The following is a 57,671-nucleotide window of genomic DNA, read 5'->3' on the forward strand; positions in this document are numbered from 1 at the left end:
CCTAGGAAGGCAAGCTTTAATTATTTGCTTGTCTACCCAAGAAGGAGTATAGCCGTCCTTAATTGGATTGGGGCTTTTTTGTTTGCAATTAATATAAAACGTTTACAACTACCGGTTAAAGTAGTAGTATTAAATCAAGCTTTTGGACAATTCTCTTTCTTTAGATATATTTCACATAGGTTAAGCTACCCATTTTGGGTAGCTTTCTTATTTGCAATAATAGTAAAGTAGGTTATAATATACCTAATCTGATAGTAATTCGTTGTTCAGTTTAGAGTTATCCACTTCTGGATAACTCTTTTTTACTCAAAAATGTATTTTGCGACAATGATCAATAACAGCTATATGGTCGTAGGTCAAGTAAGTGGTTTCAAAAATAGTTTTGATGAGCTTGAACGAGCTTATATTAGCTTATCCCATAAGTTGATATAAAATGCTATAATATGACTAATCGAGATTGTGAGACGGGAGCACCCGTCGTAACTGAATAGAGCACTATTCAAATTAAGCCTCTACCTTTAATCGGGTAGGGGCTTTTTGTTAAAATTTTGTAATTATTGATAAAAAATAAATTGTAACATTATAGTAACAATACTGTTCTCAATGCTATAATGATCTTATGGATGGATAATTTTGTATCGAAAGGACTGATATAATTGTATATTATTAAAGTTGGATGCAAATGGATTGGGAAACCCAATAAAAAAGGCAATTTTTGCTTAGTAACTATGGTCAATGAGGCGTATGGATTTGATGAATTTGATAAAGCACATAAATATGCAGAACTTATCAACGGTGTTGTTGTTCCGGAAGTCTAAAAAATAAAATATTATTATTACTTTGCAAGCACGTTAAACGTACAATGCTCGTTTGAAACAAATGTTAAACAATTCGACAGCTTAAGAACCATTAGGTCCCTACTCTAAAAAACTAGAAGTCTTCATCTTAATTGACGCAGGTTTTTTATTTGCAATTAATTTTAGTTGTACTATAATGTACCTACATCCAATAATGACTCGTTAACCGTCATAGGAGCTCTCCAGAAATGGGGAGTTTTTTATTGTTTTAAAAGGCTCTAAAAGGGACGTTAGTAATGGTGCGAAACCATTCTAAAACGGCGTTCCACCAGCACTTGATAGATAATGACGTTTACACTTTCCAATCAAAAGTGTACAAATTGTGTGAATGCTGGTATAAAGCCAATTTGATTTTCATAATAAAAAAGTCCCCAAATAGGGAACTTAGGAACTACATTAATTTCTCGATTTATCAAATTAAAGGAACTCTTCTTTTGTAAAATACCAATTATTCTACGAAGAGTAGAAGTCGAGACAAAAATTGTGTCAAAAAATCACCTCCTGTACCTTATGCATATACTAACACATATAAAATTGTACATTTAAAAATAAATTTAAAAGATTTTCAATTTTGGGTTCATTTTTTAAATCTCATTTATATATAGGCATGTGGATGAATCCAGTCAGCATGAACGTATATTCTTGATACAGTGTAGCTGATAACAATTTTTCTGACGTACACCACAGGTACACCGACAATAATTTGAAATTGATAGAAACCTTATGTATCAATGATGTGGAGAGGTTACTTCGATTCCCGTCACTCGCTTACCAGTACCAGTAAGAATAGACAATAAAAAATAGGAATCCCGTTAAATCAACGTTTAGCGAGGTTCCTATTTTTATTAAATGGGTCAAAAAGGGTTATAATTTCAGAACATTTTGCACATTTTTTGGACTGACCTTTGCCTATTTTATCAATTACTGTTTCAATCTAATTGTCACCTAAAACTTTGTATTCACCAATCAAATATGAGTGTGTCTCGTTTCAAAATCGAAGCACCCTTTTAGAGATATTTTCACCCATATCATTGTGCTATTTTTTTATCGAAATGTTGCAATTTCAGCCAGTTTCTGACGACTGGTACGACTGCCATTTTTGGCGCGTAAGGCTAGTAAGATTGTAATTAAATCAACGACTTCCTGGAAGAGAGCACCTATTAAGGCAGGGATCACACCGGTTGCGGCGATTGCCATTAGGATGATCAAGATCACAATTCCAGTGATCACGTCGATTTTGGTGATCCGCATGGTATCTTGACCAATAGCGACTGCGGCGGCTACTTTACTAAGATCGTCCTTTAAAATGACGACATCTGCTGATTGACTGGCCGCAGTGGCCCCATGTTCACCCATCGCAATACCAACGTCAGCAGCTGTCAGACTTGGCGCATCGTTTACACCATCCCCAACCATGATAATCGGATTGTAGTCTGTTTTCACCGATCGTAAAATTTGGATCTTATCAGCGGGTAATAGGTTGCCATGAATTTCATCGAGTGGCAATGTATTACCGATCTCGTGTGCAATCTGGCTTTGATCTCCTGTCAGCATTACTAATCGCTGCAATCCTAACTGCTTGAGCTCAGTCAGGGTGGCGGGTGTTTCCGGTCTTAGTTGATCCAAAAATGTAATCCAGCCGGCAAACTGATCATTAATACTCACATAGACGGCGGTCCGACTAAGCGACTTGATTGGCTGATCTGTGACATATTTGAGCTTGCCGACACGAATCATTTTGCCTACCACTTGACCTTCGACTCCCTGAGCTGTGACTTCCTTGAGGTTGGTAACGGGCTGTAAGACATCGGGACCAAGGTAACTCACCAGTGATCGGGCTAAAATATGTCCGGAGTGTTGTTCCGCACTCGCTGCCAGTAGGAGTAGTTGTTCCTGGTTCCAAGGGGTCTCTGCGTGAATTGTGTCAACTTCTAGTCGGCCACGAGTTAATGTTCCAGTTTTATCAAATGCAGCAGATTGAGCTTGTGCCAGTTTTTCGATCGTTGTGCCAGTTTTGACGATGATCCCATTTTTACTGGTGCGACTCATCCCCGCAACCAGTGCAATTGGGGCCGCGAGAATCAACGGACATGGCGAGGCAACCACCAATACCTCGGCAATTCGTACTGGGTCACCGGAGATGAGCCATGCTCCGATTGCAATGATGATCGCAATTGCAGTGAACGGTACGGCATAACGATCAGCCATACGGACGAAGTGTGCCGGTTGCGTTTCCGATGATTTAACCAATTCAATGATTGCCTGATACTCACTGTCGGCGGCCTTTTTTTCTGCGATGATCGTGACTGTTGCATCACCATTCACCGACCCTGACATAACCGGGGCGCCCACGTTCTTTGATATGGGGTGTGATTCTCCGGTGAGGGAAGATTCGTCAAATGTGGATTGACCGGCAATTAGTTTACCATCCACTGGTACAAGTTCACCAGGTTTGATGATCAGATGATCGTTCACTGCAACATCATCTACATGAATGTCCACCAGTTGATCACCGCTAATCCGGTGCGCAAACTGAGGCGAGTTGTCGAGGAGAGATTTTAGTTCTTGTCCGGCTTTCTTAGTGGCGTAGTCTTCCAGCGAGTCACCACCTGTGAGCATGATCAAAACGACCAGACTAGCCCAGTATTCACCGACAAGCAGGGTGGCACCGATCGCGAGGATTGCCAATAGATCGATGCCGTATTTTCCTGATTTGAGTGTTTTGATCATGTCGACAAACATCGACAGTGCCACCAACGAACTGGCAATCGTTACGAGCCACCGGCCGTAGGTTTCCAAGTGAAAGGCGAATGTTAACAGTAATGCGATCACTGCAATGAGTAAGGTTAACAGTAGTTTTATTCTGTTTTTCATGGTAGCACCTCCTGTGTCTTCTTTATAATCATTATAACATAGCAAGTAAGACGCACCTATTGATACAGGGATAACAATGCGACGATTCTCATTAGTCTGTTCCGGTGATAACGGCGTCTGTTGTCAATTAAATCATTATTTGATATACTATTGCCACTTCACAGGGGGGTGATCAAATGATACGTAATGTATCTTCCAATGATTCGGGTAATGTCTGTTAGCCGAATCATTAGTCAGGCATTTCCTTTCTAATGATTCACGTTTGAAAGTGAAAGGAATGCTTTATGAAATTAGAACTACAACCTTACCAATACATGCAAATTCGTGAAATTATCGCCGACTTGATCCATAGTTATCAGTCAGTGAGCGATGTTCGGACAATTCAGACCATCCGCGCGATTGCGGTCGAGAAAATCAAGCAGACCATTACCGGCGATTACCCGGAGATTGATGTGCTGATTGAGTATGCCTTGAATGATCACTTACGGCACGGGACAGCTGATAAGTTGTTTGCAAATCTCAAGTCCGATGTGATCCCGTTTGCTCAACCATCCAAAAAGCAGGTTGGAAAGGTTTTTCATAAAATAAAAAAATTAAAAGTTCCTGATTTTGAGACCATCGATCTACGTGAGTGTACGTTTGTCGGGTGGAACGACCTCGGTACCCGTCGTAAGTTCATGCTGTACTACGAGGATGATCAGCTACGTGGGATATCGGGTGATATTTCTAGCACCGTTGTCAAAGGGTTTTGTGCAATTTGCCACCATGAATCCAACGTGGCCCTGTTTACCGCAATCACGAAACGGGGCAGTGAGGGTCAGTACACTAAGAAGGGAAACTATATCTGTACTGATAGCATGCGCTGTAATCAGCAGTTATGTTCGCGGACAGAATTAGATGACTTTTTGGACACTATAAATTAGGCAAGAAAACATCCTTCCTGGGTACGATGAAGTAACCTTTAATGCAGTTCAGTATTAGTATTAGAAGTAGGCATCGTAACCAATTTATATAAAAATTAACAGATGATAATGAAAGTCATGAATCTGAGTGAATGATAATTTAATTATCAAGAAGAATAAACTGAGCATCTACCTTTAATCGGGTAGATGCTCTTTTATTTGCTATTAGTTTGGCTGCATAGAAAATGTGTACTGGTTTCCGTCTTCATCAGATCTTCTTTTTCTATTATATATAAGCATATGGGTCCCAAGCTAGACGTTGGTCATAATTACTGGTGTAATTTGATTAGGTCAGGTTAATCATGGTTCGCTAACAATTATGTCATCGGTTTTGGCTAACTTTTAATAGGCCGATTTTTTGAATGTACTCGGTATGGCACTTTTTTTAGAAGTAAATATCTAAAGCGTAATATTGACTTAATCCACTTTAACGTATTTGGTACACTCCAAGTACATCATTCTGCTAGCCAAATTCACGAACCCATTGACTCCCAATTCAACCTCCTGAATAATCAAAAGCATGGGAGGGCACGATTATGAAGAGGGTAACTCGTTTTATGAAGCGTCACTGGGGATGGTTGATTCTTGGAAGTATCGGAATTATGGTGATAATTGGGACAACGTTTTTCATTACGACGCGAGGCCCACTAGAGCACGTCCACTTGAAATACAGTGGTTATAGCGGTGTTGGTAAGGTAACCGTCAGTGATCGATCGGTGAGTGCAGTTCGAAAACAGCTTGTCAAAAAAGTTGCCACACAGCGACATGAACAGACAAAGGTCAGGCAGACTGTGGGTCTGTCCGCCAGCTGGCAGGAAATATATTTGTACAGCCGTCTTTCCAGCACTTTCGATCAAGAAGAGCTCAACGCAAAGAACATTTTAATGAAATATCCTATTGAAATTCGACCGGCCACCGGTTTAAAGAATGGCGATAAGATAAAATTACGGCTGGCACTCACAGCTGCCGATGCCCGGAAATATCATCTCAGTAACCCGACCATCACGCGGACTGTCCATGGCTTGAAAAAACCGAAACAGACAGTGACAGCTGCCAATCTAAAACAGCAGTTGAAAGTGAGCTTCACTGGGTTTGAAGGGCATGGAGTAGTCATGGTCAGCTCCAAAAGATACGGTAATAAAATGCGGTTCACACTACCGCAAAATGGACATTTAAAGAATGGGCAAACAATTAAGCTAAGATTAGAAGATGACTATCGCTTAAATCAAATGACCCATGGTATAGCTTTCAAAGGAACTAACACCTACCGGGTCCATGGACTCCAGGCGCAAGGTACGATTGCCAATCTGAAAGGCGTTCAATCCTTTTGCGATAGCTATGCCGAGTATGATCGTCAGTTTAATGAAGCCACATGGGTCAAGAAACAACGTTTAGCAATTTATCTCATGCCATTCACGTTAGATCAGGAAGATGATTTATTTATTGATGGCGGTACAAATGAGCGTGCGGAAACGATTTACGTGACTCAACCTAAAAAAGCCCTTTTGGCATCGTCGAGCGCTTTAACAGTTCTCGGTTTATACCGCGTTACGGAACCAAACGGTAAAACTAGTTTAAGAGCATTTGCTCGCAAGGAAATGGTACTGGAAAAGGGCGGCGTCATCCAAATGCGTTTGAGTAAGGGAAAATTTAGCGAAGAAGTCTATGATTTTTCGGATTATTCGCAGGATCAAGTTCAGAACGCCTTAGCTAAATATGGTCAGCAAATCAACTAAGCCACTTATTAAAAGGACACCGACATGGATAGAATTAAATTCGAAATTATCAGAACAGTAGAAAAATTATCGATTAATTTAAATCATCAGCACGATTATCGGGAGTACGAGGTGGTCATTCAAATCAACGAAGATAATGCATATGAAGTCTTTGCGACTGATGAGCGAGTGTTTACGGTACTACAGATGTTTTTGAATCAAAAGCGGCTGCTTTCGAGAATGCAATTGATCGGGCACGGTCAATGAAGAAACTTCACCAATAAGGACGTGCTGCTTTGGATGATATTTAGATCAATATGATATGGCTGATAAGCAACATGAGCAATTATCGATTAGCATTAAAAAGCGGAGTACCCATATGGTCTCCGCTTAAAGTTACTATTTATCTTTGTTGTTGAGTTTGTCTTTCAGACCGTCAGAAGCACCTTTTAAAGTGTCTTTTGCATCGCTTAGTTTTTCTTTGGCCTTACCCAGCGTACTTTGAGATTTACCTTCGGCTTCGAGTTCTTTGTCTCCGGTAACTTTTCCACCTGCTTCTTTAGCTTTACCCGCAAGTTGTTCTTTTTTACTTTCGAATTTTTCGTCTTGAGTCATAGTTAAATCTCCTTTCTTATCTATGAAATAATCTTAACAAATAAGACTCAGATTAATCAAATAATAAGAGTAGATAAAGGACAAAGGCGTGATGGTGTGCAATAGTAAACGAAAAATTCCTGGTGACTAAAAAGTAACTGACAACTTCTAACTATGATGGCAGAATGATGTTCGCCTTACAACAAGACACAAACTAGAGTTGTTGAAAATTGGGAGACTGCTGGGTAGCTTCAACTATTGATCCAGTCTGCCAATTTAAACTTGATGGGTGTTTTTAATTAGTTTTACAGTTTTGGGAGGTCTTTGAAGCCAAAGTCTTCGACGGGATCTTGAATTTTTTTAACGAGTTCACTGATTTTTTTAGCGGGTTTTCCTAATGGATTTAGATGGAGTGGGGATCCGTTATTATTTTTACCAAAAACTCTGATATCTGCATGCTGATTCTTAAATAAGGTAATGATTCGCTGATATTCATCAATGAGTTTAGGATTCTTCAAATTACCAGAAAAGGCCACGACGTCGGGGCTATTAAAGCCCTTGGTGTAATCGACAATTTGAGAGTAGTTATTCATTAATATGAGGTCCAGTGCTGGTGAATCCATTGTTTCAATGACTTCATTCATTACCGTACTCTTGGTTGCTCGGATTGGTAATATGTTAAACATATAGAGTGTGTCATAGTCACGTTTAAAAGTATTTAAGAATCGAGATACAGTTGTGTCTCCGTGCTTTGAGTTGGCATAGGAACAGTTCATTCCTAAACCGAATAAAATTTTCCGTTTACCACTCGGATTGCTGGTAATTGATGATGTGGTGAATGGTGCAATGTAACGAACATAAAGCTTAAAATTTGGAACTGTCGCGTCAATCTGATTCAGTTTCAAGGGGACCCGAACGTTTTCTGGATAAGAGGAATTATATTGCTGCTGATACAGTTGCTGGTCAATTAATGTACTGTATTCATAATCGGTTTTGATATGTTTACGGGTTGGTATAATCGTGCGATCGTGCAATAACATGGTTTGGGTAGCAACCTTTGTCATTTGTGTCACTTCCTTTAACTGGTAATGGGGGTCTTCAGATGAAGCACATTTTTCGTGATTCATCGTTCGTAACAACGTTATTACGTTTTCATCGAAAGCTTAAAGCAGTCGTAGTTTGCTTACTTTTGCTAGTTCTAGTATTAATTTTATGACTTGGTTTCTTGCTGTTCGTTCAGATCCCAGAACTTATCAATGGTTGGTGCGAGTTCATCAAGTGAGTGTAACGAACGATAGTATTGCCAATGTGCAGGAAAGTAACGTCGGTAGCGTGGTGAATCAAAGCGTTGATCCATCAATAAAATGACGCCTTTATCCGTCATGGTACGTACTAATCGACCAGCAGCCTGTAACACATGGTTGAGGCCGGGGAGCTGATAAGCAAACTCGAACCCCGGTTCGCCTTGACTATCAAAGTAGTCACGGAGTAGGTTGTTGTCGGTACTTAACCCGGGGAGTCCAACGCCGACAATGCCAACGCCAATTAGACGATTCGCAGTGAGGTCAATACCTTCAGAAAAAATACCACCAAGAATTGCAAAACCAACCAAAGATTGATCTGGATTGTCTTCAAATGCTGCAAGAAATGCAGTCCGGTCGGCTTCAGTCATGCTGGATTTTTGAATTACCGTTGCAATTTTCGGATAGGCCGTTTGAAAGATCAAACTTACTTTTTCCAAAAAATTGTAGGAAGGCAAAAAAATGAGGTAATTACCGGTTTTGCTGGATACTAACGTTTTTATGCTGGTAACAATTTTTGATAGGTTTACGTCTCGGGTGCGATAGGTAGTACTAATGTAATCAGTAATTAAAATACTTTGATTTTTGGGAGGAAAGGGTGATGGAAGCTGATAGGTTAAGCTTTCTTCATTTCCGCCTAGCACACGTTGATAGTAATCTAATGGAGAAAAGGTTGCCGAAAATAACACAGCACCGCGACCCTTGTCCAAGCAGTCGTGCAGGAAAATACTAGGATCTAGGCACAATTGTTTGAAGGTGATTTGGTAATCTGGGTTATCGCCCAGCGTTATTTTTGTTCGGTAAGTGTCATCGTAATAGTCTGAAATCTTTAAGTAGCTTAAGCAGTTGAAATAGTAATCCAATACGGCCTTGGTGAAGGGGTCTTGTTCACGTTTTTCGTCCCCCAGCCAATCACTAATAGTTTCGGTTAGGTGAGTGACCGCCTTATTAAAGCCTTCGGCAGGGGCAGCCGAAACACTTTCTATTTTATTACTACTCATAAGCGGTCCGGCAAACTCAAAAAATGCTTTACGAAGATCCCTTAAGTCTTGAAGTAGGCGGCGATTACCAGCACCCTTGCCGTGCGCGTCGGCAATTAAGTCGGTCAGCGGGGCTAAGCTCAGTTCTGCCGAGTACATATCACGCGCCCGACTAACCAAGTTGTGGGCTTCATCAACCAAGAAAAAATTATCGTCGTCATGGTCAACTGCGAAAAAGCGCTGCAGATAAACTTGTGGATCAAATAGGTAGTTATAATCACAAATGATGACGTCGCATAGCAGGCTTAAATCCAATGAAAATTCAAATGGATCTAGCATATGTTTGCGTGCGTACGTTTCAATTACTTCACGGGTAATTGCGAATTCGTTGTTGAGAACATCTTTGATTGCTGGTTTGAGTCGATCGTAATAGCCGATCATGTAAGGATTTTCTTCCGGTCTCAGGTCCCGTTCCTCAGGAAATGTGATTGTGTCCTTAGCTGTAAGCGTTATGTTATGAATTTTAAGCCCTTGCGCACGCATCATGGTGAGTGCTTGTTCCGCAACTCGTCGGGTACTTTGCTTCGCCGTGAGATAAAAGAGTCGCTGAATCTGATCTTCACCCATGGCTTTTACTGCTGGAAAGACGGTTGAAATAGTCTTGCCCGTACCAGTGGGAGCTTCAATGAACAATTGTTTTTTCAATCGAAGGGCTTTGTAGACCGAAACTGCCAGTTCGCGTTGACCGGTACGATAGTGATCAAATGGGAATGTAAGGCTCGCAATAGATTCATTTCGATTAAGCCGTAAATCTGCTTGAAGTTGCAGCCAGCTTTCATATTCGGTCAGTACCTCGTGAAAGAATTTTTCGGCTTCTTTGTACGTGTAGGTAATCTGGCGGGTGGTAATTTTCTCGGTAGGACGTTGAAAGTAGGTAAGTTGTAACGTCAGTTTGTGGCAGTTTTCTTGAGTCATCAAAATGTAGGCGTACATTTTAGCCTGTCCCCAGTATAGGGTAAGCGTGTTTTTGCTGAGTTCATCAAATGCCGCATCAGAAGTTTTAATTTCCTCAATTAGTGTCTGGTCCCCATCAATGACAACACCGTCTGCACGACCGTGGACGAGATAGGGAGTGTCTACTAATGAAACTTCAAAGTCCAATGCGTATTCTTTTTGATAGTTTTCTGATCGCTGCTTTTGTAACATCCGATGGATTCGAGCGCCTTCAAGGGCTGTATTCTTACTGTTCATACTGGTGTTTAAGTCGCCAGTTTTTAGGGTGAATTCAATCAGTTCGCGAATTCCCAGCTTTGTGATTGACATGCTGTGCTTCCTTATTTTAAATAGTAAAACTATTATATCATTTTTCGAACGAGTGTTTGTACTGGGCGGAGTAATGTTTATCGACTACAAATCAATTATGAATATAAAAAAATGATATCCAGATGCTGAATTCAACGTCTTAATATCACTTTTAATTATTATAGATTTTTTTAAGAAACCATTTTTAAATCACCACAGCTAATGGCTCCGTGTTTTTTTAGGAAAGAAGCGCTTCTCTGCGTCCATTCGTGCTTGTATTGCTTCATCCATGGTATCAAAAGATTTTAGTAAGACATAGTGGTTTCGAAACATCAAACGTGCAAACCATTTGCCGGAATCTTGATCGTAAGACACGCCAATATGACCACTCTTGTTGCGGCTTGATCTCTTTAATGAGTTATAACAGACACCATCGTCGTTCAGAAAAGAATCGGTCTTGGACGAATTTTTTATCAAGATAGCATTACTGTGAGTTCTTTTTTGCATGACGTCACGGCGCAGACAGCCACAGCTTTTCGTGATGCCATGTTGTAGCCTCGCACCGGTTACAATCACATGGTTACCACAATTGCAACGGCACAGCCAACACGCATTTCCATTTTTATCGCTGGGCTCTGCTTTGATAACAAGCAAACGGCCAAATTTATGATTTAATAAATTTTTCTTTCTCATTATATTCCACCATATCCAACAAATTTCTAAAAAATAAATGGAAACTAATTATGATGTATGAAAACTTAGTTGGGTTAGAGTTTGAATCCATCCGTATCAATTAGTGAGTACAGCTTGAAAGTTATAAATGGGTGTTTTGCAGTAAACCCTAAAACACCTAGGACAAGCGATAACATTTAGTTTTTTAGTAATGTCAGTTGCGGGACAGGAAAAAAGTTTGTGCTTATTAAAATATTGCAGTCAAAGGATTTCAATAAAAGTCGTGAATAGTGTTGAAAATTATAATACAGCTATGATAATGTTTATTTATAATTATGAACATACGAATAATAAGTGTTTTAGAGTTTACGCTAAAGATACTATTTTAGTGTTTATGGTAATAAAGGAATTTACAGAATGAAATTAAGAAATTGGTTAAATTTGCATCGGTTTACGTAGATTTATGAAAAAAATGGTATAAACTAAACGTACTTGTTATAAAATAAGCAATTTATGGAGGTACTAGTTATGGATATTACAGTTGCAATGGCCCGAAAATCTGGCGAACCTTTAACCATCGAAGAAGCCCAGCTTGCAGAACTGAAGAGTGATGAAGTGTTAGTTAAAATGGTTGCAAGTGGTGTTTGTCATACTGATGCAGTTGGACGTGATGCCGGAATGGCAGGTTATCCAGTTGTTTTAGGACATGAAGGCTCTGGCATTGTTCAGGAGATTGGTTCATCTGTTTCAACTGTTGAACCTGGTGATCATGTTGTATTATCGTTTAACTCATGTGGGGTATGTGACAGTTGTCTGTCTGGACACCCCGCTGAATGTGATATACTGAACAAAATTAATTTTGGTGGTCGTCGTAAGGATGGCTCCGCAGCAATTACCCAAAATGGAGAAGCAGTTTCAAACTTTTTCGGACAATCATCGTTCAGTACATATTCAGTTGTGTCCGAACGTGGGGTAGTCAAAGTTGATAAAGATGCCGATTTAAAATTATTGGGACCCTTAGGATGTGGTATTCAGACCGGTGCAGGTACAGTATTGCAGTACTTTAAACCTAAATTTGGGGATTCAATTGTGATTTTCGGTGCCGGTGCGGTCGGGTTATCAGGCGTGATGGCCGCTAAGCTACTTAACATGGCGCATATTATTGTCGTTAATCGCCCAAACCCGTATCGTTTGAACATGGCACGTGAATTAGGTGCCACTGATGTTATCGAAAGCAAGCCGGGAACGGATGTCGTTGCCGAAATTAAGCGAATTACAGGTAACGGAACAGATTTTGCGTTAGAAACGACAGGTGCAGCGCAGTGTATTAAAGATTCAGTTAATGCAATTAAACCTCGCGGAATTGATGCTGTCGTGGGAATCGCGGGAGATGTAACTTTCAATGTTAATGAGGATATCATGTCTGAGAGCAAGACCATTGCCGGTGTGATCGAGGGGGATGCAATTCCACAAATTTTTATTCCTAAAATAGTTAAATATTATCAGAAGGGGCTTTTCCCATTTGATAAGTTAACTAAATTTTATCGGTTTGCCGATATTAATGATGCATTTTCAGATTCTGCAAGTGGTAAAGTGATTAAACCAATCGTTGTATTCGATTAATCTTTTTCACTACTACATTGCACTGCAACAAAAAGTCGTTTTATTTTTAAAAAAGGGCTGTTTGCAAAGACAGATTAAAAAATTAAAAGACATCTTTCGCTGCTATTTATCGGTTTATACCGAAACAAATAGTGGTGGAGGATGTCTTTTGCTGTCTAAGAAAGCTAAATTATGGGATTTTCGTTTGATCGTGGTCCGTAATAAAACGGTTAATATTATTGTCTAAATTGATCAATGTTGTTTTTTCATCAATTTCGCCATTAATGAGTTTGGTTAGCTCTTTTGAAATGATGGTCGTATAAATTTTGTCGCTTTGTTCGTAACCTTGTACCGTGTCCGGAATGACACGCTTTTTACTGATGGGGAAGCTTTCTTTCAACAGAGATTTCCAAGGATAAACATTGTCTAAATCACTGTGTTCGTAGTATTCATTGCGTAGTGTCGATCCACCGAGTAATGAAATGGGAATAGCATTTTCATTCGAACAGGCCCATAAAATAAATTGAATTGCAGCCTCAATGTTTTTCCCAAATGGATTGATTGAAAGACACCAACCACCAAGAACCGGTGAAAGTCCTGGAATCAGCTTATACCCAATATTGCCCGCAACTCTGGATTTTGAAAAGTCATTAATATCAACAGCATCCCCATTGTAAAGTACGCTCATCGCAACATCGCCAGTTGAAAACTCATGGGCTACTTTTTCCCACGTATCAGTTGCCTGATTATGTGACGCATAGAGGTAACTTTCTTTGAAATTTTTTAGCGCGACAAGGGAATTTTTATTATTGATAATGACATTTCCATTGGTATCAAAAACGTCACTGTTATAAGCCCAAAGTCGATTTAAAAAGCTAATGGTTGTTGAAATATTTTGACCTGTGATATTTGAAATTCCATATTTTACGGGGGAGTTTGGATTAAATTCACGCGAGAAATACTTAGCTATCAAGTTAAATTGGGCCCAATTTTCTGGCGGAAGTAGTTCTTCACCATTGGCTAAACGGTAGTTATACCGTAGCATTTTATCTTCGAACAGGTCCTTTTGATAAAATAACAGCTGAGTCCCAGAGATAAATGGTAATCCGAATAATTTACCCTTATAAACGCCATATTCTGACAACATATTAGTCAAAAAACCATGAAAATATTCTGGATATTTTTGCTGAACATGATCAAGCGGTAATAAAATACCTTGATCCGCAAACCCATCCATCCATGCAATATCAACTAAAAATCCGTCATAGTAAGGATCTCGATGAGATTTTTGATTATATAAGTCGTGTTCAAGCTGATTATAAGTTTTGATATCAAACTCAATTTTATTACCAGTTTCGCGCGTGTAAATTTTAGAATACATAACCAGTGCTCTCGCAGCTGGAGAATCGACGAGTTCAAATCTGAGGGGCGCTACGACCTTATTCAGTATGACTGGTTTCTCTTTTTCTTGTATGAATTGAGCTTCGAATTTTTTGGCGACAGATTCGTGAGTTTTACTTTTAGTCATCGAATGAATCAGTCGGTCGGCAATATTTGCACCAATTTTTTGAAAGGAAATTGAAATTTGAGCATCAATATCGACATCATCATCGATCCAATTGCTTTCTTTAATTACAATTAGATAAATATCTTGGATGTTAAGCATTTTGAGCGCTTTGATGGCACCTTTTGCAAGCTGATAATCACTGATAATGATGGCTTGAATTTCAGGATGCTTTTGAAGCATTGAAAAAGCACTGATAAAGCCACTTTCTTGGTTGGAATCAACCGTCTGAACATATTTATTCTCAGCCTTTGGATAATACTTTTGATAAATATCGAAAAAGTTATTTTCATAGACCAAACCAGATTCCATGATCAGACCAGTATTATGAAATCCTTTAGATTTCAAATGTTCCAACGCCTGTTTTAACGCTTTGTCGTACGAGATGGTTGTCACGTCGCCAGTAAAGTTGTAGGAGGCGTACTCACTAACTAGCGCGGAAGGAATGGGAGTGTTTTGAAGCAGATAGGTAACATTATCTTTAAATGGTGAATAGACTAAAATGCCATTCACATGGTGTTCTAAACATTGTTCAATCCCTTTTCTTTCGAGCTGATAATTGTTCTGGGAAACTTTTAAAAAAATATCGAAGTTATTTTCCCGAAGTTTTTTGTCAACTGCAGAAAGGAACGCTAAACAGTCAGCATTTTCAAGGTTGGGGATGATGACACCAACGAGGGAATTGGTTGTTTTTTTTAGATTTCTGGCTCGAACGTCGGGATAGTACGCAAGCTGTTCCATTGCATCTTCAACTTGTTTTACTAATTTTCGGTTATTTGTTTTACCATTCAACACATTTGAAACTGTGCCGACAGAAACATGAGCCTGTTTTGCCACGTCTTTTATCGTCGCCATTTTATAACCCCGCTTCTGAATAGTTTAAGGAGCGTAAAAAAATCGCTCATGAACTTTTCTTGAAAAATTTATTTGAATATCTGTACTATAGCATAATTGAAATTTAGGTACAATACGCATAAAAATAGCTAAAGAAAGCGGTTGCGATTTTTTTGATTTCCGTTTATACTGCATATGAATCGATTCATGAACATTTTAAAATAAACTGATTTGAGGTGGTCAATTAGAAAATCGAATGGATTTAGACACAGCCGCATAATTTTTTTAATTATTTTATATCAATGAGGAGTGAAAAAAATGGATGCTACTGGATCGGGGAAAATAAATAAAGTCGACAAAGTACCGTTACTTGGTAAAACCGCATATAGTTTCACGGGGTTAGCTTATCAATTGACGGCTACGATGGTCGGCGCGTACGTTGTATACTTCTTTACCAACGTTGCACATATGAACCTTGGGGCCGTGGGGACCCTAATGTTATTAGCACGAATTTGTTCAGCACTGGGAGCACCGTTGGCGGGGATATTTATTGATAACACCAATACGAGATGGGGAAAGGCACGTCCATGGTACCTGTGGATGACAATTCCAGTATCGTTAGTGACAGTCTTATTGTTCATTGTTCCAAATTTTGCGAGTGCGGCCGCCAACATGGCCTACATCTGGGCGTTTTACATTATTTGGTCGCTATTAGAAATTTTTATTGATACACCGACAACTGCAATTTTACCGATGTTGACAAGCAACAAGGACGAAAGAACACTCTTAAACAGTTTACGTAATGGGGGGAGTCAAATTGGTGGCTTAATTGCTAATGCGGCGGTTCTACCATTGGTTGCAGTTCTGGGTGGCCATAATGATAAAAAGGGATTCTTATTAACGGCAGCGTTAATGGCTTCTTTATCGGTCCTTTGCTACATTTTTGTTTTTAGCGGACTACGAGAGAAAAATAATGTTCAAGTTGAGGCAGAACCTACTACAAAGAAGCCCAAATTATCAATGGCCGAAAGTTTTAAAGCGATTAAGGGAAACTGGCCATGGGTATTGGTATTTATTATTACGATTTTGAACTTTATTGCTAATATGGCGCGGAATACCGGTGTGATCTACTACTTCCAATATAGCTTGCATGATCGTACAATGACAGCACTAGCAAATGGATTAAACACAACGCAGTTGATTACGATTGCTTTATTGCCAATCTTTGTTAAAAAAATTGGGCAAACCAATACCTGGATTTTAGGAACTGTTATGTCTGCATTTGCGCAAGTGATGATTCTATTCTCAGGACAAAACATTACATTGGTTCTTGTATGGTGGGTTGTAAGTAATCTTGGTATGGGCTTTAGCGTGCCACTGATCTTTGCAGTGATTGCCGAAACGGTTGACTTTGGTGAATGGAAATCTGGTGTTAATGCACCAGGACTATTATCCGGTGTCGGTGCAACAACGGCCAACAAATTTGGTGGTGGCTTAGGTGCTGCATTGGTACCTTGGGTTTTGGCCGGATTTGGATATAGTGCAACTGCCGTTAACCAGTCAGCGCATGCTTTAACTGGAATCAATGTGGCCTTTATTTGGATTCCCGCAGTTGTTTACTTGTTATCGGTTATTCCGATGATTTTCTACAAGAAGTATGAAAAGATGGGGCCAACTATTAAGAAGGAACTAAAGGAACGTCGTGCAAATAATTAGCATTGAGGAGGTTTGTCGGTATGGGAAAAGTAAATGATCAATTTGCGAACATTGCCAATAATTTGGGACGCAATCTGAACAAGCAAGGACTAAAACGAGTAAAACCGGCTGAAATTCAGCATCAATCATTACCGATGGGAAATTTTGATGGTCTACCCATTCGTTTTCCGGAGAAAATGAATGATCAAGCGGCGCTGGAAGCAGAGTTACAACGGATGCGAAACCAATTTAAGCCGTTTCTGGTCCATCAGGCACCAGAAGTCAAAAATTATCGAACTAGGCAAAAATTAACGGAGTTTAAGTGGCGGGTCGAAACTGATACCGACCGAACTGATTTTACGACCGTGTTAAGTGGCGACGGAGAATGGGAGACAGTCTCAATTCCACACTTCGGTCGACCGCTCGGAAATAAGACCACGTATTATCGCCAAACGTTTGATATTGATTCAGTTACGGATGAACAATCATTGTTTGTTCATTTTAACGGTGTTGACTATATTGCCAATGTTTTTGTGAATGGTTATTTTGTCGGAACGCATGAAGGGTTGTTTGCGCCGTTTGAATTTGAAATTGAGAATTATATTCATTCGGGTACCAATACGCTGGTTGTTCAAGTTAAAAATGATTTTATCCATAAACGCAACGAGTTAGAAGCAGGCGGGACGATGTATGGTGGCGATAAAATTTATGCGGCCACTGGTCCGGGCTTTGATGATCCGGCGTTAGGATGGCATCATTGTCCGCCTGGAATGGGAATTTACCAAGATGTGTATTTAGAAAAGCGTGCTCGTGATTTTATCAGTGAAGTGTATGTCAGACCACTATTTGATGAGCATAAGGCTGAAGTAAACATTGATTTATATCATTGTGATTTAGGTGAACGAAGCGCTAAATTTAATATTTCGATTTATGGCGAAAACTTTGTGGGAACAGTTGTTAAAGATCAGATTGTTGAACAGTCAACGGGAACGGCCATTGGTCTAGGAGATACGTTTACTGAAGCAATGCTATCTGCGACCGGTCAAAAAGATAAAGAAAATACGCTCAATGCCGAAAAAGGACACAACTATTTTAAGTTCATTTTTGATATTCCAGATATGAAGGTTTGGAGCTCGGAGACCCCTTATTTATACGAAGTGCAGGTAGGCTTTATCGACGATGATGATACAATTTTAGACGCTAATACGCGGACGTTTGGAATGCGCAAGTTTCATATGGATGAAGCCTCACAGCCCAAGGGAAAATTGTATTTGAACAATCAGGAAATTCATTTACGTGGTGCAAATACCATGGGATTTGAACAGCATGATGTAATGCGTGGTGAACTGGATCAATTGGTTGATGATATTTTGTTGGCTAAGATCGCACACATGAACTTTTGGCGTATTACGCAACGACCAGTCCAGGAAACGGTGTATGACTATTGTGATCATCTTGGATTGATGACTCAAACCGATTTACCGCTATTCGGTGTTCTTCGCCGTAATAAGTTTAGTGAGGCCGTGAAGCAGGCGGGCGAAATGGAACAAATTGTCCGAAAACATCCTTGTAATATCGTTGACACGTTTATCAATGAGCCGTTTCCAAATGCCAATAATCTCCCGCAACGACATCTGATACGTCCAGAATTGGAACGCTTCTTCACTGCAGCTAAGGAAACGATTCTATGTTTAAATCCCGATCGTGTGATTAAACCAGTTGATGGGGATTATGATCCGCCAACGTTTGGGTTGCCAGACAATCACTGTTATACATCTTGGTATAACAGTTCCGGTGAAACTATGGGTGAATTAGCTGCAGGATATTGGCTGCCTGTGAAAAAAGGTTGGAATTATGCCTGTGGTGAGTATGGGTGTGAAGGACTCGATAATTTAGAGACTATGTATAATCATTACCCGGCGAACTGGTTACCAGCGTCACCCGATGATGACTGGTCGCCAACGGCGATTGCAATGGAGCAAAGTAGTAATTTCCATTATCAGTACTTTGAAACACCAAAGACGCTTCGTAATTGGGTAATGGAAAGTCAAAGATATCAAGCATTTGCGACTCAATGGATGACAGAATCGTTTAGACGACAAACAGCCATGATTTCAACAGTATTGCATATTTTTATCGATCATTTTCCCGCTGGCTGGATGAAAGCTGTGATTGATAATGATCGGATTGCAAAGCCGGCATATTTTGCCTATCGTGATGCATTAACACCAACGATGGTTAGCTTTAAACCCCGGCGATTCAGATATTTTGAAGGCGAAACAGCAGCAATTGAAACCTGGATCTGCAACGATTTACCAGAAGCGTTTGATTCCTATTCACTATATTACGAAGTAGTTCGGAACCATGAAGTACTGCGTAAGGGTGTCCAAACAGTTGGTATCCAACCATCGTGTTCCGCATATGCTGGTGATATTCAGTTTGATACAACCGGGATTGCTGGTGAAATTGAGGTACGGGCGGCACTGATTGATCAGAACAATCAAGTGGTACATTACAATACGCTGAATCTTAAGATTGCAAGTCAGAATACTGATTTAAAGGGAACGACGATTCAAGCTGGTGAAACAGCGGGTTCATTGTTGAATACTTACACTAATTACCAAAAAATTGGTGATAGTACGGTAACACCTGATACGATTATTATTGATGATATGGCGGTCTTTAAAGGACAGGAAACCAAGTTACGTCAAAAAGTTGAAGCGGGAACTAAACTAGTTCTTTATCGTCCCGCATCTGGAACATATCGAATTTTTGATGAGGACGTCAAAATCAAACCATGCGGTATGTTGCCAGTGAACTTTGTTTCTCGTAACACGGGTCATCTCATGGTTGACGGATTTGAGCCAGATGATTTTAGATTTTGGTTTGATGAAAAACAACAAATGATTACGCCAATTTTGGAAAACACCTTTACCAGTCATAATAAAAATTATGATGCAATTCTGACGAGTGCAAATATGAACATCAAGGGCGAGTGGCGGCCAGAACTAGCATGCGGTGAACGGAAAATCGGTAAGGGATCAGTTATTATTTGCGAGTTGATCTTAGATGATCGACTGAAAGCTAACCCAGTTGCACAGCAATTCGCGAAAAAAATGCTAATCAAACAACCATAAAATGGTCGTTAAATAGTGATAGAGAGGTGAATAGTCTTGGATGGTCAGAAGCTTGTGACAAATGAGCAACAGACGGTCAAAGTTCCGATTATCAGAAAATTGGCCTATGGTTCAACGGACTTAAGTTACCAATTATTGACGACGACTGTTAGTGCGTATCTTGTCTATTTTTATACGGATGTTGCTAAGATGTCACTGGGCGCTATTGGTACATTGATGCTCATTGCACGGTTACTTTCTGCATTGGCTGCACCAATCTCTGGATACTTTATTGATAATACTCATACGCGGTGGGGTAAGGCGCGTCCTTGGTACTTGTGGATGTGTTTCCCTGTTGCCATCTTTAGTATATTGTTGTTCGTTGCACCTAACTTTGCGAATAGTGCACTGAATATTACGTATATTTGGGTCACCTATGTCATTTGGTCAATGCTTGAGATTTTTATTAATACACCTGATACAGCGATTTTACCGTTGCTGACTAAGGACCGTAATCAGCGGACCATCTTCAATAGTTTCAGAAACGGTGGTAGTCAAATTGGGGCGCTAATTGCAAATGCTTCGGTACTTCCTTTGGTTGCGTTTTTTGGAGGAAGTAATGCTAAAAAGGGATTTTTTGAAACGGTATGTTTTCTGGCACTCTTGTGTGTATTAGGATATTTGTTTGTTTTTACGTTTATTCGAGAAGTTCATTCGGATGATGCAATTCAACAAGAAAAGGAACATGTTTCATTTGCTGACGGTTTTCGCGCTATGAAGGGAAACTGGGCATTTATTCTAACCTTTATCATTACCATTCTGGTTTTTATTGCGTCAATGGCACGAAACTCAAGCGTCATTTATTATTTCCAGTATAGTCTTGATAATTTGGGAATGGTTGCCTTGGCAAATGCCCTTAATTCAACGCAGCTAATTTCAATTGTGTTTTTGCCCGTGATTGTTCGTAAGTTGGGACAATCCAACACGTGGGTATTAGGACTAGTGATGACAGCATTAGCACAACCCTTGATCCTGATTAGTGGTCATAATTTATTTTTAGTTTTGACCTTTTGGGTGGTCAATAATCTAGGAATGGGAATCTGTGTGCCATTGATTTTCGCCATTTTGGCGGATTCAGCCGATTATGGGGAGTGGAAGAATCATATTGCTGCACCTGGATTTTTAGCGGGTGTCGGGGCAACAACTGCGACAAAGCTAGGTGGCGGTCTCGGAATGGGGATTGTTCCTTGGGTTTTAGGGATGTTTGGTTATGTTGCTGAAAAGCAACAAACATCACAGGCACTAATGGGAATTCAAGTTGTCTTTATCTGGCTACCATGTGTTTGCTTATTGCTTGCAGTGATTCCCGCTTACTTTTATAGAAAAGCTGAACGACAACGCCCACAAATTCAACAAGAACTAATGCAAAGACGACTACAAGAAAATGGTTAAAATCTAAGAACATGTGCTTTTAAATTTTAGTGGGAGAAAACGACTTCCTACGTTTTCCGTGATTGTGTTGCTGGGAGGGAGCAATTACAACAATAAATTATTGGTTCCCCGTCAAACTAATAATTATTGGCAAAAACTATTTCAATCGTTTTGAGCACAATTGGTTTGCACATCACATGAGTCTTAAAATATTAATGAAATAGTACAAAGAGCAATGCGTGCAGCTTGAAGGCGCATTGCTCTTTTAATTTAAAAAAATAGCGTGTAGGTAGTGATTAAGTTTAGAAAAAATATTAATCAGGGACATAAATCTCAATTAGATTAGATGGACGATACGAATCAGCCCACATTAATCTTCAAAAAATGATAAATATTCCATCGTTCTAGGTAGTGGGGATGCTTTCTAGCAGCGCTCGGTGTCACACCAACAAACGCTTTAAATTGTCGGCTAAGATGTGCTTGGTCCGCGAAATTAAGTTCAGCAGCGATTTCTGCCATCGATAGATCGGTGATCGAAATAAGCTGAATAGCACGGTTAATTTTACTGAGCATTTTGAATTCAGTGATTGTAATGCCGACTTCCTGTTTAAATTGGGATGATAAATAGTTTTGTGAAAGTTTCAGTTGGTGGCTGTATTGCTGAATGGAGGGTGTTTCTTCGGGTGTATCTAGGATTGTTTGATAAATGTGGCGGATGTTTTTTGATAAATGCACGTTTTTGAGACTCTGGACACGTGAAGCCATGTCTATGAGAATTTTTTCGATTTTTTTCATAACATCGTCAAATACAGGTGCCTCTTCGATCTCGATTACGTATTGATCGTTCAGTGTGTACGCTTGTTCATAATCAATTCCAGCGTTAATTGCGGCACGCAACGTCACGGAAACACAAATGATGCCCCAATTTTTGATTGCTCTTAAAGTACTCTCGTTTGAAAGAACGCCAATTCGACCGGAGCTTAAAAGATGGTGAAATGCGGAATGAATCGCGATCGAATCTCCCATCATGACGGCGGTTTTGAGTGCCTGTTCGTATTTGTAGCTAATATGAGCGCCTTGGTTATTAAATTGAACAGACATGATAATATTGTTGAGTTCGTTTGAGGTGATTGGATTTTGGAACGCCTGATCGATTGACGCAGCGCTGTTTGAAAGACCAATCAGTTGGGAAAAGAAAGTAACTTGGTGGTAGCACTGATCTTTTTCTAAAATGGGGGTCTGCAATTTGTGTGAAAGGTAAACAATCATTGAACCCAGATTTTGACTTTTGCGATTGGAACGAGAATTGATTAGTTCGGGACCAATTAAAAATGCCGTTTCCTGCGTGATGAAGCAAAATGTCAGTAGCGTTTCCGTGTGTCGTAAAATATAGAAGCCAGCTTTAGTGGGGAGTCGCTGTAACATTGCATAATAACGCCGTGTTAAAATATTGCCACACTTGAATTGTACGGTTGGCTTGTTATGTGACAGACTAAATTTAATTGCCGGTACGTTTAATGACTGAATATAGGCTTGATCGAGAGACACCATGGATCACCTCATGAGTAAAATATTCAAAAAACTGTTGATCTGTTCAATAAATGAAGTAGCAAGGCTATTATACTCTTTATTGTAAGCGTTAACAAAACGCTGAACAGTTTTGAAGTCGAATCAATTAGGGGGCATTTAGTTATGAAGATTTACGTCGATGCAACTGTGATGCGAGATGGTAATGGATCTAAAGAGGCACCATATAAATCAATTAATGCGGCTGCTAAACGAGCCATGGCCGGGGATGAGGTGTTGGTTTTTCCGGGAGTCTATCGTGAAAACGTGAATCCCGTTAATTCCGGCACGGCAGAAGCTCCAATCACTTACCGGAGTGTTAAGCCGTTACAAGCCACTATTACGGGAGCGGAAAGTGTTAAAAATTGGCAACTTTATCGGGACAACGTCTGGGTTGCACGGATCGATAATGGGGTCTTTGGAACGTATAATCCGTACACTACATTTGTTGTGGGTGATTGGTATTTTGGCCCGGTGGACAAACATACGGGTGCGGTATACATGAATGATCAACAGTTTTATGAAACCACTTCATTGGCAGACTGTTTAGCTGGCACGGTCTATGCGCGTTCTTGGGATCGTGAACATTCCATTTATAAGTGGTATACCGAACAAGATCCGACAAAGAACGAAACAATTATTTACGCTAATTTTCAGGGCAAGAATCCAAATAATGAGCATGTTGACATCAATGTGCGTCGCGAAGTATTTTACCCACAAAAGACGGGTGTGGACTACATCACGCTCAGTGGATTCAACGTGAATAAAGCAGCAACGACATGGGCCCCGCCTGCTGCTTATCAGGATGGGATGATTGGGCCACACTGGGCCAAGGGTTGGATTATTGAAGATTGTGACATTAGTCATAGTCGTTGTGCGGGAATCTCATTAGGGATGTACGAAGATCCAGACAATAATCATTACTTTACCTATAAGCACGTTAAAAGTCCGACACAAATGGAACGGGATACAGTATGCCGTGGGCAATATCATGGATGGCTTAAAGAAAATATTGGGCATCATATCATTCGCAGATGTAATATTCATCATTGTGAACAAGACGGTATTGTAGGACGGCAAGGGGCTGTATTCAGTCTCATTGAGGATAATCATATTCACCATATTAATAATATGCAGGAATTAGCCGGTGCTGAAATTGCGGGAATTAAAATTCATGCAGCTATTGATGTTATTTTTCGCCGAAATCATTTTGACCATACAACGATGGGATTATGGTGTGACTGGGAAGCACAGGGAACCCGGATTACCCAAAATCTATTTGACCACAACTATGCACCGGAAGGAACTGCTCCACGGTTAGATGGTGCAATGGAAAGTCAAGATATTTGGGTTGAAGTAAGTCACGGCCCGACACTGATTGATAATAATTTATTGTTATCTAAGGATTCGTTGAAAATTCCAACGCAGGGCTTAGCCGTTGTACAGAATCTGATTTTGGGATCCTTCACGTTTGTGGGTACCGGAACGGATTATCCAGGACCTGGAGAACCACAGCCACGGTTCACCCCGTATCATATTAAACATCGAACAGAAGTGGCAGGCTTTATGACGATCTTGCATGGGGATGATCGGTTCTATAACAATATCTTTGTCCAAAAGTGGCCAGCTACTGATCCTGCTCCAGAGGATAATGAAGAGGTTGGAACCTTTGTCTTTGATGACTATCCGACGTTTGATGAGTGGTACCGGCCATTTAAGCCGTTAGAAGGAAAAGCGGCCAAGGAACATGATATGGAAAATCTGAAGGAAGCTCATTTCAGTCATTTACCAATTTGGGCGAGTGGCAATGTGTATCTAAATGGCGCCAAAGCTTGGAAAAAGGAAACTGATAATTTAGTGAATACTGAAGATCAGGTAGAATTTGAACTGGTCGAAAATGATGGGCAACCACAGATTAAAACCAACTTGTATGATGTGATCGGTGACTACCAAAGTGGCATAATTAACACTGATATTTTGGGTGAAGCCTTTGAGCCAGAACAACGATTTGAAATGCCAAATGGTGATTCGATCGTTTTCAATGAAGATTATTTTGGTAATCATCGGGGAACCTCGACCGTTGCAGGACCCTTTGTGTCGGAGAAGGCAGCCCGTGAGATGTTGTGGATGAAAGAATAAGGATACTAATATCAATAAATCAATTGACTAATACTGAAGTGATTTGATAGTAAGTAATAAAATAATTGCTAAATACTCATTTTGTTTTCATAATCAAGTAAAATAATGAATGTGAAAACATAAGTGTTCTTGAAGAAGTATGTGTGTTATGACTGAAATAAGCATCTTCATTCACCAAATTCGGCGAGTGAAGATGCTTATTTTGTGTTTCAGAATCGACATAACGTTGTAGTAAATACTTGATTACTTGCCGCCACTGAGAAAATGATCTAGTGCAGCATTAGCATTGTCACGATCAGTTGTTTGAGAATTACTCAACGGAATACCAGTTGGTCCGCTCAACAACATTAAGATGTCGAAAAATGGCCGCTTAATTCCAAGCTCATCCAGATCGTCGGGTGAAATTGAATAACGAATGGCGGTTTCATCTCCATGAATGACTTTTTGAACCCAGCGCGGTTCACGAATGCTTTGACGTCCCAGTGCAACGAGTTCAAATCCGGCACTACTTGCTTTTTCAGCATCATCAGGTGTTTGGACATCACCGACCACAATCATCGGCAGTTTACCGTCCAAATGGGTTTTAATTGTCTCGTTTAGTGGTGTTGTAACAGTTTTGTCGGTCAGAGATTTACGCCAAACATTTCCCATTGAAACATGTAGATAATCAATGGGTTGGTCCTTTAAGACATCCACAAACCTTAAGGTATCTTCAAATTGAATACCAGGTTTTTCGATTTCTTCTGGTGAGATTCGATAGCCTAGAATAAATGGTCGAGTGGCATATTGATCTACAACGGATTTACATTCTTTAATGACTTCAAGTGGGAAATTCATTCTTTTTTCAACTGATCCACCCCAGTGATCAGTACGTCTGTTTGAATGTGGAGAGAAGAATTGTTGAATCAGATAGGTGTTGGCACCGTGAATTTCGACACCATCAAAACCAGCCGTAATGGCACGGCGCACGGCCGAACCGAAATCCTTGATTGTTTGTTTGATTTCCTCATCAGAGAGTGCACGGGGAACTTCTGAGCCGGTTCGTGCGGCTGCAACTGCACTTGCACTGACCGGCTGTTGTCCTCGTAAAATTGCGGTACTAGACATTCGACCAGCACTAAAAATTTGAATGACCGCCTTAGTGCCGTTTTATTTGATAGCATCAGCAAGTTTAGTTAGACCAGGAATGAATCGATCATCAGCAATGCTTAATTCTCCTTCGAATCCTTTTCCCAATGCGTTAACGTTGGCGACTGCGGTGATGAACATCCCGACACCACCAGAGTGTTTTTGATAATAGTGAATTTCATCATCAGTTACAGTGCCGTCATGAAAAGCCATACACTCAGTCATAGGTGGAATTACAACACGGTTTTTGAGAGTTACACCACTTTGCGGAAATGTATAGGAATCTAGGAAAGAATAATGCTTATCCAAAATAATCACTCCTTTTCTTTGATAGGTTCATCCTATCATTAAAGCGCTTACATGTTAAATAAAGATACTCCGAATATGTTCATTAGTTAAAAATTACGTTTGACTTTTTAGCGTGGGTTAGCTGGATAAATAGTAACTTGTAAATATGATATCATTTTGATATAATACTATCAAAATGATATCATAAAGAAGGGGATTGAATTGAGCGACGACAAGAAGCGATTTTTACTGCGAATTGATCAAACCTTGTATGATCAACTGGCACGTGATGCCGAAAGTGAAAATCGAAGTATCAATGCGCACATAGAAACGATTTTACAAAAGGCAACGCAAGGAAAAACGTTTGAACGACGGCAAATTGTCGGCCAGGTAATAGAAGGAACGCAGATTAATTCAGAAAATGGGCTGGTTACGGTAGCTGGTATTTATTATCGTTACTTAATTAGTGATAATTCGACTGTCGACACAACTGGCCGGTATGCAGTAACGGATGCGGTCGGGAATATTTTAACATTACAAAAAATTTGATTAACAATATGTGGAGGAGCAAATATTATGGCTTTAGGAATTAAAATTGTGCCCCAAAATAACTCGGGACTTGTTGAGACCTTGGGAAAGTATCGGCGTAGTGTAGAGTCAGGTCTACATTTTTACATTCCCTTGATTCAAAAAATCCGCAAAGTAAGTTTAGCAATGGAACCATTATCACTACCCAATTATTCGATTATTACAAAGGATAATGCCGATGTTTCCGCAAGTGTGACCTTAAACTATCATGTGACAAATGGCGTGAAGTATCAGTATGAAAATACGGATTCAGTGGAATCAATGGCCCAGTTAGTGCGTGGCCATTTGCGTGATATTATTGGACGGATGGATTTAAACGAAGCGCTGGGATCAACCGCTAAAATTAATCAGGAATTGGCCTTGGCAATTGGTGATTTAACTAATACTTATGGTATTAATGTTGATCGGATTAATATTGACGAGTTGACACCATCGCAGGCGATTCAAGAGGCAATGGATAAGCAATTGACCGCCGATCGTGAACGAGTTGCTACAATTGCTAAGGCGGAAGGTGAGGCTAAATCAATTGAGTTGACAACAAAGGCGAAGAATGACGCATTAATGGCAACTGCGAAGGCAGAAGCGGATGCTACCAAAACACGGGCAGATGCGGAACGCTACCGAATTGACACGGTTCAAACTGGTTTAGCTGGAGCAGACGATAAATACTTCCAAAATCAATCGATCAACGCCTTCGCGGAGTTAGCGACATCATCCGCTAACTTGGTTGTCGTGCCAACTGATAGTGCGAGCGAATACGGTAAGTTACCGGTAGTGGGGCAGTTACTTAAAAAGGGTGCTAAGTAAGTCGATTACGTTAACTAATAATCTGAAGGTTACTATTAATTATGCTACCGAATATTTTAAATTCGGTAGTTTTTTTATAAGTTGAGTGTTGATGTCTGATCACCAACGAAGATAAAACAGCGCATAAATGATTAAATAGGTAAAATATATAAAAAGTGCAGAAAACTCTATATTTTTGGAATATATTGTGGTTTAATAATAGCCAATATAGGTAATTGTGTAATACTTTCTTTGTGAATAGGAGTCATTAAAGATAAGATTGGGAGTTGGGGGACTATGAGCTTATTTTTTAGACCGGTGGGACGGTTAAATAATACTGATAAGGGACCGGTCGTGCAAGACCGACAAATATTTGAACGTGTTCTGACAAAGTTAGAGGATCAGTCACTAGCAGTGGTACTGCAATTTGTGACCGATATTTATATTCAGGGAGTTCATGAGGGACTTGATTGGCATGATACGGATCAAGATGTGGACTATCAAAGTGTGCAACTGCAAAATGTATGGTTAGGACAAAATCGAGGCCGGAATCTTTTTCAACGGGTAGTCAAAGCGTTGAATCAAGCCGATAGCTTTGAATTTTATATTATGAGTGAAGCGATTACTAAGGTTGTTATGGCTAGTAATGATGTTCAGCAAATTAGTGATCTCGAGTCATTGAGCCGGATTGTATTAAAACAAGATGATCTGTTTGAAATTTTCTTGAGTGGCTGGATATTTGGAAAACAAAGTTACTATTATCAGTCAAACCTAGATCGTTTTGGAATGGATGACGATGCTGCTATTTTTGACCATGCAATGAAACAGGCCAGTGATGAAGCTAATCAACTTGGGTACACTGAATTTGATGATGATGAAACGCAGGCTTATTTTATGGCGTGTATTTTGAACGTACTAGAATAATAATTTTTATGGATTAAGTATGAAAGCCTAGACAAAAATTTTGTCTAGGCTTTCATACGTTAACGTGTCCGAAAAACAAAAAAATTTAATTTTTTTATACGTACGTATTGCATGCCCGTGTAACATGTAATACTATGTAGGAAATAAAAGTATTCGTTGGCTTGTACATCTCTATTACTGGTAAGTATTGGATAGCAAGGTGGATTTTTTACAAAATATGGGATGTTGTGCATTGTATAATCGAGGAGAAGCCGAGGATACTGGGTTAATTACAAAATATAATTGGTGAAAACTTGGAAATCAGTAATCAAAAGGGGTAGAAATTATGGGAGATTTTGACAAGAAAAATCGGCAACTAGTATATGATCAAACAACTCGGCGGGTACATTTTAAGCTGTATAAGGCCGGGAAGGTGTGGCTTGCTGCTGGTTTAGCAACTTTTACCTTTGGGGTCACGCAAATGGTAGGAACGACAACGCTACATGCAGCTACTGTCAGCGAAACGCAAACTACAGTTGATAACGGTCTCCAGCAAAGTTCAGTTACATTGTCAGAGAGTGCTGCTACTGCCAGTAGTGCTGCGGATTCAGCAGCCGATAGTTCAGCTAGTACAGTAGTTAGTACAGATAGCGCGAGTGCGGCTGATGAATCATTAAATGAATCAAGCGCAGCTAGTGTTGCGAGTCAGTCGGAAAGTAATGCGAGCAGTGCAACGAACGGGAGCACGGCTGATGTTGCTGCAAGTGCTGTAGCAAGTGGGGATGTGAGCAGTAGTGCAAGCGGGCAAAATACTGATAGTAGTGCATCGAATGTAACCGCTTCGAATTCAACATCTGCATATGGGTCTCCACAAACCAAATCTTTAGTAAAAGCGGCTGTGGCGGCGACTACTCCAGCAACAAGTAGTGCGACAGATCCGTTGCCAGCTGGTTTCAGCGTGGGTGAACCAACATATCCAGATGGTGTTTTTCACTATGATGAAGATAGTGACTGGTATACATTTGCTCAAATCGGAATAGATTCTGGCACAACAATCACATTTGCCATTGATCGGGCAACCCAATCAAATATTCAGGTAGGGACGGTTAGTGTAACCGACGGAGTGGCGTCGATTAGTGCAGTTCAGGATCTGGCAGCAGGGAAAAGTACCTACGGTGGCGCAATGATTTTTAATGAAGACCAAGCCATTGATGTTGTAGTACCAAGTTTAAATAACATTAACTATATATTCGATGTGTATGCGTATAGAACTGGAAACACTCATGGATGGGGTAGCTATGCATTTTTAAAGCCTATTCTTCAAACCCAAACAACAGAGTACGTTGATCAAGATGGTAACCAGATTGCTGATCCAGTTGTTATGACCGGATTATCAGGTCAAAGTTATACGACTAGTCCCTCAACTCAAATTATGGGGTATAACCCAACTGCATCTGATAATTCCACGGGTTTTATGTCACCTTTTACTACCAATGGACAGACTTTTGTAGAAGTTCTATACAATAATGATGGCAGTAAAAAAGCTACATTAACTTATACAGTTGATGATTATGAAACAGGAACCATGGATTATGATTTTGAACTAGCGACATCACCAACTACAGAGCACAAAGGAACACTCAAATATGGTGAGTTCATACAGGTCGGAACTTACAACGTTACAAATCCTTATCTGCCTCAAACTACGACGATCACATATACCTACGATGCTTCAGATGTGAACGTCACGGTAAAGTATGTGGATGAAAATGGGAACGCAATTGCTGCGGATGGGATTGCCACTGGTAAATTTAAGCAGGCGATTACAATTGAACAACCAAATATTACTGGATATACGTATGATCAAAATTACACAGTTTCGGATACTGATAATGCATCACAGTATACTGTGACGGACTACACAGGAGAAAATGTCGTGACGCTGCACTATACGACTGATGATGAAAATGTCGTTATTTTGCACATGGATAGTGACGGTAATTTATTGAATGATGCCACGATTGGAACGGGTAAGTATAATCAAATATTTACGGCTGACGCCACGAATGACAAAAGCTTTGATATACCAGGTTATCGTCTCGATCCAACTTCAAATTTAGCAGTTAAGATTGGCGCTGGACCTAATTTAATAAATCTGAAATATGACAAGTTGTACACGGCGACGATCAACTATGTCGATCAAAATGGCCAACAAATTGATAGTAGCTTATTAAACAATGCTGCTACGACACTCAGTGGCATTGTTGGTGAAAATTTAATAATTACAAGTCCGAAAATTACGGGGTACACTGCATACGCAGACAATCCAAGTTCGTATACTGTCATTGCTAATGAAACAACCATCACGCTACGCTATGTTAAAACAACCATGACTGTTTCAGTTAATGTGACACCAACGGCAGACGGTACGAAAGTAACGGCGACGGTTGTGGATGGTGATGGAAATTCGGTGAATGCAGGGCAACCAATTGACCCGAATGATCCAACTGGGCCAAAATGGCCTAGTAATTTAACAACCGATGAAATTACGAATCCGGTGTTGGCATCTAGAAATGCAAATGACTTAGATACAGTGGTTATTGAAACGGTTTATCCGTATACGCTTAGTGCGGATGGGACCACTCTAACAAAGGGGCAAAGTAGTATCCATGAGGTCTACTTCGTAAGAACGGCGACTGTTGATTTTAGTGATATTAAGGCACCTAAAATCACGTTTGGAGATTGGACGCCAGCGGTTGGTTTAGATATGCAGAATTTAATTGCGAGCTATGGTGCTGATGTAATTGGATCGGATTTAATTCCAGCGATCAACTATGAAATGGCATATGCACCAAAAATTAAAAGCGGACAAACCGTTTTGGCATACGATGGTAGTGGTGCTCAGATTCAAATGAAGAGCATGACATTTCAAGGACAATCATTTACGGGAATACCAGCAGTTGAGGTCAGTGCTGATAGCGATGATTTGACCTATTACGTTGTATCCTTCAACTCAGATCAACTTTCCAAGCAGTTTACCCGGACGATTCATTTCCAAACTGCAGACGGAACGCAACTAAAACCTGATACGCAACAAACTGCATCATATACGGTAAAAACTAGTTTAGATGTCAGTGCTCCTACAAATCCGAAACTCATAAGCACAGTGGTTTGGACCGATAATAATGATACTTTTGCGGCAGTAACCGCGCCTGATATTCAAGGCTATACGGCTACTAATGGAGTTCAAAGTCAAAAGATTAATCAAACAGATAAGGTAGATAGTGAAGCAACCATCGTGTATACAGCCAATTCGGTAACAGCTGATGTCACAATTCCAAGTAATATTGGTAATCAGACGGTGACGGGTGTTGTTGGGACAGTTGGAGAAACGATTGCGGTTCCAGTTCCAGTCATTGAGGGATACACGGCCAATAAGACCACGGTGCCAGCAACAGTAAATCCGGATGGGACAATTACGACAACGGAGACGGTCACTTATACTGGCAATTCGGTTGATTATGAGATTATTCCCGTTGATAATGCAGGTAATCCGTTGTACGGTACTAGTCCGATTGTAGAAACGGGGTTAGTCGGTACAAAGATTACGGTTCCGAATATTCCGGGATATACGCCTGTTGCAACAAATCAATTGGTACCGGCGGACGGTAGCAGTGTAGAAGTTACCTATATACCAATTAATAACTACGGTATGGTTGGTGAAAATGATAATGCTGAAGTTGCAACGCCGGTAAATTTGAAGGAGAAGGTCCAGCAACCAGCAGGCGTTAATGCGAATGGTCAAACGGTGACGATCACGCCAGTAGATCTTAATGGCGATCCACTTTATGGTCAAACACCGATTACGATTCCAGGCGTAGCCGGCTATGAAGTAACGGTACCGGAGATTCCGGGTTACACGCCAGTTACGAACACGACGGTAACCACGAATGGGATTAATCAAGTTGTATACGTACCGAACGCTAATTATGGGACCGTTGGTGAAAATGAATCAACTGATGATGGCGCGATTGTCAGTGATCCGAGTCATGTATACCGAAAGGGACAACAACCAGAAGGTGCATTCATTGATATGAACGCTGGACATATGTTGCCTGATGATACAGCAGAAGTATCAAATACGCATGTTTATAAAAAAGTCCAGCAACCGGACGGAGTCAACGCCAACGACCAAACGGTGACGATTACGCCAGTTGATCTAAGTGGCAATCCATTATACGGCCAAGCACCAATTACGATTCCAGGAGTGGCAGGCTACGAAGTGACAGTACCAAATATTCCAGGCTATACACCAGTCACGGATACAACCGTGCCGACGAATGGAGTTAATAAAGTCGTATATATACCAAAGACAGATAATGGAACCGTCGGTGAAAACAACGCGACAGATAATGGTGCGATTGTCAGTGATCCAAGCCATGTGTACCAAAAAGCTCAACAACCGGGCGGGGTTAACACTGATGGACAAACGGTAACAATTACGCCAGTTGATTTAGATGGCAATCCATTATACGGCCAGACACCCATCACGATTCCAGGAGTGGCGGGCTACGAAGTAACAGTACCGGAAATTCCGGGATACACACCAGCCACGGGTACAATCGTGCCAACGAATGGGGTTAATAAAGTGGTGTATGTGCCCAACACTGATTATGGGACCGTTGGTAAGAATGAAACGACCAATGATGGAACGATCGTTAATGATCCGAGTCATGTGTATCAAAAGGTGCAGCAACCAGAAGGTACATTTATTGATATGAACGCTGGTCACGTACTACCTGATGATACGGCAGAAGTATCCAATACGCATGTTTATAAAAAAGTCCAGCAGCCCGACGGCGTTAATGCGAATGGACAGACCGTAACGATTACGCCAGTTGATCTGAGTGGCAATCCGTTATATGGCCAAACACCGATTACGATTCCGGGAGTGGCCGGCTATGAAGTAACAGTACCGGAAATTCCAGGATACACAGCGGTCACGGACACAACCGTGCCGACGAATGGAATTAATAAAGTGGTGTACGTACCAAACGCTAATAATGGCACCGTCGGTGAAAATAACGCGCCGGATGATGGCGCAATTGTCAGCGATCCAAGTCATGTGTACCAAAAGGTACAACAACCGGACGGCGTTAATGCGAATGGCCAAATGGTGACGATCACACCAGTTGACCTGAGCGGTAATCCACTATACGGCCAAACACCGATTACGATTCCGGGAGTGGCCGGCTATGAAGTAACAGTACCGGAAATTCCAGGATACACCCCAGTTACAGGCACAACCGTGCCGACTAACGGTGAAAATAAGGTCGTATATGTACCAAAGACAGACAATGGCACCGTCGGTGAGAACGACACGCCGGATGATGGCACGATTGTTAGTGACCCTAACCATGTATACCAAAAAGTTCAGCAGCCAGCAGGAACTAATGCGAATGGCCAAACGGTGACGATCACGCCCGTTGACCTGAGTGGTAATCCATTGTACGGCCAAACACCCATTACGATTCCAGGTGTAGCCGGTTATGAAGTGACAGTACCGGAAATTCCGGGATACACCCCAGTCACGAGCACAACCGTGCCGACCAATGGAGTTAATAAAGTGGTGTATGTGCCCAATGTTAATAATGGCACCGTCGGTGAAAACAACGCGCCGGATGATGGCGCAATTGTCAGTGATCCAAGTCATGTGTACCAAAAAGTTCAGCAGCCAGCAGGAACTAATGCGAATGGCCAAACGGTGACGATCACGCCCGTTGACCTGAGTGGTAATCCACTATACGGCCAAACACCGATTACGATTCCAGGCGTGGCGGGTTATGAAGTGACAGTACCGGAAATTCCGGGATATACCCCAGTCACGAGCACAACCGTGCCGACCAACGGTGAGAACAAGGTCGTATATGTACCCAAGACAGACAGTGGCACCGTCGGTGAGAACGACACGCCGGATGATGGTGCAATTGTCAGTGATCCAAGTCATGTGTACCAAAAAGCACAACAACCAGCCGGTGTTAACGCTGATGGCCAAACGGTGACAATTACACCAGTTGATCTCAGTGGTAATCCACTATACGGTCAAACACCCATCACAATTCTAGGTGTAGCGGGTTATGAAGTGACAGTACCGGAGATTCCGGGATACACAGCAGTCACGGACACAACCGTGCCGACCAACGGTGAGAACAAGGTCGTATATGTACCCAAGACAGACTACGGCACCGTCGGTGAAAATGACACGCCGGATGATGGTGCAATTGTCAGTGATCCAAGTCATGTATACCAAAAGGTACAGCAACCGGACGGTGTTAATGCGAATGGCCAAACGGTAACGATCACGCCAGTTGACCTGAGTGGTAATCTACTATACGGCCAAACACCGATTACGATTCCAGGCGTAGCCGGTTATGAAGTGACAGTACCGGAAATTCCGGGATACACAGCAGTTACGGACACAACCGTGCCGACCAATGGAGTTAATAAAGTGGTGTATGTGCCAAACGCTAATAATGGCACCGTCGGTGAAAACAACACGGCGGATGATGGCGCGATTGTCAGTGATCCAAGTCATGTGTACCAAAAGGTCCAACAACCGGACGGTGTTAATGCGAATGGTCAAACGGTGACAATTACACCAGTTGACCTGAGTGGTAATCCACTATACGACCAAACACCGATTACGATTCCGGGAGTGGCCGGTTATGAAGTGATAGTACCGGAGATTCCGGGATACACAGCAGTCACGGACACAACCGTGCCGACGAATGGGGTTAATAAAGTGGTGTACGTACCAAACACTAATAATGGCACCGTCGGTGAGAATGAAACAAATGATGATGGTGCAATTGTCAGTGATCCAAGTCATGTGTACCAGAAAGCCCAACAACCAGGCGGCGTTAATACCGATGGTCAAACGGTGACGATCACGCCAGTCGATTTAAGTGGTAATCCACTATACGGCCAAACACCGATTACGATTCCAGGAGTGGCCGGCTATGAAGTAACAGTGCCGGAAATTTCGGGATACACCCCAGTTACAGGCACAACTGTGCCGACGAATGGAATTAACAAAGTGGTATATGTTCCCAATGTTAATAATGGGACCGTCGGTGAAAACAACACGGCGGATGATGGGGCGATTGTCAGCGATCCAAACCACGTGTACCAAAAGGTACAACAACCAGCCGGTGTTAATGCCGATGGACAAACGGTGACACTTACACCAGTTGATCTAAGTGGTAATCCACTATACGGTCAAACACCCATCACAATTCCAGGTGTAGAGGGTTATGAAGTGACAGTACCGGAAATTCCGGGATACACCCCAGTTACAGGCACAACTGTGCCGACCAATGGAATTAACAAAGTGGTGTATGTACCAAACGTTAATAATGGGACCGTCGGTGAAAATGAAACAAATGGTGATGGGGCGATTGTCAGTGATCCGAACCATGTATACCAAAAGGCACAACAACCAGCCGGGGTTAACACTGAAGGCCAAACGGTAACGATCGCGCCAGTTGACCTGAGTGGTAATCCACTATACGGTCAAACACCCATCACAATTCCAGGTGTAGCGGGTTATGAAGTGACAGTACCGGAAATTCCAGGTTACACAGCGGTCACGGCTACGACCGTGCCTACCAATGGGGAGAATAAAGTCGTGTATGTACCAGTCAATGGAGGCTCTGTAGACCAAAATGGGACTCCTGAAACAAGTGAACCAGTTACGGATCCAGATCATGTCTACGAAAAAGATCAGGTGCCAGACACTGATGTACCATTTGTCGACTTAGCCACCGCCACAGTGACGATTACACCGGTAGATGTGAATGGCAATCCACTGTACGGACAGTCACCGATTAAGGTGCAAGGGGTGGCTGGGTATCCCGTTACTGTACCGAATATTGCTGGGTATACACCAACTGAAACGACAATCATTGCTACTAATGGCGTAAACGTTGTCACGTATATTCCTAATAGAAATGCAGGAATTGTGCCTAATGATAGTGGTGAAGTGGCAACCAATGTTCGTGTGTATGAACGAAACCAAAGCCCAGATACTGACGTACCACATACTTCAGTGACGGCGATTACAGAAAAGCAAGCGCAAAATTCGATTTCGACAACTGAAACCGTGCTTGATGAAAGCAACCAATCTGGCACACCATCAGCGTCTCAATCAAATAGAGATCATTTGTCAGTAAGTGCAGCTCGTTTGCCGCAGACTGATAATGCAAGTAACTACCTAGGAAAACTGGGAGTTATAATGCTAAGTGTGGTCAGCTTGATAACGGCCCTGGGAGCACGAAAAAAGAAAGATTCCAAAATGCATGATCATGATTAAGAAATGCTTGTCGCATTGCGAATCAAGAATCGTTATTTAACTCAAAAAACGGAATCAAATTCAGTTGTCTAGCTGAATTTTGATTCCGTTTTTGAGCTGCTTGTTTTTAAAAATTTGGTTGCATGTGACCAAAACATTAATTTAGATGATCGTAATAGATGACTTTAGGCGTTTGTTCGTCTGAAAGAATGACTTTTGTAATGCTGCCGTTTTGAGTCGGGTACCCCGTATCCAATTCTGGCGCGTATCGAGATATAATCGAGCGAATCGTGTTTCCATGAGAAACAACGACAATATTGTCTTGGTCTGCTGAATTTTGAAGTAGCTTGTCAAAACCATGGTTTAAGCGTTTCCAAAACATATCATTATTTTCAGCATCCCCATAGAGATCGGCTTTGTGAATTAAATCGCGAGCACGCTCGAGTCCAAATTTTTGCATAATTCCAGTTTCAGTAGTCGTTTGAACTTGTTCTCCCACGAACTGCCACATTTGGCTGAGATCATTACCTTCGAAGTAACCGTGGCATTGTTCGCGTAATTCTGGAAACTCATAGGAAATTAAATGAATATTTTCTGGATTTTGCTTCAAGATAAGTCGGAGTGTTTCAACTGCGCGACCAGAATCACTACTAAAACCTGCCGCAAATTTGACGTTTGCTAATCGTTGACCAGCACCAATGGCATCTTTGATCCCTTTGTCGGTGAGGGGAGAGTCGATCCAGCCTTGAACTTTATTGTAACGGTTTAACATAGTTTGACCATGTCGTACAAAATACGCGGTGATAGTTTTCATGATGATAGTCCCTCCTAATAGTTTATGTATTCACTAGAGCAACGATCGGAAACGGTAGCCACTTACTGAAAATAAGACTCCTGCTATAGGATAACTGTATCACACTAGAAAAGAATAAGTAAACGAATACAATTCTTGAATTAAAATAACCTCAATCCGATAAGTTAAGATCAATTCATTGAAAAAAACGTGGGCGAGTACTCTCTGTTTTAAGAGAAAACTAGCTCACGTTTCTGTTTAGTCGCGCCAATCAAATTCAGCTGGGACAATATTTTTACCTCGAACTTGTGTGCCATTACCGTTTAAAATTTCAATTAAAATTTCAGCACAACTCGCACCGATCAAGAATGGGTTCTGATGAATGAGCTTGATTTCGGGAGTGAGTGCGTGAGCAAGTCTGGTATCAGCAAATGCAGTTACCTGAAATTGTTGTGGGTCGATGACTTTTGAGACAAACAAAGGCGCAATAAATTCCAACAACCAGCGTTCTTTTAAGGCAAAAAGGAGCGTCTTTTCATTTGTTTTTGAAATAAGCTGCATGAGTTCTGCTTTTACTTGTTGGCGTTGGTAAGATTCTTCGGGAATGTTAATCACATCTATTTTTTCAAAAACATCTTGAATACCACGAAAACGCTCGCGTCGTGTGGAGGCCGCTGAGACGTCAGATGAGAGGACAATGACGCGGGTGAAACCGGCCCGGTAGAAGTAAGTTGCGGCACGCTGTGCAGATGCATAGTTATCGGTAATCACTTCTGGCCAAGAGGACTTCTCTAGTTCCCGGTCTGCAACAACGATTGGAATGTCACGTTTCACTTGTTGGCGAATGGTATCCGCAGTGTCTGTTAGCGGTTGTAAAATCAGACCATCAAAATTATTTTGATTAATCGAATTCAAAAGTTCATTTTCGCGCTGATTGTCCGAATCAGAATCAAATAGGACCCCGGTATAATGATGACTTTCAAGGATCGAATTTGCACCCTTAAAAAGTTCAGTCGAAAAATAATCATCGATGTTAGCAACGGCAACGGCAACGATTTTGCTCGAATGAGTGACCATTTGTCTAGCGGCTGAATTCGGAACGTAATTTAATTTAGTGATGGCTTCCTTGATGGTTGCTGCAGTTTGAGTCGACATTCGGTTGAGTTCACCGTTTAAATATCTGGAAACCGTTGCAATAGAAACATTTGCAAGTGAAGCCACATCTTTCATGTTGGCTCTTTTTTTTACTGTCAATATAATCACCAGTTCATTTTCTTAGTAATTTCATTTTACTCCTTGATTCAAAATAGCACTAGAAGAAATATTGTTCTCACCAAATTACAGGGTATAGGTAAAGGGTTACCAAAACAAAGTGCAGTGTAAAAGATACGTAAACTATTGATTTAAAAGGGATTAAAATCAATTAATATAAAACGCTTGCTTTTTTATAGGAAAACGTTTACCATAAAACTCGTAAATTTGAAAGCCGTTACATGTGGCAACTTGGAGGTAGAAAATGGACAAACGAACAATCATAGATCCTGATCAATTTGCAATGCAATTTGCTAAATCAAACTATGCAAAGGGATTTAATGAAAAAGAAGTCGTCGTAGAAGCTAAAAAATTTTTACTGAGCTATTTAACTGCTTATTATTTGATTCAAGATTTTGATGATACTGAACGACAAAATTTTGAACAAACAACTGATAAAAAATTTCAGGATATGAGTTTTGAGGAACTGATGAATAAGGTAATTCATCTTAATAAATATTAAGGAGTGATTTAATAATGGATATTATTTTAAATACTTGGGTTTTCGAGGATCGGGTTAAATCAGGTGTTGGCCAGGCTGAATTAGTCGAAAAAGCTGCGCAACTCCATGCTGATGGGTTGGAAATTCGGCGGGAATATTTTAAGGATTTTGCCACAGAGATGCCTTTAATTGCTCAAAAAGTTCGGGAACAGTCGTTAATTCTTAACTATAGTGTTCCGGACGAAGTCTTTTTACAAGATGGGTCATTTAATCCGAAACTTAAGCAATATTTTGATGAAGCACATGCAATGGGAGTTACCAAAATCAAATTTAATACCGGCAACTTTGCAGATTTTCATGGTGATTTGGCCGCAGAACTGAAGCAACTACCACTTGATGAAATTCAAATGAATGTTGAAAACGATCAGACAGCCATTTCTGGAACTGTAACGGCAATTGAAACGTTCCTAACGGCTGCTAGAGAAGTCGGAATTAATGAAATTGGGTATGTCTACGATCTCGGTAATTGGGCATTTACGGGTGGCGACGCGGTAGAAGCCGCGAAAAAACTGGGAAAATATACTCATTACATTCACTTGAAGAATACGATTAAAAATGAAACCGGTTTAGTAACGTCCGACGATTTGGATGATGGCCTGTATGACTGGCGTAAATTAATGACCATTCTTCCACAGGATCAGATGGTCGCCATTGAATTTCCAATGACCACGGATGAACAAATTAGTCATCAGATTGAGCTACTTCGGAACTGGAAGGGGCGGTAGTGATGAGTTCAACAGTAATTGCGATTTTACTTCTTCTCTCGTTCTTTGGATTTATCTACTACATCGTTAAGGGCGGCAATTTGATGATCGGATTTTTCATTATGGCGATTCTCTGGTCAATCATTGGGATGATTCCGTTTCAAACTGCAATTCAGAAGGTTTTTGCTGAACCAGCCCTCAACTATGGGCCAACAATTATGTATATCGTATTTGGGTCGTGGTTTGGCCGGGTACTGGTTGATAGTGGGATTGCGCCAGCAATTTCTGAAACCACCAATAAAGTTGGTAAACGGCGCCCACTGATTGCGGCAATATTAGTTGTTTTGGTCACTTCGTTTATTTTTATCAGTGCTTATGGAGTAGGATCGGTTATTGCCATTGGTGTAATTTTGCTGCCAATCTTGCTTTCAATTGGGTTACCACGTGATATTGCGCTAACAGCATTTGCTTTAGCTGTCGGTGCACCAATGTATTTGAACGTTGTTTTATACAATCAAATTAAAGCTTTTTTCCCACATGCACATTATGGCGGCACTTACCTTCAGTTTGGTTGGATTGCGATGGGCATTCAGATTGTACTGATTATTATCTTCTTGGTTTTGAATCGAAAAAAATTTGATGCAAGTCATGCAGACGAGAATTTAGCTAAGATTGGTGCCCTTGAAAATCAGGGCACTCAGGAAGGTAATAAAGTACCGAAGATCGCTTTTATTGTGCCAGTGATTCCAGTGTTGATGAACATGTTGTTTCAGTGGGATGCCATTCCTGCACTTACATTGGCAACCTTAATTGCGATTGTTTTAACCGGGCATGCACGCCACTACAAGGGATTTGTGAAATTCTTGAATGATACGATCCAACAAGCAATCTCAGATATTGCAGGATTGATCATGTTCTTGATGGCTTTGATTATGTTTAGTGGGGCAGCCTCAATGAATGCGAACCGATTTAAGCCGCTTTTCGAAGCAATTTTACCGCATGATCATCTAATTTTGGCATTAGCCTTAGGAATTTTTGCACCATTAGCCCTATTTAGAGGTCCTTTGCATGTCTGGGGAGCCGGTGCCGCGACAGCAGCAGTTTTGTCTGGAACCGGATTGTTCAGCGATGCCTTCCTATTACCATTACTATATGTACCAACCTTGATGGCTGTTTCGACAGATATCACACAATCTTGGAACGTTTGGGGTCTGGATTATATGAAAGTTCAATCAAAGGACTTTTTGAAACGAGGGATACCGATTATGTGGATTGTGTCGATTGTAAACGAGCTGTTAGTTTACCACTTCTTTGGGTAACGAAATGATAAATAAGAAATGAGGAATATAAAATGAGTGAAGTTATTACAATTGGCGAACCAGTGGTCACGTTTGCCGCTACTGACCCGGATGTCTCGCTAGCGAAGGCCGAAAATTTTAAGAAAATTTTGGGTGGTGCCGAATTAAATGTTGCGATCGGTATTCGTCGATTAGGTCATAGCGTTGATTATTTTTCACAGGTGGGAACCGATCCACTGGGCGACTATGTGATTGATACAATTAAAAATCACCAAATTGGAACCGAGCATATTAGCCGGGATTCAGAGCATTTTACGGGCCATCAACTAAAACAGCTCGTCACAGTTGGGGATCCGAAAACATTTAACTACCGAAAAGATTCAGCTGCTTCTCATCTACAGAGTCACGCTTTAGAAGATATCGATCTAAGTGATGTTAAATTTGCCCACATGTCTGGTATCTTTCCAGCAATTTCAGCAACGGCCGAGAAATCGTTCCGAGTTCTGTATGAAAAATTACATCAAAATAAAATTCCGACCACGTTCGATCCTAATCTCCGGCCATCGCTTTGGGGTGACCAAGAGCGAATGATTCGAACGATTAATGAGTTGGCAACGAACGCCGATATCGTGTTACCGGGTGTAGATGAAGGGGAAATTTTGATGGGATCTCGTGATCCTGAAAAGATAGCTGATTTCTATTTAAAGAGTCCAAAAACATCGGTTGTCATGGTTAAGGTGGGTGCTAAAGGGGCCTTTGTTAAAACTAAAAAGCAATCAGGTCAACTGATTCCAGGTTTCAAAGTGGATCAAGTTGTTGATACAGTTGGTGCTGGCGATGGATTTGCCCTAGGTGTAATTACGGCACTTCTTGAAGGAAAGTCACTGGAATTGGCGGCGTTACGCGGGAATGCCGTTGGTGCGATGCAGGTTCAAGTTTTAGGGGATAATGAAGGTTATCCAACTCGCGAAAAATTACTGCAATTTTATAAAAAACAAGGGGTAGAAGAAAAATGAAATTACAAGTCGCAATTGATCGTGTTGATTTAGAAACTGCTAAACGATTGGTCCAGCAGTTAGACGGGGTTGTAGATATTATTGAACTTGGAACATCCCTAATTAAAGATTACGGATTTTTACAACTCAAAAAAGCGTTTGCTGGAACATGGCATTCGGAACTGTTGTACGATGGCAAAACTATCGATGAGGGTGTATACGAGTTCGAAAAGGGGTTTGATGCGGGGGCCGATATTTTAACCGTGATGGCTGCTTCATCAGTCGATACCTTGACCAAGGTATACGATGTGACACAACAACGGAATAAACAGATTTTTATTGACTTGATGGAAGTTAATGAAGAAAAAATTCAAACGATTCAACATTTTGAACATGCAATTTATGGACTGCATCATTCAAAGGATTCGGAAAGTACGTTTGATGCCGCGGATTCAGTGGCTCATTTTCAAGCAACTTTCCCGACAATTAAGCATATTTCGGTTGCAGGGGGCATTGATTTGACGACAGCTCAAAAATTGGCTGATCAAGGAATCGTTGATTCTGTAATCGTTGGAAGCAAAATTGTCAAAGATGAAAACCCACTACAAGCGGCTCAAAAATTTATGGAGGTAATTCGTTAAAATGACACTAGTGAATGACGTAATGAGTGAAGTTGATCATGTGATGGCAATGGTCAGTCTCCCAGAGGTAGAACAAGCAGAAAAATTAATTCAAAAGGATAAGCGAATCTTTGTATTAGGGGCAGGCCGTTCTGGCTTTATGGCAAAGGGATTTGCGATGCGCTTGATGCAAATTGGTTTTCAAGTATATGTGATCGGTGAAACCATTACACCATCAATTCAAGCCGGCGATGTCCTGATTTCGATTTCGGGGTCTGGGAAGACATCCAGCATCCTAGAACTGACACAGCGTGCTAAAGATGACGGCGTGACCGTGATTGGTGTGACTAGCAATGCCGCTTCACCACTTGGCCAGGTAGCAGACGCGGTGATTACAGTGCCGGGTGCAACTAAAAATGGTAGTGGCATTGACTCAATTCAACTATTGAGTACATTATTTGATCAAAGTGTCCACATCACTCTCGATATTGTATGTTTACAACTGAGTCGACGTGATCACGTGTCGAACGATGATGCTGCCAACACCCACAGTAACATGGAATAGCAACGACAAAAAAGGCTATTACTTGCATTCATGACAAGTAGTAGCCTTTTTTAGTAGTCTAAGTCGAACCAAACAGGGGTATTTGTATCGTTCAGCGGTACTAGTGGCGTACCTTCGGAATTAATGAGTGGAATATCGCCCTGTACCGCCCAAGCAATAATGGTTGCCGCGGGATAGCCCATTTTTACCGTGCAAGCGGTTACGGTGGTGGCTTTTTGATCGTAATAGAGTTCGCACAGGTCGTTAATATGTTTCGAACGGTTTTCAACGTTGATCTGGCGTGCGTTGTCATCAGTAATGGCGACCACTGGTTGTCCATGGTCATCGAGTAAGGGGATGTTTCCATCCAACGCCCAGCGTGTTACGGTTGGTAGCGTGTATCCGGTACTACTGACGACGTCTGCTAATGTATTATATTTTTCGTCGTTAAAATTCTGACGCAACAGCATAATATTTTGATTACGTCGTTCGTTACTAGCTAAGCCTAAGTCGTCAAGTTTTCCCATTGCAAAACACCCCTAAAGTCGCGTTAATTAGTGATCCTATTATAGCATGGAACTCTAAAGATTTGAGTTTTGTGTCAAAGTGGGCCGACTTATTTAAGTGCCTGCTGTAAAAGCGGCAGTAAGACTACGGCATTGTTATGCTCACGGTCCTTGGCTGCGTATAATAACACCACATTTTCGGGCTGGTCATCTTGAATCTGTTGCGCCAACTTTGTTACAGCGCCACTTTCAGTTAACTCTTGTTCAAATCGAGTTTTAAACTCTGAAAATCGTTCAGGATCATGACCAAACCACTTCCTTAGTTCGGTGCTGGGTGCGATTTCTTTATCCCACAGGTCAAGTTTAGCATCTGTTTTTTTGATTCCGCGTGGCCAGATTCGGTCGATTAAAATGCGAAAGCCGGTTGGTTGGTCATCATCATAAATTCTGGCGGTTATAATCGTCATTGTCGACACCCCCTTCATAAGGATATTGTACCCGCTTTCAGATATCATGGGTAGCAATTCGTTTCAAAAAAGACAGCCCACGGGAAGGAGGGCTGCCAAAAAGAGTATCCGTCACGGGTCATCGTTGGATGACTGGTGACATGCTAGAGTGAACGTCGACCGATCTAGTAAGCAAATTAGGAAGATCTTAGCGGAATACGTCAGTTATTATTGCGGCGTCCGATGGTAAAGGGTGGATGGCAGCTAACCGTAGTCGGCTGCTTTTTCCAAACCACTGACGAGAGTTGATTAAAAATTTGAGCATTTAGCTCAGAGAGCAGTATACCGCAGTTAATCTTAAATATCATCATTACTTTAAGTGGGTGGTTTGATCACTTAACGTCTCACTCGTCAGCAGTGAACCAGTACTTCGTGCGACGATTTGAGCGGCTAACTGGTTTGCATGTTGAATGGCTTCTGGAAGAGAATCACCAGCTAATAAGTGGGCCATGAGGCCGCCACAATGGGTGTCACCAGCGCCGATGGTGTTAACTACCGTCGTTGAGACTGCGGGGATGATTTTAGCGTGGCGACCGTCATAGTAATAGGTTCCCCGCGCTCCGAGCGTCACAATTACTGGACTATGAGTGCGATGGAAAATTGCAGCAGCTTGTTGCTCCAACGTTGGTTGATCTGGAACTAGTAATTGAATTTCGGTTGCGTTACCATGCACAATCACATGATCAGTTAAAAGTTGATCAATCGTGCGGGGCGATAGTCGACTAATCCAGGGTGAGGCGTCAAACAGTAAGAACGATTCTACTGACCGCCGGGCGAGGGTCGTCAGTAAGACATCAGCGGTAGCCTGTTCAGCGAGTTCGTAGCCACTGAGATAAATGTACTTGTATTCCGATAAATCGGTGTTATAAAACCAGTTGGGGCTCCAGTGCTGGTCGACGCCTGGAATTGTTAAGAAACTTCGCTCACCATTTGGTTCGACCATTGAAAGATCCCAGCCGTTGTCACCGGCCTTGACGGATAGTTTAACTGGAATTTGATGTTGATAAAAATAGTCGCGAACAAGGTTAGCATAGTGCCCGGTGCCGATGGGGACGAGCAGATCTGCCGGCGCATGGCAGTGGGTGGTTGCACCGTAAACGTTGAATGCTGAACCGCCAACTCGGTAGGATTGTAGGTTGCCACGCACATCAGTACCAGTTGTGGGGAGTTGTGGAACGTCGACGATGACGTCGACGTATGCAGCGCCAATAATTAATATTTTTTGCATTAAATTCGACCTCGTTTAAATGTTTTAACGATCAGCATACAGAAGATAGCGACTACAGCTGAAAGAAAAACACCCAAACTATTATTGCGAAAGATGCCATGGGCAAATGGGCCATTCCAAATGGCGTTGTTTGTGAACAGAAAACCGGTTGCTGTGGCCAAAATCCAAGATAAAATACCACCGAAATTATAGTGAACCAGTGAATCTTGTTTGACCAGTTGGATATCATAGCCGTGCCGCCGAAACATGATGCTATCACACAGGAAGATGGCGACCCAGCTAGCTAAACAAATCCCCAGAAAATTAAGGAAAATTTCAAAGTTACTGAGGAAGTTGCCTGAAATAAAGAGGACGTAAATTGGAATTAGAATCACGATGGCACCGTGAATCAGAAGGGACGTTGGTTGAGAGACATGAATGCCAATTGTTGCCAAGTTAATGCGGGCGGAACGAAACGAAATGATACATTGAGGAATTAGTCCACCGGCGGCAACTAGAAAGTAAATTACACCAATCCAGCTTGGAAGTGCGGCATACATGACACCAAAAGGATCGCCGGTAGTTGCGAGCGAGGGTTCGATGGTACTGAGTAGAATTCCACCGGCCATCAGAACAAACATTGGAACGGCACCGCCGAGGGTTGTATTCCAAAAGGTTGCTGCGGGACGGGTTTGTGGGTTAACGTAGGCGCCCCAATCTGCGGCTGCCATCGACCAAGAAATACCGGATCCAGCCGCTACGATGCTGATAGCGGGAAGTACGCCTGTTATCCAGTTGCCGGATGGAAGCGCAAAGGCAGCGTGCCAGTCGGCTTTAACAAGAAAAAGAATCAGAATAACAACGGTCAAAATACCAAAGATGTAACTGAGCCAGGTTTGAATTTTAGCGAGTGTGTTTTCCGTGAGTAACCCGGAGCAAATGACTAAGCCGCCAAAAATAATTAACGCAATGGCCTTAGTGACCGTATTTTTTTCAACGTGAATTACATTAAAAAGTGATACTAACAGTAGTGTTCCTGTAATGACGTTGACCGCGAGCCAGCCAACCATATTGAGCCAAGCAATCACGTTGGGAATTTTATTACCGTAAATGCCATATGCTGCACGACTAAGTTTGAATGTTGTGATGCCTTCTCGTTGGCCAATCATGGCAACCCAACCTGGGGCTAAGAACGACAGTGCACCGATTAGGGCGGCGATCATGGATTGAGTAAATGACAGATGATAATTGACGATCATGGCCCCAAAAACGAAGCCCATGATACCAATGTTGGCGGCAAACCAGTTGTAAAATAGTTTGCCCGGAGTGAGTGTTTTTTCTGAATTGGGTACTTTAATAAAATCGTCTTGCATTGAAATTAAATTCTCCCTTAAACGTTTTTTATAGGGTGGCAGTTAAAAGGTGTTGCCCATATTTTTTGAGATCATGGGTGGGATTCTTTTCGTCAATCAAGCGAATCCAAGTTGGATCAATTGATGCAATCCCATTTTTTGCGCCACAGATCGCAGTGGCCATTGCTCCGATTGTATCCGTGTCACCACCTAAATTGGCACACATCACGGCGCATTTTTTGACGTCTTGCGTGTAGTACGCAATCGCAAGCGCAGCTGGAATACTTTCTGAAATCATTGTGCCCGTCCCAATTAGGGTGTATATGGCATGGCTGAAAGCGACGGCATCATTTGTGTATTGGTGCGCGAGACGTACGCCTAACTCGGTTCGTGCACGGACTTGTGCTGCCCAAGTGGGCGCTCCGAGCTGCCGAGCTTGATCACTTGGGTTTAGGGCAAAGGTGATGAGATCTTCCCACGAGTAGTCGGCAATACCGGCGGTAACGGCTGCGGCAATTGCGGTTGCACCACTATAGGCGACATCGCTAGAGTGGGTCATTTTGGTGATCTCACACACCATTGTCACTAGGGCGTCACAATCAGCGGGGGTAAATAAAGTCCCGATTGGGGCAATGCGCATTCCGGCCCCATTAGTTAAGGCCTTTTTAGTAACATCGGTCGGGTCTTCGTGATGACGAATCGCTAATAATGCAGCTTTACTGCTAGGACCCAAAATATTGTTGTGCCACGCATCGACTTCATTGGCCCATTGCATGATATGATCTACAAGACAAGCTTGATCGGGGTGCCAGTCGGTTTCAATTAAGGCATCAATAATAGCAAGTGCTTGATTGGTGTCGTCGGTGTATTCGCCCTTAGTAAAGTTGCAGGCAACGTTGTTGGAACTAGGCCCATCAAGAAATTCCGTGATAGGGTGTTTAAAGTACGCATGGATTTGTTCAATTGGCCAGAGCTCGGAAGGCATTCCGAAAGCGTCCCCGATGGCCTGACCGTACAGGGTACCTAAGATATGATCTATGTTACGCATAAAATATTGAACTTCTTTCTAAAAGAGTTAATCGCATCTGATGGAATTTCCCGGGCCCAGGATGAATAAAAAGGAGCTTTAAGCGTCATCAGATGAAACGTTGTAACTAATGGTTATTGCTAAATACAGTTATCATTTAGCAACAACACTATAAGGATACCAGACCTGTCAAGACAGGTCACGAATAAAATATTTTGGAGGCCTAATGAAGTGGACCTAGTTTAATTTAAGTTCGTGTTTTATTGTAAAATAAGCTGATAATAGCGTTACATAACTATGATTATATTATTAACACGAACAATATTCTTAAATACTAAAAAATAATTTGTATTTTTGTGATAAACGAGGTATGATGATTTTGCACTTAATACTACACATCAGAGAAAGAGGTTGTTAGGATTATGTCAGATTATTTCAATACAGTTGAGGAAGCAATGGATCGTTTGAAGCAGGGTGGTTTCATTATTTTGTCAGATAATGAAGATCGCGAAAACGAAGGTGATCTCGTCGCACTTGCACAAGATGTCCAAGCAGATATCATTTATGATATGTTGCATGAAGCCAATGGATTAATGTGTGTACCAGTCAATGGTGAGATTGCGCAAAAGTTAGGCATTCATGATATGGTGGCCAATAGTACCGATCCCCACCAAACACCGTTTTCAGTGACGATGGACGGCACTTTTGAAGCAACGGGAGTTACAACAGGGGTTTCGGCATTTGATCGTGCTCGAACTATCCAACATATTGCGGATGATAAGGCTCAAGCAAGTGATTTTAATCATCCAGGCCATATTCAACCTTTGATTGCACAGCCTAATGGGTTGCGTGATCGTACAGGACACACGGAAGCGGCCGTTGATTTAGCCCTACTAGCCGGAAAGGCGCCAGCTGCAGTGATTATTGAAGTCCTCAAATTCGATGGCACGATGGCAAGAAGAGATGATTTGAAACAGTTATCCGACAAACTGGACGTGCCATACATTACGATCGATCAAATTGTGAAGTATATGGATGCGCAACATATTCAAAGTGCCAGCCAATTAGTTTCCAGCAAGTAATTGTTAACTGAATTCGGGAAATCAGTTAGCAAAGAGATTGGCAATTAAATAAGAGATAATGAAATGGAGTTGTTACAAGATAACGTAGTCTTGTAGCAACTCCATTTGTGTTGAACAAAAAAAGGCCCCACACAAAAGTGTGAGACCAGCCATTAAATAACGCGTCGAGCAGTATAGCATATTTTTACCAAAAGGAATAGCGCTTGACGATATGGGCAGATCGCTATTTAGTTGTTAAAGTAGCTAATGCTTTTCATTAAAATACGACGGTCATGACCAAACCTGTCTGATCGATGGTTAACTTGTTGGTAATTCATTTGTTCATACAACCCGTTTTTTTCTGTCGCAATATAGGTTGTATCGAAACCTGCTTGGGCTGCAGCTCCCTCAGCTTGACGGACGAGTTCAAGTGTAAGACCGATTCCGTAACCGCGGTAACTCTCATTGACGAAAATCGAACTGACAAATGGGCTGAGTGGGGTAGCTTTGAAAACATCGTTTTTTAATAGCGCACAAAAACCAACAACTTGATCGCGGTCACTAATTACAATGACGCGTTCCCAGTCAAGAAAGGCATGGTTGTGCATAAGGTGTGCGAGATGTTCACCCACGATCGGAGAGCTATTATGAATTTTTTCAGCAAACATCTCCCATTTTGAATCGAATTGGTGCATAACCGTAATTTCCATTGATCAAATTCCCCTTTGATGTTAGATCGATTTATGTATAATCCCCGTGCTTGATAGATGTAATCACCAAACAAGAGATGATTTTAGTCGGATTCCAGTTGACTTGCAACTGGTCGATCAGTTCTAAAAGACAAACATTATGCGGATAAATCAGACAATTAGTACACTTATTTTCAATTGATCGGAATTATTACAATTGTGTAACTCATTTAGCTATAATTAAATTCACATTATATTATAATAAACTAGTGCATTCACGACTAATTCAATCAAAAAAACGACCCCATCCTGAAAGGGTCGTCATTCAAATCATTGCCGCTTCATCTAGTGATGAAGTACATCAGTTGTTATTGCGACAATGGTTTATGTCGGGGTAACGTGCGAAAACTGCACATTCAAACCACTGATGAGAGTTTGTTGCGATAAATATGTTGAGCTGGTTAAGCTCAAAAAGCAGTATATCGTAAAAACCGAATGATTTCACCTATACTTTTAGTATTATTCGTGCTTTGCGTGTCATCCTATCATCGTGAACGTAGGTTTAAAACAAGCCCAAAAGAGATATATAACGATAAGCATTTCAATGGATTCCAGCATTTTTAGGCTTAATTCGAAATAAGATAAGAAATTGATTAACAAACGATTCAAATCACGTAAAAGTATTGAGCCGGCCCATTAAAACGGTTAATATTAAAATTGAAATGATGCAATTATGATTGAATTGCGTAATATTGGGAGGAAATCAAATGAATACGAAACGAATTGTTGGGGCTGCATTGGCGAGTACCATCCTATTCGCACCCTTTGTCGGACAAACAACGGCAGTAGCTGCGGATAGTTTTTATACTAACCAAACAAATGCTGAACGTGCTGACATTACTAACTGGGTTGCCAACACATCGGAGCAAATTGGCAACAACATCAGTGCGCAACATATCAATCTGAACAACCTGAATGGTTCCACTTATGTTATTCAATGGGGAGATACATTATCTGGTATTTCAACCGCGACGGGAATTTCAGTTCGTAAGTTAGCGTATGACAACAACATTGAAAATATTGATCTTATCTATGCTGGCGATACTTTGGTATTAAACCGGTCCGGATATGTGCCTACGGGTTGGACTTACGATGGGGATGGGACCCGGGTTGCTAACACTAAGGTCACAATCAATAATTTTGTAGATAACAGTGATCATTCAGTAACTATTAATGTTTCACCAGTTGCTCCTTCAGGTGAAGGAACCAGTGATGATTCATCAAGTAGTTCAACTGATTATTCTGCACCGTCTGGTAGTAGCGTCTCAGGTGAGTCTGATGATGATTCCGATACTTCAAACGACACAACAACTTCGGATAGCATGGATTCAGACGAATTTTCTGATGCCGTCAGTGAGAAACTGGTTGATAAATTAGGCTTGTCCGAAGATGACGCTGATAAGTTATCAATTGACTTTACTTCATCAAGTGATGACGAGGATACGGAGTCCGATGATGCCGATAGTGATACTCAAACGGTCTACGATGAAGATCAGACGGTCTCATTAAAGAATGATAAGTTAACGCAGAAAAATGCGAAGAAGCTTGCCAACAAGATTTACAAGCAGTTAGATGAAGATGGTAAAACTGCTGATATTACGGATGCTGATGAAATTGAAGTTACAATCACTGAAGACGGTAGTGATTACAATTTCAATGTTACTTTAACAACTGAGTCGGATGAAGATAGTGACAGCGATACCACTGATAGCGAATCAGACTCAACGGAATCAGATTCGACCGATGAAGACACAACTGATGATGAAACGTCAACGCAATCGGATGACCAAGAAACTGATTCTCAAGAAGATAATCAAAATGCAACGACATCTGATGAAGATACGGATACTACGGATTCAGACTACTAATTAAATAATAACGGGGGAGTCATAGGTTATGCATAAGAAAAGATGGACAATTGTTGGGATTATTGTCGTTATTATTCTATTAGTGGTTGGTGGCACATACTGGAATATGAGTCATTCGGTAGCGAAAAAGGTTCCGGGGAACACTTACCGTTATCAAAGTGTTTCTAAAGACAAGGCGTTGTATATTACCTTTGCCCAGAGTGGGGATCAGGTGGTTGTTAACCAAAACAAGAGCACTGCTCTAAAAGCAGCTACTAATTCAAGCGATTTTAATTCGGAGTATCAGACGCAGTCCAAAGATGCAACTTGGACGTATAAGGCTGATGGTGGCACGTTGACATTGGCAGAAACGTCTAAAGATAACAAAGTTTCACAATGGCAATATAATAAGATTTTAGCAACCAGTAAGAAATTTACCTCGCACAGCTTTACCTATCAAATTGCTGATGCTGGGCAAGGACAAGTCAAGAGTAAGACAGTTTTTGAAAAAGTTAATTAATTTAAATAGGTATCTCGTGGTAAGTAGTGACCGTGGGATACCTATTTTTTTATGCTTTTCTATGCTTCAAAAGCATAGAAGGCAAAAATAATAGGCATTGGTAGAAATGAACATCTCAGGATAGACTGATATCTGTAGTGCAATTAGTTCATAAAATTAGCAAATGGATCAAGGAAAGAAGGGTTAGTTAATGACAGTTCAAAATAAAGTGGTTATCATCACCGGTGCCTCATCAGGGATTGGTGAAGCCAGTGCAAAGTTATTAGCCGCCAACGGGGCAAAAGTGGTATTAGGGGCGCGTCGTGAAGCAAAATTAAGCCAAATTGCTGCAGATATTCGGCAGCACGGGGGCCAAGCAACCTATGCGGTGACTGATGTCACTAAAGCAGCATCTGTTCAGGCGTTGGTTGCAACTGCTAAAAAAGAGTTTGGAACCGTGGATGTGATTTTCAACAATGCCGGAATTATGCCAAGTTCTCCGATTAGTGCGTTACATGTTGATGAGTGGGATGCGATGATCGATATTAATATCAAAGGTGTTTTAAATGGTATTGCGGCAGTTATGCCGGAATTTACCGCACAGAGACATGGTCAGATTATTACAACTTCATCGGTCGCAGGTATTAAGAGTTTTCCTGGCGCAGGCGTGTATGGTGCGACTAAATTTGCAGTTCGTAATTTAATGGAAGTGATTCGGATGGAAAGTGCTCAGGAAGGCACTAATATCCGAACCGCCACGTTATACCCGGCGGCAATCAACACGGAATTACTTCACACAATTACGGATGAGCAAACTAGCGCCGGTATGAAGCAGTTATATGAAACCGTCGGTATTACACCAGATGCTGTAGCGCGAGTGGTTAATTTTGCGATCGAGCAACCAGTAGATGTCAATATTAGTGAATTTACGATTTATCCAACAAAACAGGCCTAATGAAAGGGAGTATGAATATTGAATAAAAATAAGGCACTCAGCCAAGATGGTATTTTTCCACGTGGTCCGAAAAATGATGCCTATGCCCAATTTTTCACAGGACAAAGCTATCTGCAAGGATTAGTAAATGATGATCAAGTAACCGTCGGCGTGGGTAACGTGACGGTTGAACCAGGTTGCCGAAATAATTGGCATATTCATCATGATGGGTATCAAATTTTATTAGTGACGGGTGGTGAAGGCTGGTATCAAGAAGATGGTAAACCAGCTAGACATCTTAGTGTAGGGGATGTCGTGGTGACCCATGATGGCATTAAACATTGGCATGGGGCCACTAAGGATAGCTGGTTTTCGCATATCGCGATTACTGCCGGAACACCAGAATGGCTGGAGCCAGTAACCGATGCGCAATATCAAGCAGTTGAGGAGGCACAGCAAAATGGCTAAGAAACAGACTGCGGGACGTGATAACCTGGGAGATTTTGCACCTCAATTCGCGAAGTTGAACGATGATGTTCTGTTTGGTGAAGTTTGGTCGCAAGAAAATCAACTGTCAGCGCATGATCGGAGTTTGATTACGGTGGCGAGCTTGATGACGCAAGGCGTCCCACAACTTGAGGCACATATTAAAATTGCAAAGCAAAATGGGGTCACAAAAGATGAAATGGTGGCGTTGATTACACATCTCTCTTTTTATACTGGATGGCCCAAGGCATGGTCAGCGTTCGGGTTGGCCAAGCAGGTTTATCAAAATTAATATAATAAAACAGGCCAACTTCAATTAGTTGGCCTGTTTTATTGGCTTAGTAATGGATGCCAGATTAGAATATACGTCAAAAACAGCATGATTGCGTGGGTTAAAGATTTGCAATGCAGCTTGGTTTGATAGCTTTGTGCCTGCTGGCGCGCGGTGCACGATGTCGAATACAAAGTGAATCGTCACCTCAGTTTCGAACGGAATAGATTGATCGATGTTGACGATGATGGTATTGTCTTGTTGCTTCACTGAGTATTGCTCTGTGAGTCGCTGATTATTAACAGTGACTTCTTCGTGATTGTAGCGTGCGAAGGGCTTCAATGCAGCCCAGTTTGTTTTAAAGGCGTAGCACCGACGCCGTTTGTCGTTGTATTTACCATAGTATCGAATAAAGACGTGGTATTTGCCGTCCGTCCAGCGATCCATGACGTAGTGGCGAAAGTGTTTTGATTGCATACGATTATTTACCTTCATAAAAAAGAATGTATTAGTATACTAGTCCTGTTTGGCCGTAAAGTGAAGAATTGACATCAAATTTAACTAAATTAAATAGATTTGACTATTGCAGGAGAATAGTTGTAATGTTAAGTGTTCAATTATTCATGGTAGGGAGAGAAAAGAGTGAAACATAAGAACAGTTATTTTTACATAAAACATTATTTTTTGTTGTTTGTCGGTATTATCATTATGGCAATGAGCGTTGCATTAGCTAAAATTGCTACATTAGGAACGTCCCCGATTTCAAGTGTGCCCAACGTTTTGAGTATCATTACGCCACTAACAATTGGGCAAACGACCATTATTTTCATGACCTTGGTGATTGTATTGGAGGCTGTTGTCCTTGGGAAAAATTTCAATCGCAAGAATGTAGTTCAAATTGTGCCAACGATTGTCTTTGGTGAATTAATCGATCTGTTTATTCAGATTTTTGGATTTATTGATCCGCACGCATATTGGGTTAAATTGTGTCTCACAATTATTAGCATTGGTTGTCTCGCGATTGGTGTGTTTTTCGAAGTTAATTCGCGGACAATCATGATGGCTGGGGAAGGCATTGCGGCCGCATTTGCGTTTCGTCTTCGCCAGCCATTCGCGAAAATGAAAGTTCGAGCTGATATTACAATGGTGGTGATGGCCGTGATTTTATCGGTGATATTTACGCAGTCGCTTGTCGGTGTTCGGGAAGGAACGATTTTATCTGCGATCTTTACTGGTCGAATTATTGGATTGATCGAAGACCATATGCCAGCATTTACAAAGTGGGTACAAAATTAAGAGTGACCGATGAATCCTTTACTAACAGGATTATGTATATAGCAAATAATCAGAATGAAAAAGGTGTGAACTTAGTTGTGTATTACAAGTACATTTAATTTCCTAATTGCAGATAAAACTTAGGAATTCAGATCGATCTGTGTGCGTTGCAAGATATGGATTCGTGTTAAGCTAACACCATCCTGAAAAGGATGCCCAAGTACGACTGTCAAACCGATATCCTGCGCTGTCTATTTGATACTTCATCGGTTTGAAAAAAGTTCCGATCGCGAGGCGATGATCGGAACTTTTTATGTGGTCTTAATGATCTTTGGATTGAATTAATTGTTGGCGCTTAGGGCTGACCCACGTTCCAGAACCAAATCCTAAGATTGTTTTGAGTGCTGGGATAAACGTTACTGCAATTGTGATAGGGTTGATCATCCAAAAGAACAGCATGTAGAGGGGAGCAAAAATAAGATATTTTAATTTGGCACCGTGATGATCCAGAATCAAGGCAGCAAGCAGCTGCAAGAGACCGGCCAACATTTCAAATGTGACGAAGATAAATGACATTTCAATGCTATGAAAGAAGCGTTCCACGTTACCCGTCATTAGGAAATAGAGCAGGGTTATCAAAAAGATGGCAGTTGTAATGATGAAGAAAAACGACCACACGATGGAAAGCGTTGAGTCAATGAACATTGATAATTGGTAGCGGTGTTTGATGGGATGGAAGACAAATTTTTTTATGTTTGTGAGCCAAACTTCTGTGCCGCCCTGTGCCCAACGCTTTCGTTGCTTGTATAGATCACCGATGGTTTCGGGAACGTTCATATGAAAAACGATATTGGGTGCAAATCGTGGAACCGCACCGATCATTTGATGATCCCAAGCGATACTAATATCTTCGGTGGCTCGATTTTGTCGGAAGCCACCCACGTCAATGAGAAATGATTTACGATACATGGTATTGGCACCACTATAGGCATACATCGAATCATTAACTGCCGATTGACTACGTTTTATGACGCCCACAATACTTGAAAATTCAACCGTTTGCGATTTACCGATTAATTTGGTGCGATTTTGAACATCCATGTTGGCAGTGACGGCCGAAGTGTTGAGGTCTCGATCGTGAACGAAATAATTCATATATTTCATCAAGGCGTCAGGTTCAGGAATTGTATCGGCATCATTACTGAGAATGTAGTCCCCTTTAGCAAAGTACATGCCAATATTAAAGGCGTGGGCTTTACCTTTGTTCTTAACAATTTCAATCATTCGTAGACGGGGAAAACGTTGCTCTAACCGCTTAATGATCGTTGCAGTTTCGTCAGTTGAACCATCATTCATAACAAGAATTTCAAAATTGGTGTAGTTGAGTTGTTCAAACAGGTATGTAATAGTGGATTCGATCATGACCTCTTCATTGTGAGCGGGGATCATAATCGTGATCATTGGTTGATCTTTGGGTGCCAGTACCTGCCAATCGTTATCTTCAGAGTTAGGTCTTAAAAAACGGTAAGACAGGGCGCCAAAGAACCAAAAGAAGGCGCCCGTAATAGGGTATAGACAAAGGATCAGCATGGCAATTGTGATCACTGTTTGGATAGTTGTTGCTTCAAAAATATGATCAATCATGGATAATGTTAGTCTCCGTTCTTAAACTTATAGGTCGTCAAGATGCTGTTGGTCAAAGAGTTGGTGAATTTCGTCGGTATTCAGATTTTGATCACTTTCAACCCGATAATTTCGAACGGCCTGCCGGAACTGATCGTCCCCAAACCGGTCATTCATAAATTTATCCAGCTCGGTTTTGCGGGCTTTTTGATTGATCGGATTGAATGTAGGCCATTGTTCTACAAGACGATCTCGCTTACGCGTCTGAATAATAGTCATTGAGACGGTGAAAATAAGGGATACAACCGCGAGAA

General features: G+C 41.3%; 45 protein-coding genes and 1 pseudogene (1 of these 46 running past the window's edge). 27 read left to right on the plus strand and 19 right to left on the minus strand.

The features are described 5' to 3' along the window. The coding region (locus FC26_RS13040) for a hypothetical protein (protein WP_235809472.1) at window positions 1-231 on the plus strand (231 nt) is incomplete at its 5' end. 425 nt (window positions 232-656) lie between these two features. Further along, on the plus strand, window positions 657-818 hold the full coding sequence (locus tag FC26_RS12695; RefSeq protein WP_157061054.1) for a hypothetical protein: 162 nt from the start codon (window positions 657-659) through the stop codon (window positions 816-818). A 1,083-nt stretch (window positions 819-1,901) separates the two neighbouring features. Here FC26_RS12695 and FC26_RS04745 read toward each other — a convergent pair. After that, window positions 1,902-3,731 (minus strand): heavy metal translocating P-type ATPase, encoded by a 1,830-nt coding sequence (locus FC26_RS04745; RefSeq protein ID WP_057778273.1) that lies wholly within the window; start codon window positions 3,729-3,731, stop codon window positions 1,902-1,904. Window positions 3,732-4,015: 284 nt separating this feature from the next. Between FC26_RS04745 and FC26_RS04750 the strand changes: the two genes are divergently transcribed. The 3 genes from FC26_RS04750 to FC26_RS04760 all read left to right on the plus strand — a co-directional run bounded on the left by FC26_RS04750 (window position 4,016) and on the right by FC26_RS04760 (window position 6,675). Continuing rightward, window positions 4,016-4,654 carry a FusB/FusC family EF-G-binding protein gene (locus FC26_RS04750; protein WP_057778274.1) on the plus strand — a complete coding sequence of 213 codons (639 nt, stop codon included), beginning with the start codon at window positions 4,016-4,018 and terminating at the stop codon, window positions 4,652-4,654. A 575-nt stretch (window positions 4,655-5,229) separates the two neighbouring features. Further along, complete coding sequence (locus FC26_RS04755; RefSeq protein WP_157061056.1) at window positions 5,230-6,429, plus strand: hypothetical protein; 1,200 nt, start codon at window positions 5,230-5,232, stop codon at window positions 6,427-6,429. A gap of 24 nt (window positions 6,430-6,453) precedes the next feature. After that, a complete protein-coding gene (locus tag FC26_RS04760) occupies window positions 6,454-6,675 on the plus strand; it encodes a hypothetical protein (RefSeq protein ID WP_057778279.1) in 222 nt (73 codons plus the stop codon). Between the two features lie 132 nt (window positions 6,676-6,807). Here FC26_RS04760 and FC26_RS04765 read toward each other — a convergent pair whose 3' ends face one another. The 4 genes from FC26_RS04765 to FC26_RS04780 all read right to left on the minus strand — a co-directional run bounded on the left by FC26_RS04765 (window position 6,808) and on the right by FC26_RS04780 (window position 11,278). After that, window positions 6,808-7,023, minus strand: a complete 216-nt coding sequence (locus tag FC26_RS04765; RefSeq protein ID WP_057778281.1) for a CsbD family protein — start codon at window positions 7,021-7,023, stop codon at window positions 6,808-6,810. Between the two features lie 284 nt (window positions 7,024-7,307). After that, complete coding sequence (locus FC26_RS04770) at window positions 7,308-8,066, minus strand: DUF1643 domain-containing protein (RefSeq protein ID WP_057778283.1); 759 nt, start codon at window positions 8,064-8,066, stop codon at window positions 7,308-7,310. A 146-nt stretch (window positions 8,067-8,212) separates the two neighbouring features. After that, entirely contained in the window at window positions 8,213-10,606 is a 2,394-nt protein-coding gene (locus tag FC26_RS04775; RefSeq protein ID WP_057778285.1) for an ATP-dependent DNA helicase, read from the minus strand. A gap of 198 nt (window positions 10,607-10,804) precedes the next feature. After that, a complete protein-coding gene (locus FC26_RS04780) occupies window positions 10,805-11,278 on the minus strand; it encodes an AP2 domain-containing protein (protein WP_057778287.1) in 474 nt (157 codons plus the stop codon). A gap of 507 nt (window positions 11,279-11,785) precedes the next feature. On the opposite strand from FC26_RS04780, the gene FC26_RS04785 reads away from it, so the two are divergent. Beyond that, window positions 11,786-12,880, plus strand: coding sequence for an NAD(P)-dependent alcohol dehydrogenase (locus FC26_RS04785; RefSeq protein ID WP_057778290.1), 1,095 nt, complete (start codon window positions 11,786-11,788; stop codon window positions 12,878-12,880). 169 nt (window positions 12,881-13,049) lie between these two features. Here the strand turns inward: FC26_RS04785 and FC26_RS04790 are convergent, their stop codons facing one another. After that, window positions 13,050-15,278: an extracellular solute-binding protein gene (locus FC26_RS04790; RefSeq protein WP_057778291.1), complete on the minus strand. Its 2,229-nt coding sequence runs from the start codon at window positions 15,276-15,278 to the stop codon at window positions 13,050-13,052. A 297-nt stretch (window positions 15,279-15,575) separates the two neighbouring features. On the opposite strand from FC26_RS04790, the gene FC26_RS04795 reads away from it, so the two are divergent. The 3 genes from FC26_RS04795 to FC26_RS04805 are packed head-to-tail and all read left to right on the plus strand — an operon-like array spanning window position 15,576 to window position 21,520. Next, window positions 15,576-16,973: an MFS transporter gene (locus tag FC26_RS04795; RefSeq protein WP_057778293.1), complete on the plus strand. Its 1,398-nt coding sequence runs from the start codon at window positions 15,576-15,578 to the stop codon at window positions 16,971-16,973. 20 nt (window positions 16,974-16,993) lie between these two features. Next, complete coding sequence (locus tag FC26_RS04800; RefSeq protein WP_057778295.1) at window positions 16,994-20,089, plus strand: glycoside hydrolase family 2 protein; 3,096 nt, start codon at window positions 16,994-16,996, stop codon at window positions 20,087-20,089. A 36-nt stretch (window positions 20,090-20,125) separates the two neighbouring features. Next, the gene (locus tag FC26_RS04805) at window positions 20,126-21,520 is read left to right on the plus strand and encodes an MFS transporter (RefSeq protein WP_057778297.1); all 1,395 of its coding nucleotides are present in this window, start codon (window positions 20,126-20,128) and stop codon (window positions 21,518-21,520) included. Window positions 21,521-21,859: 339 nt separating this feature from the next. Here the strand turns inward: FC26_RS04805 and FC26_RS04810 are convergent, their stop codons facing one another. Continuing rightward, window positions 21,860-23,050, minus strand: a complete 1,191-nt coding sequence (locus FC26_RS04810) for a helix-turn-helix domain-containing protein (protein WP_235809473.1) — start codon at window positions 23,048-23,050, stop codon at window positions 21,860-21,862. A gap of 141 nt (window positions 23,051-23,191) precedes the next feature. On the opposite strand from FC26_RS04810, the gene FC26_RS04815 reads away from it, so the two are divergent. Beyond that, entirely contained in the window at window positions 23,192-25,204 is a 2,013-nt protein-coding gene (locus FC26_RS04815; RefSeq protein ID WP_057778300.1) for a right-handed parallel beta-helix repeat-containing protein, read from the plus strand. Between the two features lie 243 nt (window positions 25,205-25,447). Here the strand turns inward: FC26_RS04815 and FC26_RS04820 are convergent. Further along, window positions 25,448-26,641 (minus strand): annotated as a pseudogene (locus FC26_RS04820) (NADH-dependent flavin oxidoreductase). 201 nt (window positions 26,642-26,842) lie between these two features. Here FC26_RS04820 and FC26_RS04825 point away from each other — a divergent pair. The 4 genes from FC26_RS04825 (at window position 26,843) to FC26_RS04840 (ending at window position 37,268) form a co-directional block, all read left to right on the plus strand. Continuing rightward, window positions 26,843-27,169, plus strand: coding sequence for a type II toxin-antitoxin system antitoxin (locus tag FC26_RS04825; RefSeq protein ID WP_083483755.1), 327 nt, complete (start codon window positions 26,843-26,845; stop codon window positions 27,167-27,169). 27 nt (window positions 27,170-27,196) lie between these two features. Further along, window positions 27,197-28,015: an SPFH domain-containing protein gene (locus FC26_RS04830; RefSeq protein WP_057778304.1), complete on the plus strand. Its 819-nt coding sequence runs from the start codon at window positions 27,197-27,199 to the stop codon at window positions 28,013-28,015. 276 nt (window positions 28,016-28,291) lie between these two features. After that, window positions 28,292-28,918: a hypothetical protein gene (locus tag FC26_RS04835; RefSeq protein WP_057778306.1), complete on the plus strand. Its 627-nt coding sequence runs from the start codon at window positions 28,292-28,294 to the stop codon at window positions 28,916-28,918. Between the two features lie 325 nt (window positions 28,919-29,243). After that, window positions 29,244-37,268, plus strand: coding sequence for a MucBP domain-containing protein (locus FC26_RS04840; RefSeq protein ID WP_057778308.1), 8,025 nt, complete (start codon window positions 29,244-29,246; stop codon window positions 37,266-37,268). A 136-nt stretch (window positions 37,269-37,404) separates the two neighbouring features. Here the strand turns inward: FC26_RS04840 and FC26_RS04845 are convergent, their stop codons facing one another. Together FC26_RS04845 and FC26_RS04850 are read right to left on the minus strand one after the other, a co-directional pair. Continuing rightward, window positions 37,405-38,061 (minus strand): histidine phosphatase family protein, encoded by a 657-nt coding sequence (locus FC26_RS04845; RefSeq protein ID WP_057778310.1) that lies wholly within the window; start codon window positions 38,059-38,061, stop codon window positions 37,405-37,407. A gap of 237 nt (window positions 38,062-38,298) precedes the next feature. Then, entirely contained in the window at window positions 38,299-39,303 is a 1,005-nt protein-coding gene (locus tag FC26_RS04850) for a LacI family DNA-binding transcriptional regulator (protein ID WP_338045552.1), read from the minus strand. Window positions 39,304-39,556: 253 nt separating this feature from the next. Here FC26_RS04850 and FC26_RS04855 point away from each other — a divergent pair, with 253 nt between their 5' ends. Genes FC26_RS04855 through hxlB form a run of 6 tightly spaced genes read left to right on the plus strand, consistent with a single transcriptional unit; the run spans window position 39,557 to window position 44,035 of the window. Further along, window positions 39,557-39,814: a hypothetical protein gene (locus tag FC26_RS04855; RefSeq protein WP_057778314.1), complete on the plus strand. Its 258-nt coding sequence runs from the start codon at window positions 39,557-39,559 to the stop codon at window positions 39,812-39,814. 14 nt (window positions 39,815-39,828) lie between these two features. Next, entirely contained in the window at window positions 39,829-40,578 is a 750-nt protein-coding gene (locus tag FC26_RS04860) for a sugar phosphate isomerase/epimerase family protein (protein ID WP_057778316.1), read from the plus strand. A 2-nt stretch (window positions 40,579-40,580) separates the two neighbouring features. Next, entirely contained in the window at window positions 40,581-41,876 is a 1,296-nt protein-coding gene (locus FC26_RS04865) for a hypothetical protein (RefSeq protein ID WP_057778318.1), read from the plus strand. 32 nt (window positions 41,877-41,908) lie between these two features. Then, the gene (locus FC26_RS04870; RefSeq protein WP_057778319.1) at window positions 41,909-42,871 is read left to right on the plus strand and encodes a sugar kinase; all 963 of its coding nucleotides are present in this window, start codon (window positions 41,909-41,911) and stop codon (window positions 42,869-42,871) included. Further along, entirely contained in the window at window positions 42,868-43,491 is a 624-nt protein-coding gene (locus tag FC26_RS04875; RefSeq protein ID WP_057778321.1) for an orotidine 5'-phosphate decarboxylase / HUMPS family protein, read from the plus strand. Before FC26_RS04870 ends, FC26_RS04875 begins: the two co-directional genes overlap by 4 nt. A gap of 1 nt (window position 43,492) precedes the next feature. Continuing rightward, window positions 43,493-44,035, plus strand: coding sequence for a 6-phospho-3-hexuloisomerase (gene hxlB, locus FC26_RS04880; protein ID WP_057778323.1), 543 nt, complete (start codon window positions 43,493-43,495; stop codon window positions 44,033-44,035). 50 nt (window positions 44,036-44,085) lie between these two features. Here hxlB and FC26_RS04885 read toward each other — a convergent pair whose 3' ends face one another. From FC26_RS04885 to FC26_RS04905, 5 genes are all read right to left on the minus strand, one after another. Beyond that, a complete protein-coding gene (locus FC26_RS04885; protein WP_057778325.1) occupies window positions 44,086-44,541 on the minus strand; it encodes a hypothetical protein in 456 nt (151 codons plus the stop codon). Between the two features lie 89 nt (window positions 44,542-44,630). After that, window positions 44,631-44,987, minus strand: coding sequence for a DUF488 domain-containing protein (locus FC26_RS04890; RefSeq protein WP_057778327.1), 357 nt, complete (start codon window positions 44,985-44,987; stop codon window positions 44,631-44,633). 349 nt (window positions 44,988-45,336) lie between these two features. Next, window positions 45,337-46,254: a PfkB family carbohydrate kinase gene (locus tag FC26_RS04895; protein ID WP_057778329.1), complete on the minus strand. Its 918-nt coding sequence runs from the start codon at window positions 46,252-46,254 to the stop codon at window positions 45,337-45,339. Then, entirely contained in the window at window positions 46,254-47,606 is a 1,353-nt protein-coding gene (locus tag FC26_RS04900; protein WP_057778330.1) for a purine-cytosine permease family protein, read from the minus strand. Before FC26_RS04900 ends, FC26_RS04895 begins: the two co-directional genes overlap by 1 nt. Window positions 47,607-47,634: 28 nt before the next feature. Continuing rightward, window positions 47,635-48,633, minus strand: coding sequence for an ADP-ribosylglycohydrolase family protein (locus FC26_RS04905; RefSeq protein WP_057778332.1), 999 nt, complete (start codon window positions 48,631-48,633; stop codon window positions 47,635-47,637). A gap of 401 nt (window positions 48,634-49,034) precedes the next feature. Here FC26_RS04905 and ribB point away from each other — a divergent pair, with 401 nt between their 5' ends. Continuing rightward, on the plus strand, window positions 49,035-49,694 hold the full coding sequence (ribB, locus tag FC26_RS04910) for a 3,4-dihydroxy-2-butanone-4-phosphate synthase (RefSeq protein WP_057778334.1): 660 nt from the start codon (window positions 49,035-49,037) through the stop codon (window positions 49,692-49,694). 227 nt (window positions 49,695-49,921) lie between these two features. On the opposite strand, the gene FC26_RS04915 is transcribed toward ribB, so the two are convergent. Continuing rightward, the gene (locus tag FC26_RS04915; RefSeq protein WP_057778336.1) at window positions 49,922-50,383 is read right to left on the minus strand and encodes a GNAT family N-acetyltransferase; all 462 of its coding nucleotides are present in this window, start codon (window positions 50,381-50,383) and stop codon (window positions 49,922-49,924) included. 746 nt (window positions 50,384-51,129) lie between these two features. Between FC26_RS04915 and FC26_RS04920 the strand changes: the two genes are divergently transcribed. The 5 genes from FC26_RS04920 to FC26_RS04940 all read left to right on the plus strand — a co-directional run bounded on the left by FC26_RS04920 (window position 51,130) and on the right by FC26_RS04940 (window position 54,480). Beyond that, window positions 51,130-52,290 carry a LysM peptidoglycan-binding domain-containing protein gene (locus tag FC26_RS04920; protein ID WP_057778338.1) on the plus strand — a complete coding sequence of 387 codons (1,161 nt, stop codon included), beginning with the start codon at window positions 51,130-51,132 and terminating at the stop codon, window positions 52,288-52,290. Window positions 52,291-52,318: 28 nt separating this feature from the next. Then, entirely contained in the window at window positions 52,319-52,789 is a 471-nt protein-coding gene (locus tag FC26_RS04925; RefSeq protein ID WP_057778341.1) for a hypothetical protein, read from the plus strand. Window positions 52,790-52,979: 190 nt separating this feature from the next. Continuing rightward, window positions 52,980-53,723 (plus strand): SDR family oxidoreductase, encoded by a 744-nt coding sequence (locus FC26_RS04930; RefSeq protein ID WP_057778343.1) that lies wholly within the window; start codon window positions 52,980-52,982, stop codon window positions 53,721-53,723. Window positions 53,724-53,741: 18 nt separating this feature from the next. Continuing rightward, complete coding sequence (locus FC26_RS04935) at window positions 53,742-54,170, plus strand: cupin domain-containing protein (protein ID WP_057778344.1); 429 nt, start codon at window positions 53,742-53,744, stop codon at window positions 54,168-54,170. Continuing rightward, window positions 54,163-54,480, plus strand: a complete 318-nt coding sequence (locus FC26_RS04940) for a carboxymuconolactone decarboxylase family protein (protein WP_057778346.1) — start codon at window positions 54,163-54,165, stop codon at window positions 54,478-54,480. Before FC26_RS04935 ends, FC26_RS04940 begins: the two co-directional genes overlap by 8 nt. 24 nt (window positions 54,481-54,504) lie before the next feature. On the opposite strand, the gene FC26_RS04945 is transcribed toward FC26_RS04940, so the two are convergent. Then, window positions 54,505-54,936 (minus strand): hypothetical protein, encoded by a 432-nt coding sequence (locus FC26_RS04945; protein WP_057778348.1) that lies wholly within the window; start codon window positions 54,934-54,936, stop codon window positions 54,505-54,507. Between the two features lie 165 nt (window positions 54,937-55,101). Here FC26_RS04945 and FC26_RS04950 point away from each other — a divergent pair, with 165 nt between their 5' ends. Next, window positions 55,102-55,755: a YczE/YyaS/YitT family protein gene (locus tag FC26_RS04950; protein WP_191978879.1), complete on the plus strand. Its 654-nt coding sequence runs from the start codon at window positions 55,102-55,104 to the stop codon at window positions 55,753-55,755. A 300-nt stretch (window positions 55,756-56,055) separates the two neighbouring features. On the opposite strand, the gene FC26_RS04955 is transcribed toward FC26_RS04950, so the two are convergent. Together FC26_RS04955 and FC26_RS04960 are read right to left on the minus strand one after the other, a co-directional pair. Further along, a complete protein-coding gene (locus FC26_RS04955) occupies window positions 56,056-57,378 on the minus strand; it encodes a glycosyltransferase family 2 protein (RefSeq protein ID WP_057778350.1) in 1,323 nt (440 codons plus the stop codon). Between the two features lie 27 nt (window positions 57,379-57,405). Next, window positions 57,406-57,671, minus strand: the 3' portion of a protein-coding gene (locus FC26_RS04960) for a hypothetical protein (RefSeq protein ID WP_057778352.1). The gene runs 244 nt beyond the window's last position; 266 of the gene's 510 nt are visible here — the last part of the coding sequence; its start codon lies beyond the right edge, outside the window; it ends in the stop codon at window positions 57,406-57,408.

The sequence above is a fragment of the Paucilactobacillus vaccinostercus DSM 20634 genome (assembly GCF_001436295.1).
Classification (GTDB): domain Bacteria; phylum Bacillota; class Bacilli; order Lactobacillales; family Lactobacillaceae; genus Paucilactobacillus; species Paucilactobacillus vaccinostercus.

Excerpts from the sequence above, each read along its gene's own strand:
- FC26_RS04745 (WP_057778273.1), bottom strand. The coding sequence starts at position 3,731 with ATGAAAAACAGAATAAAACTACTGTTAACCTTACTCATTGCAGTGATC.
- FC26_RS04750 (WP_057778274.1), top strand. The coding sequence starts at position 4,016 with ATGAAATTAGAACTACAACCTTACCAATACATGCAAATTCGTGAAATT.
- FC26_RS04755 (WP_157061056.1), top strand. The coding sequence starts at position 5,230 with ATGAAGAGGGTAACTCGTTTTATGAAGCGTCACTGGGGATGGTTGATT.
- FC26_RS04760 (WP_057778279.1), top strand. The coding sequence starts at position 6,454 with ATGGATAGAATTAAATTCGAAATTATCAGAACAGTAGAAAAATTATCG.
- FC26_RS04765 (WP_057778281.1), bottom strand. The coding sequence starts at position 7,023 with ATGACTCAAGACGAAAAATTCGAAAGTAAAAAAGAACAACTTGCGGGT.
- FC26_RS04770 (WP_057778283.1), bottom strand. The coding sequence starts at position 8,066 with ATGACAAAGGTTGCTACCCAAACCATGTTATTGCACGATCGCACGATT.
- FC26_RS04775 (WP_057778285.1), bottom strand. The coding sequence starts at position 10,606 with ATGTCAATCACAAAGCTGGGAATTCGCGAACTGATTGAATTCACCCTA.
- FC26_RS04780 (WP_057778287.1), bottom strand. The coding sequence starts at position 11,278 with ATGAGAAAGAAAAATTTATTAAATCATAAATTTGGCCGTTTGCTTGTT.
- FC26_RS04785 (WP_057778290.1), top strand. The coding sequence starts at position 11,786 with ATGGATATTACAGTTGCAATGGCCCGAAAATCTGGCGAACCTTTAACC.
- FC26_RS04790 (WP_057778291.1), bottom strand. The coding sequence starts at position 15,278 with ATGGCGACGATAAAAGACGTGGCAAAACAGGCTCATGTTTCTGTCGGC.
- FC26_RS04795 (WP_057778293.1), top strand. The coding sequence starts at position 15,576 with ATGGATGCTACTGGATCGGGGAAAATAAATAAAGTCGACAAAGTACCG.
- FC26_RS04800 (WP_057778295.1), top strand. The coding sequence starts at position 16,994 with ATGGGAAAAGTAAATGATCAATTTGCGAACATTGCCAATAATTTGGGA.
- FC26_RS04810 (WP_235809473.1), bottom strand. The coding sequence starts at position 23,050 with ATGGTGTCTCTCGATCAAGCCTATATTCAGTCATTAAACGTACCGGCA.
- FC26_RS04815 (WP_057778300.1), top strand. The coding sequence starts at position 23,192 with ATGAAGATTTACGTCGATGCAACTGTGATGCGAGATGGTAATGGATCT.
- FC26_RS04830 (WP_057778304.1), top strand. The coding sequence starts at position 27,197 with ATGGCTTTAGGAATTAAAATTGTGCCCCAAAATAACTCGGGACTTGTT.
- FC26_RS04835 (WP_057778306.1), top strand. The coding sequence starts at position 28,292 with ATGAGCTTATTTTTTAGACCGGTGGGACGGTTAAATAATACTGATAAG.
- FC26_RS04840 (WP_057778308.1), top strand. The coding sequence starts at position 29,244 with ATGGGAGATTTTGACAAGAAAAATCGGCAACTAGTATATGATCAAACA.
- FC26_RS04845 (WP_057778310.1), bottom strand. The coding sequence starts at position 38,061 with ATGAAAACTATCACCGCGTATTTTGTACGACATGGTCAAACTATGTTA.
- FC26_RS04855 (WP_057778314.1), top strand. The coding sequence starts at position 39,557 with ATGGACAAACGAACAATCATAGATCCTGATCAATTTGCAATGCAATTT.
- FC26_RS04860 (WP_057778316.1), top strand. The coding sequence starts at position 39,829 with ATGGATATTATTTTAAATACTTGGGTTTTCGAGGATCGGGTTAAATCA.
- FC26_RS04865 (WP_057778318.1), top strand. The coding sequence starts at position 40,581 with ATGAGTTCAACAGTAATTGCGATTTTACTTCTTCTCTCGTTCTTTGGA.
- FC26_RS04870 (WP_057778319.1), top strand. The coding sequence starts at position 41,909 with ATGAGTGAAGTTATTACAATTGGCGAACCAGTGGTCACGTTTGCCGCT.
- FC26_RS04875 (WP_057778321.1), top strand. The coding sequence starts at position 42,868 with ATGAAATTACAAGTCGCAATTGATCGTGTTGATTTAGAAACTGCTAAA.
- hxlB (WP_057778323.1), top strand. The coding sequence starts at position 43,493 with ATGACACTAGTGAATGACGTAATGAGTGAAGTTGATCATGTGATGGCA.
- FC26_RS04885 (WP_057778325.1), bottom strand. The coding sequence starts at position 44,541 with ATGGGAAAACTTGACGACTTAGGCTTAGCTAGTAACGAACGACGTAAT.
- FC26_RS04890 (WP_057778327.1), bottom strand. The coding sequence starts at position 44,987 with ATGACGATTATAACCGCCAGAATTTATGATGATGACCAACCAACCGGC.
- FC26_RS04895 (WP_057778329.1), bottom strand. The coding sequence starts at position 46,254 with ATGCAAAAAATATTAATTATTGGCGCTGCATACGTCGACGTCATCGTC.
- FC26_RS04900 (WP_057778330.1), bottom strand. The coding sequence starts at position 47,606 with ATGCAAGACGATTTTATTAAAGTACCCAATTCAGAAAAAACACTCACT.
- FC26_RS04905 (WP_057778332.1), bottom strand. The coding sequence starts at position 48,633 with ATGCGTAACATAGATCATATCTTAGGTACCCTGTACGGTCAGGCCATC.
- ribB (WP_057778334.1), top strand. The coding sequence starts at position 49,035 with ATGTCAGATTATTTCAATACAGTTGAGGAAGCAATGGATCGTTTGAAG.
- FC26_RS04915 (WP_057778336.1), bottom strand. The coding sequence starts at position 50,383 with ATGGAAATTACGGTTATGCACCAATTCGATTCAAAATGGGAGATGTTT.
- FC26_RS04920 (WP_057778338.1), top strand. The coding sequence starts at position 51,130 with ATGAATACGAAACGAATTGTTGGGGCTGCATTGGCGAGTACCATCCTA.
- FC26_RS04925 (WP_057778341.1), top strand. The coding sequence starts at position 52,319 with ATGCATAAGAAAAGATGGACAATTGTTGGGATTATTGTCGTTATTATT.
- FC26_RS04930 (WP_057778343.1), top strand. The coding sequence starts at position 52,980 with ATGACAGTTCAAAATAAAGTGGTTATCATCACCGGTGCCTCATCAGGG.
- FC26_RS04940 (WP_057778346.1), top strand. The coding sequence starts at position 54,163 with ATGGCTAAGAAACAGACTGCGGGACGTGATAACCTGGGAGATTTTGCA.
- FC26_RS04945 (WP_057778348.1), bottom strand. The coding sequence starts at position 54,936 with ATGCAATCAAAACACTTTCGCCACTACGTCATGGATCGCTGGACGGAC.
- FC26_RS04955 (WP_057778350.1), bottom strand. The coding sequence starts at position 57,378 with ATGATTGATCATATTTTTGAAGCAACAACTATCCAAACAGTGATCACA.